The following is a 57,671-nucleotide window of genomic DNA, read 5'->3' on the forward strand; positions in this document are numbered from 1 at the left end:
ACCAGTAGTAGTTCAACGTCGAGTTCTTCTAAGAGCTATACCGTCGCTTCTGGAGATACTTTGACTTCGATTGCAAAAGCCTACGGGACAACTGTGAGCGCGATTGCCACAGCCAATAATATATCCAATCCGGATTATATTTATGTTGGTGAAGTTCTTACGATTGGAAGTTCTACTTCTACTTCTACTTCGACTAGTTCTACCAGTAGTAGTTCAACGTCGAGTTCTTCTAAGAGCTATACCGTCGCTTCTGGAGATACTTTGACTTCGATTGCAAAAGCCTACGGCGTAAGTATTAGTACTTTGGCGAAACTTAACAATATCTCGAATACTAATTTGATTTATGCTGGTACGACTCTTAAAATATAGTTCCTGCTTGGTGACTAACAATTTTCGATGAAAAATTAATGAGTAAAAAATATCTCTGTTCGTTTGAACAAAGATATTTTTTTGATTATTTATTAATAATTATCTGAAAAGTTTCTTTCTACACCAAAATCGTGAAAGATTGGCTGGCAGTCGGGTCTGTAGCGTTATCCAACCTGAATTCAATTTTATAGTCGCCTTCTTTTTCAAAAATAATATTACGGAAATTAATACTGAAATTATAACCGGCACTAATTGGCCGAGCCAGAGCATGGAGCTGACCGTTGATTTCACTTAAAGTTTCTCCTTTAATTCCAATGACTTTAAAAGAAACAACATGTTCTCTTGAAAGATCAATACCACTGGTCAGAATTGTTGCTGCAAATGACATCGTAGTAGGAACGGCCGGTATACCAAAAACTAAACTTGGATTAACAATATTCATTTTGGAGTCTGCGATTCCTGGTGTCGAAACTTTCTCACTTGATTCTCCAACAATTATTTGAACATTAATTTCTCGCTTTTCGCTTTCTGGCATATTTTCTCCGGTCTCTGATTTGTTTTTTTATATAATTACAGGATAATATATCTGCGTAAAAAAAATATACCGGTCGTTAATTTAAATCAATATTTTCGAAATATCCATATTGAAAATAGCCGATTAAATTCTTCCGTTTTTTAAAGTTTTTCCTAAATATAGAACATTTCAGTTTTAAAAGGATTGCCGTTAGCTAAATTTTACTGATTGCGAAGACTAACGGGATTGTTGCAAGCGAAAGAATTGTCGAAATACTCATTAAAGTAATTGCCTGCCGGGGGTTGCCACGTGCCTGCAAAGTAAATAACACGACAATTCCAGCTACCGGACAGGCAGCCATCACGACTGTTGTATAAAAAGCAATCCCACTAATTTTTAAGAATTCCAAAATCATAATTGCGATTACTGGAAAAAACAGGTTTTTCATGACTAAGGCTAATAATATTTTGCTGTTGAGCATCTTCCGACTGAATTTAATTCCAGCCAAACTATTACCAATCACAATCATTGAGAGTGGGGTATTTACAGAACCAACGTATTTAACTGCCTGATTGATCACGAAAGGAATTTTAATCGACAGTGAAAAAAGCAATAATCCACAAACGATTGCGATAATATTTGGATTTAAAACTACTTTTTGCAGGGCTGCTTTATGATCCAATTGATTTTGTTTTGGCTGAAACAGTTTAACTCCGTGAGTCCAATTAAAAATATTAAATGCGGCCAGAGATGCTGCTGCAAAAAAGACTCCTTGACTGCCAAATAACGAGCTCGCCAATGGCACCCCCATAAAACCTGCATTTGAATAGACGCTTCCATATTGAACGACTCTGCTTAAAGCTGTATCTTTAATTTTTCCAAATACAATTCTAGCGATAAAAATATCGACATCGACGAGGTAAAACAGGATAATGCCGAACAGTGTTAATAGAAATTGTTAGATCCGTTTTGGAGAGTAAGGTTCCTCAAAAGCATTAATAATTAAACATGGAGAAACTACATAAAGCAAAATAGAAGTTAAATCATCGGATGTTTGTTGATGAAAGAAACCAATTTTGTTTATTAAAAGTCCAACTAATATTAAAGAAAACATTAGAATGATTTGGTTATTTAACTGTACTGTATTTATAATTTCAAACTCCTATCTTTTGTGAACAAACACTTCATGATAAAATATTTCTTTAACATTGAAAAGGAGAGTGAAAGTTACGAAAAAAATACTTCGCTGCGGTTTTGATTTGGATGGTACTTTATTTTCTATTAAACTGATGCTTCAACGTTTTAATGAAGCAACTGGAAAACGAATTGAATTTTCGCAATTAAATAATTATTCATTTGCCGATGTCTTTAAAATTAGCGATCAACAAGAGTACGATATTTTCAGTCGAATCAAGACTGATATTAACTTACATAGCAAGCCTCTTAAAAAAACAGCCAATCTGGTTAGGCACTTATCTAGGCAGGGGATCGAAATAGATATCATAACTGCTCGACGTGAAAGTGCCATGGAGGAGACGAAAATAGCTTTGAAAGAATCTGGAATTGTTTTCGACAAAATATTTATTAATCAACCGAATAAATACAACGTTATTAAGGATCTTAATTTAACTAGATATTTTGACGATCAGGGACAACTGATCGAAAGGCTGATGAAAACTGATGTTGCGGATTTTTGCGAGTTAACCTTAATTGATGCCCCTTATAATCAGAAATTCTCCTGTCACAGTCGTTTTTATGTATAAAAAAAAGCCCGCAGGCTCTTAATCGTGTTTCTTTTGTTGCCTTTCTACTTGATCCACCTTCATTTTATTTTTTTCTTTATCTGAAAGTTTTTCTTTAGCTTTACCTTCGCCTTCGCGAACTTTATCGCCAGTGGCTTTACCCTCGACTTCTTTAGCCATTCCAGCGGCTTCTTTTTTTAATGAATCGGCTTTTTCTTTTAATGACATAGATATCTCCTTTTGAGTATTTCAGTAAGCTATTGAACTTAGCTGATAACTATCAGTCTACTCAGGGAATATAACAATGATTTTATATCTGCTTGACGTTTGCTTTCGTTTTGTAATTTTTGTAATCTCGAAATTTACTCATAAATATTTATGAAGGAGTTATTAATACCTAATTTTGAGCATCTTTTGATAATTGATTATTTTCGACCAGTTTTTTATAAAAGTTGCAGAAGGTCAATTGATAATAAGGCAAAAACCAAATTGCTGCAATACCTCCTGTTATCGGGACCAAAATCAACCAGCCAATAAAACTCAACTCCATTACAAAATAGTCCATTTTATGTCCATCCATTAATTTGCGACTTTTCGTGATTGCCTGTAAATAAGTAATCGGATTTCCATTGTCTATGTGATCCCGATAAATATAAAATGCCTGTGAATAGGAGATTGATTTAATTATTCCCGGGACAACCAACAATAATGTCCAAAGAAATACATAAACAACTTGCAAAACAGTAATTAAAATAAAGGCGATAAAATATTGTCCTTTATCCAGAATTTTAAAAGCCTGTGGGATAGCTTTTTCAAATTTAACTTTATCCCGGAAAACGTCTATACAAACTAATCCGGCACTTGTAATTAATAAACTCGTTACGGCACTAAAAACGAAACTGATGCTACTGTTCTCTATCAGTTTATATTGAAAATTATTAATGAAATAATTATAGGTATCACTGGTACCACTTGAAACAGAGCAAAGTTGGGTAATTAGGGCTGGTAAAAATAATAAAAAGAAGAATAAGAAATTATTATTTAATATTTTTTTGCTTCTTGTTTTAAAACTTGTCTTTCCAAAATAGATCCTCCAAAAAAGTCATTGTGAACATTCTAACTGAATTAAGTCCGCTGGTAATTTTATATCAATATTTTTCCATGTTAAAAATTGAATTTCTGTCCAAATAATTGACTTATAATAAGTAAGAGCTCGTCTCAAAAAACAGCTATGAAGACTCTCAAATTCTTCTGATCGCAATTGAGCAAGCAAAAAAACTATTGGGATCATAAAGATATTTGAAATTTGTGGAATGATTCCCTTTTAAATTTTTTTAATTGATTAATTGGATGGAGATGAAATATGGATCAAACTTGGCAAACGAAATGGCCGGAACGAATTAGTTACGGGCTCAGTGATGCTGCGGATAATTTGGTTTTCCAAATGTTAACCACTTATTTGCTTTTCTTTTATACGGATGTTTATGGGCTTCAAGCAAGTTCGGTGGCTATTTTGTTTTTGGTTGCTCGAATTGCAGATGTTGTCGAAAGTTTGATCATTGGCTTGATGATCGACCGAACTCGTTCTCGTTTTGGCAAAAGTCGTCCTTTCTTTATGTGGTATGCATTTCCGTACGTTGTCTTTGCGGTCTTAACCTTTGTCACACCTAATTTTTCCGGAACAGGAAAATTGATTTGGGCTTATGTAACTTATCTTGGACTTGGTTTTCTTTATACGGCCGTGAATTTGCCAATCACTTCGATTTTGCCAACTTTATCGCAAAATGAAAAAGAATTGACTTTGCTTGGAGTAATTCGGCAATTTTTTGGTAGTTCAGTGCAGATTATTGTTGCTGTTTTTACGTTGCCACTGATAGCTTTTTTCGGCAAAGGAAATCAGAAATTTGGTTTTCTGATGACGATTATTGTTTTTTCAGCAATATCTTTTCTGTTGATCATGAATACATTCTTTCATGTTCATGAGCGTTTTAAAAATCCAGAAATCGCTCATCAACCCCTTAAGCAAATTTTTTCTATGCTGAAAAGCAATCAACCTTGGTTAATTATTTCCCTGGTGATTTTTCTTTATTGGTTGGTTACAGCTATCAAAAATCAAACAACGATTTATTATTTTAAATACGTTGTAAATCAGGAAAGTCTGGTGCCCTTGGCAAACAGTTTCACCTTAGCTGCTTTGGTCGGAGTTGTTTTAATTGTTTGGTTATCTAATATTAAAGGCAAAAAAAGAACAATGCTGACAGGAATCGTTCTCGCTTTTGCTGGCCAATTAATAATGGCAATTGGCGTTTATTCTCAATTAACAGCTGGTTTATTTTTTGGTATTTTTTTAAACGCAATCGGAAACGGTATGGTCGTCGGCTTAGTTTCGATCATGATTGCCGATACAATTAGATACGGTGTCAGCATGGGAATTCAAGCAGAAGGCATTCTTGCTTCTACAGACGATTTTGGCGTAAATATGGGTCTCGGACTTGGCGGTATGATCACTGCCGGGTTATTGCAATTATCTGGTTACATTGCTAATCAAAAGCAGAGTAGTGGAACGATAGCGATGATAGACATTAATTATATCTGGATTCCGATTGTTATCTATGTTCTTATGTTCGTTACTTTGCTTTTCTATAATGAAAATCGAATGATGAAAGCAATTCACTGATTTTTTGGATCGTGTTCTTCGTGCCAGCGAGCGATTTGTTCCAAACGTGTTTTCATTTTAATCTCCGATCCCTGTGAACTCGGATGGTAGTAGTGATGCCCTAACAGATTTTCCGGCATAGTTTGCATGCTTGTTAACTTGTCTTGACTACTGTGAGCGTACTGATAATTCTCTCCGTAATGCAATTCTTTCATTAATTTTGTCGGGGCATTGCGAATTTGCAGGGGAACCGGTTCGGCGAAAGACTTTTGTGCATCGCTTTTAGCTTCACCATAAGCTGTATACAAAGAGTTTGATTTTGGTGCAAGCGCCAAATAAGTTACCGCTTGTGTTAAATTGACAGTGCATTCGGGCATTCCGATTAATTGGCTTGCTTGATAGGCGGCAACCGTAATTTCCAGTGCACGACTATCTGCCAGTCCAATGTCTTCGCTTGCAAAACGAATTAATCGGCGAGCGACATATAGTGGATCTTCGCCGGATTCCAGCATTCTTGCGAGCCAATAGATCGCAGCGTCCACATCGCTATTACGCATCGATTTATGAAGCGCGGAGATGATATTATAATGTTCTTCACCGTGCTTATCATATAAAAGACTCTTTTTCGTAATTAATTGTTTAAGATCTTCCGTTTTTATTTCTGTGCCGTTTTTTGTGTGGTGGCCATTTAAGACAGCCATTTCTAAAGTGTTTAATGCCGTTCGGGCATCTCCATTGGCAAAATCGGCAATTAGTTGAAGGGTCCGTGAACTGATTGATATTTTTTGTTTTGCAAATCCATGTGGATTTTTTAGGGCGTTTTCAAGTAATTTGACAATATCGCTGCTTTTTAATTGTCTAAGAACGAATACTTTGCTTCTTGATAACAAGGCTGAGTTTATTTCAAAAGAAGGATTTTCCGTAGTTGCCCCAATTAAGATGATGCTGCCTTTTTCCACATAAGGAAGAAAAGAATCTTGCTGAGCCTTGTTAAATCGATGAATTTCATCGATAAAGACAATTGTTCGCACGCCGAACTGACGGTTGTTTTCTGCATCTTTCATGATCTTGCGAATTTCTTTGATTCCACTCGTAGCTGCGCTGAAGGTAATGAATTTTGCTTTGCTTCTGTGAGCAATGATTTCTGCCAATGTGGTTTTGCCAACACCTGGCGGACCCCAAAAAATCATCGAACTGATCTGATCTTTTTCGATTAATTCTCGAAGAACTTTACCCGGCCCAAGTAAATTTTCTTGGCCAACAAATTGTTCTAAAGTCTGTGGCCGGACTCTGCTTGCCAGCGGACGACCGTTTTCTGAATTATTTTCAAATAAGGATGCTTGCTCAATCATTAGAACCTCTCGGTACGAACATACGTTCTTATATACAATTATAGTTGATTGAAGTTTTATGGACAATTCTATTTTTTGAGCAAATCGGTTTCCGAGTTAAGACTCTCACTTTAATAATTCTTGAAGATGCATTTTTTTGACAATATTGAACGGCGCTTGAAATAGGTGTAGCCTTTACCTATAAGTAAAAATAAGTAAAAATAATAATCAAATGGTATCCGAATTGGAGGAAATAACCATGAAAAACCAGCAATATGATTATGATGTTTTATACATTGGCAGCGGACACGGCACTTTTGATGGTGCGATTCCATTGGCTGCAAAGGGATTTAAGGTCGGAATCGTTGAATACGATTTGGTTGGCGGCACCTGTCCCAACCGTGGCTGCAACGCAAAAATAACTTTAGATGCGCCGGTCGCTTTACAACGCCAATTTGAAAATTTAAATGGTGTGATTGAGGGGGAAGCCAAGATTAATTGGTCGGCCAACCTGACTCACAAGCAGGAAGTTATTGGAAAATTACCTGATATGATCGCCGGTTTGGCAAAATCAGTTCATATTGATATTCTGTCCGGACACGGTGTTTTGGATGATCCACATACTGTTTTGGTTGACGGAACTCCTAAAACTGCTGAAAAAATTGTTATCGCAACCGGATTGCGTCCACATCGGCTCGATATTTCCGGCAGCGAATTGGCTCACGACAGCAGTGATTTTATGAATCTCTCAGCTATGCCAAAACGTCTGACTGTTATAGGTTCCGGTTATATAGCAATGGAATTTGCAACGATGGCTAATGCGGCCGGATCAGAAGTTACTGTGATTACGCATGGCAATCGCGCTTTACGTAAATTCAATCAGGATTTCGTCGAAAAAATTATTGATGATTTGCAAAAGCGCGGTGTTAAATTTGTCCGTAATACGGAAGTTACTTCTTTTGAGAAGACAGGAACTGCTTTGACTGTTAACGCGGAAGACAACTTTCAACTTGAAACCGATTGGATTTTAGATGCAACCGGTCGAATTCCAAATGTTGAAAAAATCGGTTTGGACAAGCTAGGAGTTGAATACAATAAAAATGGTGTGGTTGTTAATGATCATTTGCAAACCAATGTTCCAAATATCTATGCTTCAGGTGATGTAATCGACAAAATACAGCCCAAATTAACTCCAACTGCCGTTTTTGAATCAACTTATTTAATGCATCAATTTGCGGGTGATAGCTCGTCAGCGATCGATTATCCGGCAATTCCTTCGGTTGTCTTTACATCGCCACGAATTGCTCAGGTTGGTGTGACTCCCGAAGAAGCAAAGAAGAATCCTGACAAATACACAATCGAAACTCATCACACTCCTGATGATTGGTATCGGCAGGTTGATAAAGAACAGCTCGGTGATAATGCCCTTATTTTCGATAAGGAACATCATTTGGTTGGCGCCAGCGAGTTTAGTGATAAGGCTGATGATGCTATTAATACCTTGCTGCCAGCGATTGAATTCAAACTTGGTCCAGAACAATTGGGACGCTTGATTTATCTCTTCCCGTCGATTTCGTCTTCGGCAGCCGGCCAATTGTAAAATATTTTTTAAATTACCTAAACCTATGAATTTTCATAGGTTTTTTATTTGTCTATATTCGACAGTTTGGCGGATAAACATTAAAATAAAGCTTAATTAACGGAGGTACTAGGTTGGTTCAAGTCAAAGATAAATTTACAGTGTGTCGGCATTCACCGTATCGATATGATGTGGTTGGCAGTTTTTTAAGACCGGAAATTCTTAAAGAAGCTCGGGAACGTTTTGCCAAACAGCAAATATCCTTAGGCCAGTTAACCAAAGTTGAAGATCAGACGATTATTGATTTAATCAATAAAGAAGAATCTGCCGGATTAAAAGCGATCACCGACGGAGAGTTTAGACGGAGCTGGTATCATTTAGATTTCTTTTGGGGTTTGCAAGGTGTTAAAAAAATTCAGACTAATGGATGGCAACTGCATGATGGGACGCATGCTCGTGGAGAAGGAGCTGCTTTGGATGGAGAACTTGGTGGAAACAATCATCCCTTTATTGACCATTTTCGTTTTGTCAAAGACCACGTTAGCAGGGGATTTGAAGTAAAACAGACAATTCCTTCTCCGGCTTTGCTACTTGCCCAATTGGAATTACCCTTTAATCTCGAAAGTACGAAGACTTTTTATTCTAACGAAGATGATTTAATCAAAGCGATTGCCGCTGCCTACGATCAAGTTTTGGCGGATTTTTTCAAAGCCGGTCTAAAAGTTGTTCAATTCGATGACAGTGCGTGGAGCTCTTTAATTGCAGCTAAATTAGTTGACCATCCAACTGCAAAGCCACTTGAGTTTACTTCGAAAAAATTTGAAGAATTGAAGTCCAAATACCTTAAAGTTAATAATTTGGCAATCGAAGGAGCTCCGAAAGGATTGGTCGTTAATGCTCATATTTGCCGTGGAAATTATAGATCGAATTGGGCTTTTACCGGTAGCTATGCGGGAATCGCCAATCCTTTATTTATTCAAGAAAAGGTTAATGCTTTTTATCTTGAATACGATACCGTCCGGGATGGGGGATTTGAAGTTTTAAAACAGATTCCAAAAGACAAATGGGTTGTTCTTGGTTTGGTGACATCAAAAGACGGTCATCTTGAAAAAGCCGACAAGATTGTTAAACGAATTTATGAAGCTTCTCAATATTTCGATTTAGATCATCTTTGTCTAAGCCCACAGTGTGGTTTTGCCTCGTCGGAAGAAGGAAATGTTTTAACAGAAAAGCAGCAGTGGGATAAAATTAGCTTAATTAGATCAATTGCAGCAAAAATTTGGTTGAATTAGGATAAATTATTTTTAACATAGATTTTTAATGTCAGATTTTATTCGGTCTGGCTTTTTTAATTCTTCAAATTTTCTCTAAATGGAAAATCCTAATTAAAATCGATATTAAAAGAACTTCGAAAATTATTGAAAACTTTTCGAAGTTCTATGGTTGGTAGACAGATTAGTTTATTGCTGCTTCCTTAGCTAAACAACGATCGCAAACACCGGTAATTTCGACATGTTGTTTTAATACTTTACAACCGGCAATTTGATTTTGAAAATAGTCTGCACCGATAGCTTTTAGCTCGATCACGCGTCCACAAATTTGACAAATGAAATGATAGTGATCCAAATTATTGAAATCGCACTGATATTTCACGAATTTGCCTCCGGCCAAGGGGCGTTCTTCTACTAAATATGCTTGCTCGAATTCCTGCAGATTACGATAAACTGTCTGATAACTCATACGTTCGTATTTGCTGCGCATATGCTTATCAATATCAGTGATCGAAATATAATGATCTTGATGGTCAATCAAATAACTTAAAATGTCCCGTCTTTGATTAGTGACTTTCAAACCGGTTTTCTTTAATATTTTTAATGCTTTTTTTAGTTCTTCGTTCACTTTATCGCCTTTTTCCTGATAAATGCATCATAACAAGTAATCATTACTAAGTACATCTTTTTGTGCTAGTATGTAAAAGTAATATTTACCATTAACAAGTAATTAATTATTTTTTTGGTAGGTATTCAAAAGTATTTAGGAGAGAATTATGTCTGTGAACAAAAATTATAAACATCTGATAATCTTCGTTTTAACTATGCTTACAATCCTTTCGAGCATTTTTTTTGGATCATTGGGTGAAGTTAACGCTGCAAAGTTAAGTAGTTCAAAAACTTCGAAGATCAAGGTTGTCGCGTCGGTTGATTTTTATGGCGAGGCAGCAAAAGCCGTCTTGGGTAATAAAGGAACAGTTACTTCCGTTATCAAAAATCCCAGCATTGATCCGCACGATTATCAGCCAACCAGTAATGTTGCCAAAAAGGTTAGTGAGGCTAATTTCGTTCTTTATAATGGAATCGGTTATGATACCTGGATGACAAAATTGGCCAAAAATTCAAAGGATGTTGTCAGCATCCGGGTTGGTGAAGATCTGCTTGGCAAAAAAGATGGTGATAATCCTCATCTTTGGTATCAATCGAAGACGATGCCGAAGTTGGCCAATTATCTAGCAAAACGTTTTGGCGAGGTTCAGCCGAAGAACAAGAAGTATTTTCAGAAGAATGCTAAAAAGTTTGTTAAAAGTCTCAAACCTATCCAAAGCAAAATCAAGCAGTTGAGCAAGAACAGCAAGGGCAAGCTAGTTGATGTCAGCGAACCGGTCTTCGACTACACCTTAAAAGAATTGGGTTATAAAGAACACAACACTCATTTTGCCAAGTCGGTTGAGGATAGTACTGATCCTTCGCCAAAAGACATCAAAGCAATGCAGAATGATGTAAAAAACCGTAAAATTGCCTTTTTCGTCGAAAATACACAGGCAACCGATAAAATCGTTGGAAATATTGTGAAGATAGCCAAAGCTCACAATGTTCCCGTTCTGAAGGTTACTGAAACAATGCCAAAAGGAAAAACTTATAAAGAGTGGATGATGGATCAACTCAATCAACTGGAAAAAATACAAAAACAGGAAAAGTAAGAAAGTATTCATTAATGCTTGAGTGTAAGATAACTATTAATAGCTATTAGTAGTTATCTTCTTTTTTAAGGAGTATGATTTTGAAGCAACCCACTGATTTTATAGAAGCAAAAAACATATCGGTTAGTTTTTCTCAACATGAAATTTTTTCCAATTTATCTTTTAAAATTTTCGATGATGATTTTTTCTGTTTAATCGGAAAAAATGGAATCGGGAAAACAACGCTTGTAAAAACAATTTTGGGCCAACTGCATAAGACTAATGGCGAAATTATTTTTTCAAAAAAATTCAAGAGCTCTCTTTCTTTTGGCTATGTTCCTCAATTTCGAAATATAGATCAAGATTATCCATTGTCAATTCGTAATTTTGTTTCTTTGAGATTATTTCAACCTTTAGTCCCTTGGTTTAGCAAGAAAGAAAAAGATATAGTTGATACCGCACTTAAAAGAGTTGGTATTTTTGATATCGCCAGTCGTAAACTCGGTTCGGCTTCAGGTGGTGAAAAGCAGAAGGCTTATCTGGCGCAGGCGATTCTTTACGATCCACAATTATTAATTCTTGATGAATCAACCGCCAGTTTGGATACGGTTTCCAAATTTGATGTGATGGATGCCGTTAAAAATTTAAATGATAAATACGGAACAACTGTTATCTTTATTTCTCATGACATACCCTTGGTTGAAAAATACGGTAAGCATTCCCTGGAACTAAAAGGCGATGGTAAATACTCGTATAAAAAAATTAACTGATTTTTTAGAAATGGAGTTTGATAGATGTTTGCTTTAGAGTTTATGCGCAATGCTTACTTAGCCGGAAGCCTAATTTCACTGGTCTGTGGAATTGTTGGTGTTTTTGTAATGGCCAGAAGGCTGTCATTTTTAACCCACACTTTGTCGGAGATTGGTTTTTCCGGAGCCTCTTTTGGTATCTGGATTGGTATACCGCCTTTGAATGGAATGCTTTTTTTTACTTTGTTGAGTGCAATTTTTACCGGGAAACTCGGTAAACGAAAAGAGCAAAGCGATGCTGCTACCAGCGCTGTTTCGGCCTTGTTTATGGGCCTTGGCGTTTTGTTTCTTTCTTTATCGAACAAAAATTCTTCTTATGCAACTAATATTTTATTCGGCAGCATTGTCGGAATCAGCAGCAGTGAGGTTTACCAAATAGTTTTTCTTGCCTTAGCCGTTCTTTTTATAATGATTTTGCTCTATCGAAGGTTAAAATTTACTTCCTTTGATCCGGAGGGCGCTGGAATCGTTTATAAACATGAAAACATTCTCTCGATTCTGTTTTTGGTAATTTTGGCGATGTCTGTTAGTATTTCTGCTCAAATTGTCGGTTCTTTGTTGGTTTTTGTTTTGATAACTTTGCCGGCGGCTAGCGCCCAAAATTTTTGCAAATCGGTTTTCGGAGAAATTGTCTTCAGCACAATCTTGGCTCTTATCGGAACTTGGCTTGGACTTTATTTAAGTTACGTTACTAATTGGCCGGTCACTTTCTTTATTGCTCTTTTTGAAGCAATCGTTTTTGTTTTCTCTCTTGCCGGAAAACAAATTATTCAACGTATTTGATTTTCGGCCTCCCAATTGTGATTTTCGTTAAATAGAAATAGCTATAATTCCGCCAAAACTGTCTTTTTAGCAATATAATAATTTTGTCTATTATTTACTTACGGATTTAAAATGAATGAGTTTTTCATTAATAAATCGATTGGGAGGAACAAGGCAAATTGATTAAAATTGTAACGGATTCGACTGCTCAATTAACAGAAGATGAATTAAAAGAATATAAGATTACTGTTGTTCCTCTGCAGATATCGCTTAGGAAACAAATCCTTTTGGACGGCGTCGATATTAGCAGGAGTGAATTTTCCAGAGAGCTTAAAGAATCGAAAGATTTCCCACGCACCAGTCAACCTTCAATCGGACAATTTAAATCGGTTTATGATGATTTAGGTAAAGATGGAAGCACAGTCATCTCTATTCACATGTCCGAAGTGCTTAGTGGAACTGTGAATGTTGCTCGCGAAGCAAATAAATTAACTTCCACCGATGTGACGGTTGTTGATAGCGGTTTTACTGATCGTTCCCTGGCTTTCTTAGTTATTGAAGCTGCTAAAATGGCTCAGCAGGGAAAGTGCAAGACCGAAATTTTAGATCAATTGGCCGTCAAAAAAACAACTACTCATCTTTTTTGTTTTATAAATAGCCTTGATTATTTTGTGAAAGGTGGTAGAGCGAGTCGAGCAATTGGTTTTTTCTCCTCTCTAATCAAACTTAAACTCGTTTTAACGATGGAAGGAAACAAATTAAAAGTTGTATCAAAATGTCGTGGGCAGGCTCGATTTCAGCAAATCATCAATAAAATGGTCGATTCTGTTGTGAATTCGCGTGGGATTACACAGGTTGGTTTGTCTTATGTTGATAGTGATGAAGAAGTTTCTCGAATTGCTAATTTTTTGCATGAAAAGCGACCAGATTTAAAGATCGTAACTCGTCTGACAAGTCCGATTATTATGTCGCATGTCGGTCCAAAAGGCTTTGCTCTCATGTATGACGCCTGATAGAATTAGGTGATGATCTCTTTGACTAATTTATTTATTAAAGAGGTAATTTTTTTGTTCGGTTCATGTTGCGGAGTTAAAAGATAAAAAGATCTGTTGAAACTATCTCCCAATTCTTTAAAGGGAGTGCCCGTTATTAGTGTTTTTTTTGAAACTATCGATTTTCCGATTCCATTTGCGAGAGTTGCTACGATAATTTCATTGCTTTTTATTCGAATTGTTTGTTCTGGAATTATTCCGTTTTCTTTTAAATACTGTTGTGTGTAGTGGTAAACCCCTGAACCGTTTTCTCTGATTAACCAAATTGAACTTTTTTGATCCCCGGCCAAAACCAACTGATCATTCATTAGTTCATATCTTTTGACAGCATCATTAGTACTTGGTTTCTCGATTAATCCAAGGTTGATTTTATGTTGGCTGATCATTTCCAAAATATCGTCGGAGTTATGAAGACTAACCTGTATTTGTAATTGATCGATCGACGCAGACAAAAATTTAATCACTTTCGGTAAAAGAGTCGTCGCTGTCGTATGGGAAGCGGCGATTTTTAGTCTGCTTTTCGGCATTTTGTGATCGGCAATTTTTTCTTTGGCCCGTTGCCAATTGGAGATAATTTTCAGAGCTTCCGGATAAAATCGTTTAGCGTTTTCGGTTGGCCTGATTTCAGTTCTCCCGTTTCTTTCAAAAAGCGATGTGTCTAATTGCTTTTCTAATTGATTGATGTGAACAGAAATTGTTGGCTGCGATAAAAAAAGTTCTTCAGCCGCTTTTGAAAAATTCCGCGTTTCATAAACAGCAATAAAGCTTTCTAGTAATTTAAACATTTTTCCTTCCATTTAAAGATTTAATGATTAACATTATAAACATTTATTTTACAAATAGAAATATCAATGTTTCAATTTAATTGTTAAAACAAAAATTATTGCGGCCAACTATACAAGACATTTTGATAATAATTGCTTTGTCACTAATGGTCTATTTTAGAGGGCTTATAAATAAAAAATGATTAACAAGGAGAATCTACGGATGACTATTAATTATGATTCAAAGGATTATTTGAAATATGTTGATGCCTATTGGCGGGCTGCCAATTATCTTTCAGTCGGTCAACTTTTCTTGAGAAACAATCCGTTACTTAAAGACGAACTTCAGTCCAAAGACGTTAAGATCAAGCCGATCGGTCATTGGGGAACGGTTGCGCCGCAGAATTTTATTTATGCTCATTTAAATCGAGCAATTTTAAAATACGATTTAAATATGTTTTATATTGAAGGCTCTGGCCATGGTGGCCAGGTGATGGTTTCCAATTCATATTTGGATGGGTCTTATACCGAAACTTATCCAAAAGTAACTCAGGATATTCAAGGAATGCAACGTTTATTCAAGCAATTCTCTTTTCCTGGCGGAATTGCTTCACATGCTGCTCCGGAAACTCCTGGATCGATTCACGAAGGAGGAGAGCTGGGTTATTCGATTTCGCATGGAGTTGGTGCTATTTTGGACAATCCCGATGTGATTGCTGCTGTTGAAATCGGGGATGGTGAATCAGAAACGGGGCCTTTGGCCGCATCGTGGTTTTCCGACAAATTCATTAATCCGATTCATGATGGTGCTGTGTTGCCGATTGTTCAGATTAATGGATTTAAAATTTCCAATCCAACAATTCTTTCTCGCATGAGCGATCGTGATTTGACCAATTATTATCATGGAATGGGTTGGGAGCCTTTGTTCGTTGAAACGGATGGTTCAGATAATTTTAAAGTGCATGCCGAGATGGCCGATGCTGTTGATAAGGCCATTGAAAAAATTAAAGCTATTCAAAAAAACGCCCGTAATAATAATGATGATTCATTGCCAATCTGGCCGATGATTGTATTACGTGCTCCTAAAGGTTGGACAGGTCCAAAAAAAGATTTGGATGGTAATCCGATTGAAAATTCATTTCGGGCACATCAGGTGCCGATTCCAGTCGATGCAAATCATTTGGAACATAAAGATATGCTGATTGATTGGATGAAGTCCTACAAACCGGAAGAATTGTTCAATGAGGATGGCAGCTTAAAAGAAATTGTTAAGGTAAATCAGCCAAAAGGCCAACGGCGAATGGCAATGAACCCAATCACGAATGGTGGAATAAAGCCAAGGACATTGAATATGCCTGATATGGAACGATTTGCTTTTCCGAAAAATAGCTTGAAAAACAATAAAAAACCAGGGATGGACCTTCAGGTTGTTTCAACATTTATTGCCGAAATAATAAAGAAAAATCCTATCAATTTCCGTCAGTTCGGTCCCGATGAAACAATGTCCAATCGTCTCTGGGACGAGTTTAAAGTCACTAATCGTCAGTGGATGCAAGCAGTCCATGAACCAAATGATCAATATATGGCTCATTCTGGTCGTATTCTAGATGCTCAATTGTCTGAACATCAGGCCGAGGGATGGATGGAAGGATACGTTTTGACCGGCCGACACGCTTTCTTTGCGTCCTACGAAGCCTTTACGCGTGTAATTGATTCGATGCTGACTCAATATTATAAGTGGTTGCGAAAAGCGGTCGAGCAAGATTGGCGTCACGATTATCCTTCGTTAAATGTCATTAATGCTTCACATGCTTTTCAACAGGACCATAATGGTTATACTCATCAAGATCCCGGTATGCTCACTCATATGGCTGAAAAAGGTCATGAGTTTGTCAATGAATTCTTGCCAGCCGATGCTAATTCCCTTTTGGCAGTTATGAATAAGTCTCTGCAGGTTAGAAACAAAATTAACATTATTGTCGCTTCCAAACACCCACGAACTCAATGGTTTACGATCGACGAAGCCAAGGAATTGGTTGACAACGGTTTGGGAATTATTCCATGGGCTTCCAACGATGACGGAGTGGAACCGGACGTTGTTTTTGCAGCCGGTGGAACGGAAGCGACTATGGAAAGTTTGGCTGCTATTTCGCTCTTGCATGAAAGCTTCCCTGAATTGAAGTTCCGCTTTATTAATGTAATCGATTTGTTGAAACTGCGCAAAAAAGGGGATAACGATGATTATCGCGGTCTAAGCGATTTGGAATTCGACCATTACTTTACGCGTGAAAAACCAGTAGTCTTTTCCTTCCACGGCTTTGAAAGTTTGGCACGCGACTTGTTCTATGACCGCCACAATCATAATGTTATTTTTCATGGATATCGTGAAAACGGAGACATTACAACTCCGTTCGATATGCGTGTCCTGAATCATCTTGATCGTTTCCACCTTGCCAAAGACGCAATCAACGCAACTAAGTACGCTGATGTGGCTGGCCAATTTGACCAACGAATGGATGATATGTTGGCCAAACATACCGCTTATATTTGCGATCAGGGAACAGACCTGCCTGAAGTAACCTCTTGGCAGTGGCAGGATATTAAATAACTCAGATCGGAGAACAACAAAATGAAAATTTTTGCTTATGGAATTCGCTTGGACGAACAGCCTGTCCTTGAACAATGGGGAAAAGAGCATTCTGAAGTCACGGTTGATTTTACCGATCAATTGTTGACAGACAAGAGTGCTGCAATGGCCAAGGGCTATGATGCAATTAATGTATATCAACAGTTGCCATATTCACGGGCAACTTTTGAAGCTTTATCGAATCAAGGTATTCACATTATGGCAATGCGTAATATTGGTATCGATAATCTTGATTTAAAAGCAGCTAAAGAATTTAATTTTAAAATTTCCAATACGCCGGCTTATTCTCCAAATTCGGTTGCCGAACATGCAGCTATCCAAATGGCTCGCTTGTTCAGGCGGACTCCGGAAATGGATGCCAAGGTTCAAAATTACGATTTACGTTGGGCACCGACAATTGGAAAAGAAATGCGTCAGCAAACAATTGGTATCATTGGAACCGGTAGAATCGGTCGGGTTTTGATTAAAATTCTTCAAGGATTTGGATCAAAAGTAATTGCCTATGATTGTTACCATAATTCGGAAATTGAAAAAGAAGGTCTTTATGTTGATTCTCTTGACGATTTATATCGTTTGTCAGATGGAATATCACTTCATGTTCCGGCTGTCTCGGAAAATTTCCACATGATTAATGATGCCAGCATCGCCAAAATGAAGGACCATGTGATAATTGTCAACGATTCTCGCGGTGAATTGGTTGACACGGATGCTTTGATTAAAGGACTGGATTCTGGTAAAATTTCTGCTTTTGCGACAGATGTTTATGAAAAAGAGGTTGGAATTTTTAATAAGGATTGGAGCAATAAAACTTTTCCTGATTCCAGATTAAAGAATTTGATTGATCGTCCGAATGTTTTACTAACCCCGCATACGGCTTTTTATACGGAAACAGCTGTTTCTGCCATGGTTAATGAATCCTTAAATGCTGACCTGAGCTTTTTAAATGGAAAACAGCCGGCAAGTGCTTTGAAATTTTAAAGAAAAGACTCGAGTTGCATTTTCAATTCAGGTCTTTTTTCGTATATTTATCAAAAATTCGGAAAGGAATTAAAAAAATGAAAGACCCAACTCATATTGTTGCTGTCGGTGCTGTTGTTTTAAACGAAGATCAAGAAATCCTATTGGTTAAAACTTTTTTTAGAGGTTGGGAAATCCCGGGTGGCCAAGTTGAAAATGGTGAAAATTTAATTGATGCTTTAAAGAGGGAAGTAAGAGAGGAAAGTGGGATTGAAATAAGGGTCGACAAACTAATTGGGGTATATTCGAATATCAAAAAAAGTGATCCGCTTGGCAGCAAAAAAAATGTTACTACTAAAGTAATTCTTGACTTTGTTTGCCAAAAAAAATCCGGTAAACTTTCGATTTCAAATGAAACTTCTGTAAGCAGGTGGATCCCTAAAAATAAAGTTCTTGATTTGATTAGTTATCCTATCTATCAAGAACGTTTCCAAAATTATCTTAATTTTAATGGTGAAGTCAATTATTTGGCCTATTTTAACGAACCGAATTTTGCTGTCCAATTCCGGCAAATGATTTAATTTTTTCTATGCAAATCAGGTGAATTGAATATTAATCCGAGTCCTGGTCAAAATGAAAAGTTTATACCTTTTGGTGTAATTTTTAACTGAAAATTATTCAAGATTATATTCTTTTAAATCTGTATTGTTATAAATTTCCTGCAGTGTTTTTTTCTGCTGATAATTATCGATGTCGAGCATACCAAAGAAGAATAGTTCTCTCATTTGAGGGATAAGTTCTTTAAGGATATTACCATTGATTCGCGAATATCGCTGCCTTTTTTCAGCGAAATATTGAACCCAGATGTCAAAGTACATCATTAGAGCTTCATCGGGCATTCTTTTTGGAACAATTTTCGCTTCTCTCAATTTAGCTATAAAACAGCGCCAAAATTTTCTGATATGGTCTTGATAAAAATTATAGACATCATTGTCGCCGTTTTCCCCAGCGAATTCACTAATTATTTCGTCATATTCCAGATTTGATTTTTCTATAATTTTATCGGCGAATAAAATCTTCGTGATATCGCTTGGACTGATATGATCGATTTTTTTAAGTTCTTTTTGACTGTAATTCATTTCTTTTTCAATTTCGTCTTCCAGAAAAATCTTGAAAAGAGTGTGTTTACTTGGAAAATATTTGTATAAAGTTACTTGCGAAACTTTGGCATGTTTGGCAATTTGAGCTATGCTGCTTTCCTTATAACCCGAAGTTTCAAAATTTTTTTTGCTGCCAAAAGAATTTTGCTATGCATATTTTTTTTATTTGTTTCTCTTTTGCTGATCATTTCACTTTTTATTCATACTTTCTTTGCTTTATCAATCAGTATAAAATTTTTTTCATTTTTTTATCATAAAAATGAAATATTAATTATGATTATTTCATTTTTTATTGATTAGAGTCTTTTGCCGGTTCATACTTGTTTTTAGGAGCAAAAATGATGACAAAAGTGCTGCATATTGAACATTTGCAAAAAAATTTTGGTAATTTCAAGGCCTTAAAAGATATTAGTTTTGATGTAAATTCCGGTGAAGTTTTCGCTTTCATTGGTCCTAATGGTGCTGGTAAATCGACTACAATCAGGATCATTCTTGGTTTGCTAAGAAAAACTGCCGGAATTGTCGAAGTTTTTGGTGAAGACGCCTTCAAAAACCGGTTGAAATTCATCGCAAATTGGTTTACGTCCCGGGTGATATTTATTTATGGCCTAATTTAACCGGTGGAGAGACAATCGATTTGTTACTCAAAATGGGTGGTCATCAACATAATAAAAAGACCGATCAGTTAATAGAACGTTTTGAACTAGATACGAGCAGAAAAAATCGTTCCTATTCGAAAGGGAACCGACAAAAAGTTGCTTTAATAGCTGCTTTTTCAGCAGAAGCTGATTTATACATTTTCGACGAACCAACTTCGGGTCTTGACCCTTTACAGGAACTTAATTTTCAAAAATCTGTTTTGGAACTAAAAGAAGCCCATAAAGCAGTGCTGCTAAGTTCGCATATTTTATCCGAGGTCGAGAAAATGGTTGATCGTTTATCGATTATTAGAAAGGGGGAGATTATCGAAACGGGATATCTGACTGATTTACAGCACTTGTCTGCTCTTGATGTTCGAGCCGAGGTTAAATTACCGATAGATGATTTTTCCAAAATCAAGGGTGTTGAGAATTTTCATCAGGACCAGAAAAAAATAACTTTTTCAGTCAATCGCCAAGATCTGCCATTGATTATGGCTCGTTTAAGCAAACTCTCTCCGAGTGATCTTCAAGTAACACAACCGACTCTGGAAGAATTATTCATGCACTTTTATGATTCGACCGGAAAGAAGAATAAAAATGGGAAATAATTTTGCTCAAACTAAACGCCTTACGATTGTAAATTTGAGACGTGATTGGCTTTCTTTATTAATTTGGACAACGTCGATAATCGGGGTATCTCTGTTGGCCGCTTTCAAATTCAATGATCTATATGGCTCTAATTCATCGATTAAAACAATTTTGAAAACTTTAAAACAACCAGCGATGATTTCCTTATTTGGCAGAACACCGAATTTAACGAGTTTCCAAAGCGGTGATTTATTTATTTCCGAAATGTTGGTTTTGACGGGAGTTTTTATTTCGATTGCGGATATTATTTTAGCCGTAAGAACGACTAGATCTCAAGAGGATAAAGGCGTTATCGAGATCATTAGAGGAACGGCGGTTGGACGTTTAAGTCCACTTTTATCAGCGTTCATAGAAATTCTGATTTTTAATTTGCTCCTAATCATACTATTGGCAGTTGGGTTGGAGGCCTGTGGATTGTATGGTATGACAGCAACAATGTGTTGGTTATTTGCTATAGAAACAAACTTACTCGCTTTGGTTTTTGCTGGCTTGGCTTTTTTGATGGCACAGATTTTCGATAATTCTCGCGATGCCAATGCTGTTAGTTTTTTGTTTTTGGGTATTGCTTATCTCTCGCGCATGATTACCGATATTTCAAAAGCAAGCCTGACTTGGTTAAGTCCGATTGGATGGGTTGAACTTGGGAAAATTGGTTACGGCAATGATTTAAAAGTGGTTTGGTTGATGCTTTTGTCAATACTTATTTTATTGTTTTTGGCTATTATTTTTGCTTTGAAACGTGATATCAATTCGGGCTTTCTTCATATTCGAAGTGGCCGCAAAAATGCTAGCCCGTTATTACGAGGACCGATTAGCTTAGGAATTCGTCTAGAACGTAATTTAGGAATTGTTTGGATTATTGCAATTGCTTCGCTTGGCATAATGTATGCTTCAATTTTTTCTGATGTTTCTGATATTTTAAAAAGTAATCCGAATGTCGCCCAGGTTCTTGGAACTAATCAGCTTTCACAACTCGGCAATAAGATCGTTTTACAGTTTATTTCAATGATTTCTATTTTTATGCTTGTCTTATCAACAGTTGCAGGATTACAAATGATTTTTCGTTTGAAAAAAGATATTGATAATGGCTTGGAGGAAATGATTGCTTCGAAACCAATCTCGCGGTTTAGACTCTTAACGAGCTACTTGCTGCCGGCGATCATTGTAACTATTTGTTCTTTTGGATCAAGCATTTATTCAATGATGTTGCTGGGAAATTTGGAATTAAAGGTTCCAATTGAATCGATTAAATTTAATACTTTGTTTTTTGGATCTTTGCCATCAGCAATGCTTTTCCTTTCTTTAGCAGTTTTTCTTATTAATTGTTTCCCAAAAATTTATTCGATTTTATATGTATATGCGGGTTTGTCTTTTGTTGTTCTTTATTTTAAAAATATGTTGAAATTGCCTATTTGGGTTACGAGAATAACTCCTTTTGGTTGGATTAAAGATCTTCCGCTTAAAGATATTAACTGGGAGATTTGGTATTTTGAAGTGCTGCTTGTTTTAATTTTCACTTTTATTGGTTATTTTGAATTCCAGAGACGAGATCTTTCCTGAATGAAATAATTCTTGTTTCCTTTTTTTAGAAAATTATCGTCATTTTTTGTGATCGATTTTACATTAATTTTTCCAATGCCGGATGATTATTGCTCATTTTATGTTTTATAGTAACGAATCGATAATATCTTCTTTTTAGGTCTTGACAGCTAGTGTTACGATAAAAAGATGGGAAGGTAAAGTGATTAAATGTTAGAGAAAACCATTTATCGCCGACTACTTAGTCGAGCATTTGATATTCCAGTTACCGTTACTTATTGGGATGGTAAGACCGAAGCTTATGGGACTGGTAAGCCAAAAATTGGGATTGAAATTAAAAAAGAAATTACAATTAAAAATTTAACGAGTCAGCCAACTCTAACGCTTGGCGAAGCATATATGCGGGGAGATATCGAGATTAACGGTAGCATCCAAGAACTTGTCGCTTCTGCTTATCGCAATGCTGGCAGCTTTTTGACTGATAAAAAATTCGTTAAATTTTTGCCAAAAATGTCTCATTCCGAAGAAGCGGATAAGAAAGACGTTCAAAGTCACTACGATATAGGAAACGATTTTTATCGTTTGTGGCTAGATAAAACGATGACTTATTCCTGTGCTTATTTTGAACATCCTGATGATTCACTGGAAACTGCACAGATGAATAAAGTTCGTCATATTCTTTATAAATTGCATCCGGCGGCTGGCGGCCGACTATTAGATATCGGCAGCGGCTGGGGTACTTTGATTATTACGGCTGCTAAAGAATTTCATTTGAAAACTATTGGTATTACATTGAGCGAGGAGCAATACGAATATACGAAAAAGCAAATTCAGGATAATAATCTCCAAGAACAGGTCGAAGTTCGTTTAATGGATTATCGTGATCTCAAAGACGAACAATTTGATTATGTAACTTCAGTTGGCATGTTCGAGCATGTTGGTAAAGAAAATCTCGGTCTTTACTTTAAGAAAATCAAGGAATTGTTGATGCCAAACGGTCGAGCCCTGATTCATGGAATTACCGGACAGCATCAAGGAGTCGGTGTCGATCCTTTCTTGAATAAATATATTTTTCCTGGCGGATACATTCCAAATATGGCTGAAAATATCGTTCATATTATGGACGCCGGTTTACAGTTGAACGATTTGGAACCGCTGCGTCGTCATTACCAAGCTACTTTGGAACACTGGTATCATAATTATCACAAGGTTTTTGATCAAACTGCGCAACGATATGGAAAAGATTTCGCCCGCATGTGGGATCTTTATTTACAGGGTGCGGCAGCATCATTTGAAGCCGGTAATATTGATGTAATGCAGTTTTTGGTGACAAATGGTCCTAGTGGAATTAAATTGCCAATGACTCGTAATTATATTTATGAACATGAATTAAGTTAATTTTTAATCACAAAAAGCCTATTTCGGGTTTTTTAATTTTAAAAATTTTATTTTTTTTAATTAAAATGAATTACGGATATGATTCAACGGGTTCTGACGTATATTTTTTCATATATTCGATAAATTTTGTTANGGCAGGCTTATGTTGGTTCTCTCTTGGACAAATTAATTCCAGATTGCTATAGATTGGTTGATCCAACGATAACATAACCAGTTGTTTATTCATAAATGGCATTGCCGACTTCTTGAATAAAAACGTGATTTGATCGGAATTCTTGATCATTCCCATAATTGTTTCAATATGAGTTGTTTTAAAGCCTACGTTTAAAGGAATACCCGCGTTATTGTATATCTCGACCATTTTTTCATAAATTCCCGAACCGCTTTCAAGCGAAATTACTTGATAGTTTGCCAGCTCCTCAATGCTTATTCTTTTTTTGTTATTCAAAGAATCATTCGCGGGCAAAACCACTTTTAGTTCATCGCGATCAAGGGTATAGGAATTAAAATGATTATTATCGATCGTTTTTGTTTGAATATCACGAATTATTCCGGCATCAATTTCGCCCGCTTTTAGTACCATCAACAAGTCATTGCCTTCAAGTTCGTTTAAATGAATGTCAATTTGCGGGTAACTTCGTTCGAAAATGTTTATGATTTTTGTCAAACCGTATTGCGACATAACTGGAACTCTGCCAATTTGCAGATTTCCTTTTTTTAGTTCTCGATAAGCCTTGAGTTCTTGTTCAAGTTCATCATAACTTGAGACAATTCTTTGCGCATAGCGATAAAATACTTTTCCGCTTTCGGTTATTAGAATCTGCCGTCTATTTTCAGTACTAATAAATTCGCTGCCAACTTCTTGCTGAATAGCCTGCAAACGTTTTGAGAGTGCTGATTGCGTCATTGAGAGCTCGACCGCAGCGGTTGAAAAACTGTGCAGGCGACAAACCAACATGAACGATTTTAAATCATCAATTGTCATCGTTTATCTCCGATATATTATTCTATCTGATCATAATATTAGTCTAAAGCGGATTTGATCACAACTTCACGATTTTTTATGATTAAAAATGTAAGCGATATCAGGAGGCTTATAAATATGACAGAACAGTTATGGGACTTGAGAAGAGTCCTTGATGAAATTAAAGATGATCCGCAACAATATCATGCGACTGATGTTGAAGTTGATCCGGATGCTGAATTATCTGGCGTCTATCGCTACATTGGTGCTGGTGGAACTGTGGAAAGGCCGACAAAAGAAGGACCGGCGATGGTCTTTAATAACGTTAAAGGTTTTTCCGATGCACGCGTATTGATTGGTTTAATGGCTAGTCGTAAGCGAGTTGGCAAGATGCTGCACCACGATTTTCGAACATTGGGTCAATTTTTAAATGACTCGGTGTCCAAACCGATTGCTCCGGTAGTTGTAGATGAAAATCAGGCTCCGGCCCACGAAGTTGTTTATCGTGCAGAAGATCCTGGCTTTGATATTCGCAAGTTGGTTCCGGCTCCTACGAATACGCCACTCGACGCCGGACCGTATATTTCTTGCGGAGTTGTTTTCGGTTCAAATATGGACAAAACGATGAGTGATGTGACGATTCATCGAATGGTTTTGGAAGATAAGGATAAACTAGGGATCTTCATTCAACCTGGCGGTCGCCATATTGGTCATTTTGCCGAAGAATTTGAAAAAGCTAATAAACCGATGCCAATCACGATCAATATTGGTTTGGATCCAGCTGTTACGATTGGGGTCACTTTTGAGCCACCAACGACACCACTTGGTTATAACGAATTGGGAGTTGCTGGTGCTATTAGAAACCAGGCGGTTCAATTAGTTGATGGTTTAACTGTTGATCAAAAAGCGATTGCTCGGGCAGAATACACTTTGGAAGGCTACATTATGCCTAACGAGCGGATTCAAGAAGATATTAATACTCATACCGGTAAAGCAATGCCGGAATTTCCTGGCTACGATGGGGATGCCAATCCGGCTCTACAGGTTATTAAGGTAACGGCTGTCACACACCGTAAAGATCATCCGATCATGCAAAGTGTAATAGGCCCAAGCGAGGAACATGTCAGCATGGCTGGAATTACTACTGAAGCAAGTATCTTACAGTTGGTAAACCGAGCAATTCCCGGGAAAGTTAAAAATGTTTATAATCCACCGGCAGGTGGTGGAAAATTGATGACGATCATGCAAATCCACAAAGATAACGAGGCCGATGAAGGGATCCAGAGGCAAGCCGCAATTCTGGCCTTCGCAGCCTTTAAGGAACTTAAAACTGTCTTTTTGGTTGATAATGATGTCGATATTTTCGATATGAATGATGTTGTTTGGACGATCAATACCAGGTTCCAAGCAGATCAGGACGTCATGGTATTGTCAGGTATGCGGAACCACCCACTTGATCCATCGGAACGGCCAGCATACGATCCAAAGTCGATTAGAATTAGAGGAATGAGTTCCAAACTTGTGATTGATGGTACTGTACCATTCGATATTCGCGATCAATTTGAACGTGCTCAATTTAAAGAAGTTCCGGATTGGGAAAAATATTTAAAATGAAGCGGAGAAATTATGGCTGTGAAGAAAATAATTGTTGGGGTTAGTGGTGCTTCAGGCACTATTTATGCCGTTGACCTTTTAAAGCAACTTCATGCCATATCCAATGTCGAAGTTCATCTGGTTATGAGCAGTTGGGCCAAGAAGAATCTTTCGTTGGAGAGCGATTATTCTATTGATCAAATCAAAGAACTTGCCAATTATACTTATAATATCCATGATCAGGGAGCAGCGATCGCCAGTGGTTCTTTCTTAAATGACGGTATGGTGATTGTTCCGGCCAGTATGAAGACAGTTGCTGGAATTGCCAGTGGCTTTGGTGACAATTTAATTGCTCGAGCTGCTGATGTAGCTATTAAAGAGCAACGCAAGTTGATCTTAGTTCCTAGAGAGACACCCTTGAGTGTTATTCACTTGGAAAATTTGACTAGATTGGCGCGGCTGGGCGTACAAATCATTCCACCGATTCCTGCCTTTTATGGCCATCCGAAAACGATTCAAGATTTGATCAATCATCAGACGATGAAAATACTTGATGCTTTTTCAATCAACAATAATCTCGATAACCGCTGGGAGGGGGATTGAAGTGCCGGAAAAAACATTTAAATTTACTGTAGCTCAATCTGGTTATTCCTTGGATATGCTTGTTCGACAGATAGGACCGGATCTTTTAATCAGCGTTACAGGAGGAACAAACCCGCATATCGGTGTCGTTACTACTCTGGCTCCCGGCCTTAAAACCCAAACAGTTCGTTTTCTTAGCCCACACGAAGGCTTTCATAAAGAGGATTTGATCACAGAAAGAATTGCTGCGAAAATTAGTCACAGTCTTACAAGAAATTGTGTGATCACGGCTGGCGTGCATGTTAACTACATTACAAAAAAACAGATTGCCGCTGCAGGACCAATGTCGGATAAACTAGGTGAACAATTACTGCTTTGGCTCAAATCACATCCTGAAAATACTTCTAAACCGATTTATAAACATCCAGAATAAAAGAAAATAAAAAACGACAACGATTCTAAATTCTTTTTTACTTATTATCTCCACTATTTGGCAGTTAAAAAAGCAATCGAAAATCAAAATGTCGAAAGAAAAGAAAAAACTTTGAATTATGACTAAAAAAACAATCGGCTTTCTAAGCGGAGTCGTGGTGTTCGTAATCATTGATTTAATCCCATTTAGCGGTTTATCTACAACTGGTCGGCTCGATTTGGCATTGACTTTGATGACTGTTGTTTGGTGGGCAACTCAAATTGCTCAACCCGCTTTTGTTGGTGGGATTTATCTGATGCTCTTAATAATTTTCCAAGTAGCTACTCCTGCCCAAGTGTTTTCAGACGCCTGGACAGGATCAATTATGTGGTTGGTGATTGGAGCCTATTTGATTGCGGGAGCTGTAAAAGATTCTGGGTTAGGGGAACGAATTGCTTACGCCTTTATTGTGCGTTTTGTTCGTTCCTGGAACGGAATTATTATTTCAATTTTCGTGTTGACATTCATCCTATCGCTTTTGATTCCACATCCGTGGCCACGAGCATTCTTGATCATGTCCGTCATAGACGTTGTTGCTTCAAGCGCTCACATGGCGAAGGAGGACCAAGCCAAACTAGGTCTGACGGTTTTCGCAGCTTCTTGTCCTTTGTCAGGAGTGTTCTTAACCGGCGACACGTCACTTAATCCATTAGCGGTCGCGGATTCGGGCGTAAAAGTCAGTTTTATGTCTTACTTTTATTACATGAGTGTTCCGATGATTATAGCAGCTATTATAACTATGCTGTTGATTATGGTTTTATTTCGTCCAACCAAAGAGGTGTCAATTGATGTTGATGCTTTAAGACTGAAGCAAAAAGGGCTTGGTGCTTTTTCCGAGAAGGAAACTCGTACTCTAATTTGGCTGGTAATTGCGATTGCTCTATGGCTAACCAGTGGAATAACCGGAATTGATGTTGGCTGGCTAACGCTGGTTGTCGCGCTGCTAATGAGTCTTCCATTGATCGGCGAAGTATTAACAGCTAAATCGTGGAGTGGTGTACCTGTCAATGTATTGATATTTTTGACATCGGCAATTACGATTGGTGTTGTTGGTAAAGTTACTGGAATGAATAGTTGGATTGCCAAGACGATCTTGCCTTCTTCCTTACCACAAAATCTTTATCTGCTGGCAATCATAATTACGATTGGTGCGATGGTCATTCACATGTTCATGGGTTCGGTCATTGCAGTTATGGGAGTTACAATTCCAGCCTTCTTGGCGGCCACTACCCATATGGGCGTTAACCCCTTGGCGATTTCGCTGTTGGTCTTTTCTGTAGTTAATCTTCACTATATTCTGCCTTTTCACAATATGGCTATATTAGTCGGGAGTGATCCCGACACCGGTGGAGGCTATAATCAAAAACAGGTTATGCGTTTGGGCATACCATTGACGATTGTGATGTTCATCGTGGCAGTTGTTGAAATTTTTTGGTGGAAATTAATTGGTTTTGTATAAGCTATTGTTAAAGATTATATATAAAGCCACTAAGTTAACTTAGTGGCTTTTTTTGTTGGGTTAAAACAGGCCTAGAATTGTAAGTATTATTTTTGGGAATCCAAAAATTGATCATCAAAAAAAGCCTTAATTGGTAATTAAGGCTTTTTTTTATTTAACAACAAGAACATCGCAAGCTGAATTTCTAATTACATAACTGGTGTGCGAACCGACAACCAGTTTTTCCACGGTGTTCAATCCAGTGTTACCAAGAACAATTAGATCGATTCCGTGCTCTTTTGGATATTCATTTGCCAAAACCAATTTAATGTTGCCCACGAGGGCTTCGCCTGTCACTTTCAGACCAGCTTTTTTCGCATCCTCGACATAGGAAACAAGCTTATCTTGAACTTGATGATACTGATCACGATAGAAATCTTCGTTAACACCAAAGGAGGAATCCATTCCTCTGTCTCGATTAACAATCCAAATTAGATGAAGATCGGCTGAAAGCGCGTTTGCCAATCCGCAAGCTACTTTAAAAGCGTTATCCGCTTGGGAAGAACCATCCAAGCCAACTAAAATATTTTTATAAACCATATCAATCAGCTCCCTTATCTTGTGGTTTAAAAGAATTTAACTTGGAATGCTTTTTGGCGTATCCAAAATAAAGAATCATACCAATAGCGAACCAAACGATAAATCTAATCCAGGTTTCCCAATTCAAACCTGCAATCAAAACCAAACAGAAAATAATTGCGATGATTGGAGTAAATGGAACCCCTGGTGCCTTGAAACCTCGATGAACTTCCGGGTGGGAATGACGCATCCAAAGGACACCAGCTGAAACGAGAATAAAGGCAGTTAATGTTCCGATATTAACTAGTTCGGCTAGAATATTCAAGTTTATCAAACCACCGGCAATCGCTGTAATGATACCAAAGAACCAAGTACCTTTAAAGGGAGTTTGGTATTTCATATTAACATCTCCAAAAAACTTTGGAAACAAACCATCGCGCGACATTGAATAACTAATTCTAGATTGTCCATAAAGCTGAACCAGGATGACGGTCGTCATACCCAAAATAGCACCGATACTTACAATGATTGATAACCAAGTCTGCCCGGTTGAATGCAGAACCGCCAAAACCGGTGCATTTAAATATTTTGCAAAAACAGTGAACTTCACAACACCGGTCATAATCAAAGTCATAATGATATATAGAACCGTTGAGATAAATAAGGACAACAAGATCCCACGAGGAAGAGTCTTGCTTGGATTGATTGTTTCTTCAGCACTAGAAGAAACGGAATCAAAACCGATAAACGAGAAAAATACAATTGAAGCCGCTGGAATAATTCCGGCTGCCGTACCGTTATGGAAAGAATACAAACCATAAGGAGAAAAAGGCTGCCAGTTATGTGGCTTAATGAACCAAATTGTGCAGACGATAAAGAGTAGGATGACAGCTAACTTGACAATAACCATCGTATCGTTTACTCTTTTTGTTTGCGTAATACCAATTGAAATAATCCAAGTAATCAATAAAACAATTAAAAAGGCTGGTAAATTAAAATAGCTCGTAACGCCAGCGGTTGTGCCAGCTGCTGCCGTTAAAACGGTCGGAATATGAATTCCCAGATTGCCAAGCAAATTGGCGAAATATCCTGACCAGCCGACAGAGACGGTTGCCGCTCCTAATGCATACTCCAAAATTAAATCCCAACCGATAATAAAAGCAATAATCTCACCAAAAGCGATGTAAGAGTATGTGTAAGCCGAACCGGCCACTGGTGCCATTGAAGCAAATTCAGCGTAACAGAGACCGGCAAAGCCACAGCAGATTGCCGCAACCAGAAATGATACCGAGATTGCCGGTCCAGCTGTTAACGCTCCCTTTCCGGTTAGAACGAAGATTCCGGTACCGATAATTGCTCCGATACCAAGGAAAGTTAAATCCCACGTTCGCAAAGTCCTTTTTAAAGGCGTCGAATGTTTTAAAATCTCACCGACGTCTTTTTTTCTAAAGATATCCATTTAAATTACCTTCTTTCATAAAATTTAATGAACATTCTATTACTAAATGTTGCTTATAGCTAGAACAAAATTAAAAAAATTCATAAAAATGCTCTAATTAGGGGCAAATTACGAACATTAATTAATCAAAACAAATTTTTATTGATTTCTTTTCCACAAATAATGATGAAAAAAATTGTTTTTCGAATTTTTTCTTTGTTTTTAGAAAATGATTGAATTAAAAAAATAATCACCGTGGTATAGTTGAATAGAAAACGGATATATTTTGAGAACGTTTTTTCAGAGAGGGCCTGGTTGATGTGAGGGCCTAATTCCTAATCAAAAGGCTCCCGTTTATTAATTAATTTAAAAAAGAGACACAAACATTGTGTGAAGCCCGGTGGTACCGCGATTTATCGCCCGGGCATTAACATGATGTTTTTTTATTATTCGAGGTAACAATGAAAAAACTTAATTCAGCACAAATTCGTCAGATGTTTCTTGATTTTTTTCAATCCAAAGGACATAAAATCGAACCCAGTCAGTCACTAATCCCTCAAGATGATCCAAGTCTTTTGTGGATTAATTCCGGTGTTGCTACTCTAAAGAAGTACTTTGACGGTTCAGTGATACCAGATAATCCACGGATTACCAATGCGCAAAAATCAATTCGTACCAATGATATTGAAAATGTTGGTCACACGGCCCGGCACCACACTTTTTTTGAAATGCTCGGAAATTTTTCCGTTGGCGATTATTTTAAAAAAGAAGCAATTCCTTGGGCTTGGGAATTATTGACAAGTCCAGAATGGTATGGGATCGAACCGGAAAAACTTTTTATAACCTACTATCCCCGAGATACCGAGACCAAAGAACTTTGGGAATCACAAGCAGATTTTGTTGCTGGCCATACGATTCCTCAAGACGATAACTTTTGGGACATTGGGGAAGGCCCTTCCGGTCCCGACACAGAAGTTTTTTTTGATCGTGGACCCAAATTTCAAAATTTGCCTGATAATGATCCCGAAATGTATCCGGGTGGTGAAAATGAACGTTATCTTGAAATTTGGAATATCGTTTTTTCTCAATTCAATCATTTACCCGGTTTGACAGATAATTCCAAGTATCCAGAGTTGCCACATAAAAATATTGATACTGGAATGGGACTTGAACGAGTAGTCTCAATCTTTGAAAATGCACCAACTAATTTTGAAACAGATCTATTTTTGCCAATTATACGCAAAGTAGAGCAGTTGTCCGGAAAAAGATATGGAAAGATTAAAGATGAAGACGTCAGTTTCAAGGTAATTGCTGATCACATTCGTGCAGTGACTTTTGCAATTTCCGATGGCGCTCTGCCGGGAAATACCGGTCGTGGTTATGTGATTCGCCGTCTGTTGCGTCGGGCAGTTATGCATGGACGCAAATTGGGAATCGAAAAACCGTTTTTGACTCAATTAGTTCCAATCGTTGGGAAAATAATGGAAGCATATTATCCGGAAATTCTTGAAAACGAGGACAAAATTATTCCAGTAATTCAGAGCGAAGAAGGAAGATTCAATAAAACCCTGACAGCCGGCTTGAATTTACTCGACGATCTGATTGAAAAAGCTCATAAAGATAATGCAACTCAGATTTCTGGGAAAGATGCTTTCAAACTTTTCGATACTTATGGATTTCCCCTTGAATTAACTGAAGAACAGGCTGCCGATGCCGGCTTGACTGTTGATACAACTTCGTTTGATAAAGAAATGAAGGATCAGCAAAATAGAGCTCGTACAGCTCAAGGGAAACTGAAAACTTTTGGTTTTCAGGATGAAGCTTTGATGAGCTTAAAGGTTCCATCGGTCTATGTTGGTTGGAAGCAAAGCAGTGTCGATGATGCAAAAATTGCAGCTATTATAGTAGATGATCAACAGGTTGATGATGCCAAAGCCGGTCAAAAAGCTTTGTTGATTTTTGATAAAACACCTTTTTATGCTGAGATGGGTGGCCAAGTGGCTGATCAGGGAACTGTACAAGCAGCGAATGGAAAAGTGTTGGCACAGGTAACAGATGTCCAAAACGCTCCCAATAAACAACATATTCATACTGCTAAACTTATTTCCGATCTTAAAATTGGTCAAAAAGTAAACCTTCGTCTTGACATGCATCGCCACGTTGCTGTCTCGAAAAATCATACGGCGACGCATTTGTTGGATCAGGCTTTGCGTAATGTTATTGCTGGCAATATTCATCAAGCCGGATCTTTGGTCGAACCAGATTATTTACGTTTTGATTTCACACATCAAGGACCGGTTCCAACAGAAACCTTGGATCGAATCGAAGATCTGGTTAATCAGAAAATAGCAGATGCTTTGCCGGTTTCTTGGATCGAAACTGATATTGAATCAGCGAAAAAGCTTGGGGCCGTGGCTGTCTTTGGCGAAAAATATGGAAAAAAAGTTCGAGTTGTTTCTATTGGCGACTTCAACAAAGAGTTTGATGGAGGAACGCACGCTAAGAATACCAGCGAACTCGGTTTATTTAAAATTGTCAGCGAGTCCGGCATTGGAGCGGGAACTCGTCGAATCGAAGCTGTCACTGGTCAATCTGCTTTTAAAATGTTAAAAAACCATGAAAAACTACTAAAAAAAGCAGCCGAATTTTTAAGTGCGCAAAAATTAGCGGATGTTCCCGATAAAATTGTTGATTTACAAAATAATTTAAAAAATGTCCAAAAGCAGGTAGAATCTTTGTCTGATAAAGCAGCTAATGTTGCTGCCGACAAAATTTTCGAAAAAACTCTTCAAGCTGGAAAATATAGTTATATAGCTGCTCAAATTGATAATCAAACAGTTGACGGTCTGAGAAAAATTGTCGATGAATGGCGGCAAAGGGCAGTCTCTGATCTAATAATTATTGCTACAAACAATAATGGTAAAGCCCTATTGGTTGCTGCTTCTGCAAAACCGAACGAAGTTAAGGCTGGTAATGTTGTTAAAGCGATTTCTCCCAAAATTCAAGGCGGTGGTGGTGGTCGTCCGGATTTTGCTCAGGCTGGTGGTAAAAATCCGGCTGGTATTGCTAATGCTTTGGCAAGTGTTTCCGAATACTTGGAAAGTCTTGATCAACGATAGGGTAGAATATAGTGGATGGCAGAATTTGAAGATACAACTGTATTTAATTTTGGTTCGCAAAAACCGGAAAACGTTCGTTCGATGCTTAAGCTGGTGTATGAGGCTTTGGAGGAAAAAGGTTATAATCCGATTAATCAAATTGTTGGTTATTTAATTTCTGGAGACCCGGCCTATATCCCGCGGCTCAATGATGCGCGTAACTTGATTCGTCGTTTTGAACGTGATGAAATTGTCGAGGAACTTGTCAAAGATTATCTTTCGGATCATAAAACGGATCAGAAGAAATGAGGCTGCTGGGCTTGGATGTCGGTTCAAAAACCGTTGGGGTTGCTCAGTCGGATCCTTTGGGTTGGACCGCTAGTTCAATCGAAATTATTCGTATCAATGAGGCACAGGGCGAATTTGGTCTAGACCGACTTGGGCAAATTATTTCCGAAAAAAAAGTAAGCGGAATTGTTATCGGCTTACCGAAAAATATGAATAATACCGAAGGCCCGCGAGTCGAAGCTTCGCGGAATTATGGAAAAATGGTGTCTGAACGATTCGGCCTCCCGATTGATTATCAAGATGAGCGTTTGACTAGTGTCGAAGCCAATCGGATGTTGATAGAAGAGGCAGATTTGTCACGTGCAAAGCGAAAAAAGGTTATTGATAGTCTGGCAGCTCAGTTAATATTGCAAAACTACCTCGACAAAAAAGGAAGACTTACAAATGGCTAACAAAGATCAGCAGGATAACGATAAATATGTAACCTTAACGGATGAAAAGGGCAATGAATCTTTATACGAAATCTTGTTCACTTTTCATTCTGACGAATATAAAAAAGATTATATTTTATTCACTCCGGCCGGCAGTGATCGAATTACTGTTGAGGACCCAGACCAGGAAGTCGAGATTCAGGCTTTTAGTTTTGATCCGACTTCCGGAGATTCGGAAACTGATTCCGACCTTTATCCAATTGAAAATGATGATGAGTGGAATATGGTCTCAGAAGTCCTGAATACTTTTGTCGAAGACGATTCTTTGCGAACTGATGATAAAAATGATGAAGACTAATTGTTTTAGTCTTCATCAAGTCCTTTAGTATACAAAACATTGAAACTAGAATAAAAATTACTGATCAATTTCATAAGCAGTTGTGAACTGGTGAAATGTTGATAGGAAATTGCATCATTGAATTCCGCTTTTAAGACGTAGCGGTGGAGATCTTTGTTCTCTTGTAACCAAACAACTCCCGAGGCGCCGTATTGACTTAACTTATTTTGATTTAGAGTTAGGGTTTTTTCGGCGATTTCGGCTTGTTTATCTTCGCCAACGAAATAATAAAAAGCAATTAAATGTGTGTCCTGACGAGTATCGGTAATTATGTGTTTCACATTCAATTCAATTGATTCGGAACTTCCTTTTAAGAGTTCTTGGGAAAGAATGCCAAATTGCGATTGACCGGGTTTTGAAATCAATTGCAAATTATTCTCTTCATTTTGATCAGACAATTTCAAAAGATAATCTTTACTTCCTAGGGTCAAATATAGTTTATTCATAATTAAATTTTAACGCTATAATTTGCAGTTAAACGGATTGATATAATAGAGATAATGAAATTAGAAAAAATTGATGCGAATACGTTACATATCATGCTGACGAAAGCTGATCTTGATGATCGCCACGTCTCAATGATGGATTTGATGTCCGATCGTAGTGAAGTCGAAAGTTTTTTCTATTCAATTTTGGACGAAGCGGATGCCGATCATTCCTTTAGTAACGACGATCAGGTTACTTTCCAAATTCTCCCGACTGGACAACATGGAGTCGAACTTTTCATTTCGAAAATTGTTGATGATCCGAATGTTTCAGTTGATGAAAGTGGCAAGGCAGTCTTCTCGCTAAAAAACGAACAAGTTGATCCGACAATTGTTAAATTGCTGCGGGGATATGATGATCCAGCTCATTCAAAAAAAACAACTGTTTTAAGTAGGGGCAAACAAATCCTACAGGCAAAGAGAAAGCATCCGCATGGTGTTTTGAATAATTGGTATTTATTTACTGATTTTGATGAGTTTTTAACTGTTGTTAATCAAATCGACTCTCGGCAGCTTGTTTCTGATCTTTATGAAATTCAAACAGCTGATAAAAATTCTTCCGTTCATCGTTCCTTTCTGCTTCATCTACTTTCAAGGACGAAAAAGGCTGAAGCGATTCAATTGTTAATGAGCGATTTTGGTCTGCGGGTTGATGGTAGTCAAATCGAAGCAAGTGACTTAAAGAAACCAATTTTCTTGAATAGCGCTCTCGAGTTATCAAAAAAATTTTTTAAAAATTGATTTTTTTGCGTAATAAGTATTAGATATGCTTGTTGCCAAGGATTGCCATAATGTATTAGTTGAAGCTGGTCGCGCTCGTCGTGGCGAGTTTTTTTATTGCCCGTTTTGTAAAAAAAGACTGCTTCTTTGTCATGGAGAAATCAGAATTCCTTATTTTGCTCATTCAGCCAGGGATAATTGCAACAGTTTTTCAGAAAATGAAAGTGAAATTCATTTGCTGGCAAAGCAAAAAATAAAAGAGGCTACTGAAAGACTCGGCTACCGAGCTGAATTGGAAAAAGTTTTGCCCTTGATTTCTCAAAGAGCTGATTTAATAATCAGCGATTCGGCTGGGAAGGAACTGGCAATCAAGTTTCAGCAAAGTCCTATTAGTATTCCTCGACTTAGAGAAAGAAATCAGGGTTATAAGTCTATTGGCTTATCGGTTATCTGGTTTTTGGGTCCAAATTATTCTTTTACAAATCCTAGTCAGAGGACTGTATTTAAATTTGCTGATCAAGAGACGAAAGTCTATTACTATGATCAAAACAAGCATGAAATTATAATTTTGACTGCGCTTTTCAAAAGAGATTATTATAAATTCGAACCGGTAGTTCATAGAGTTCCGTTTAATAGTTTTATTAAGAATTTTTTTCTGAAGCAGTCTTTGACTGAACAATCAGAGGAAATTTTAATCAATAAAAAGATTTTATTTAAACAGGCGAATGCTTTACAAAAAGATTTGCTCTTAAAACGTGTTCCGACTGAAATTTGTCGGTTGGTATACAAACATCGACATATTAACGTTGCCTGCGGACCCTGGATAATTCATCAGGGAACTCAAGCCGGTTTGAAAACCACAAATTGGCACTGGCGTTTGATGATTATTTTGGAATTAGAGGAATTTGACCAAGACAATCTTTGTCCAGTCAGTTATTTATCAAAAAAATTTACTTCCGATAAATATTTCTATGAAAGATCAATTGAAAGCCAATTTGCCAAACATGCCTTTCTAAAATTATTGCAGGAATTGGTTGAAAAGGGAATTATTGATCTTAAACTTTCGTATGTTTTGGTTAAGAAATTACCAATATGGTTTGAGAATTATCAACAGAAACTATTCTTCTTGCGTTAAAATGGTTTCAATTACGGAGGGTCTATGACAGAAAGCAAAAAACAGATAACTCGGGCTGAAGTTGAAAAAAATCCGGCTCAAACATGGGATCTTAGCAAAATTTTTAAGACGGACGATGATTGGGAAAAAGCTTTTCAAAGTTCGGAAACGAAAATCAAAGGCGTTTCTCAATTGGCCGCTACAGTGAAAGATGCAAAGAGTCTTTTACATGCCATTAAATCAATTTTGGATATGTACAGGCTGGTCGAGACAGTGTATGTTTATGCTTCAAGGAAATCCGATCAGGATACCAGCAATAATAAATATGCAGCTTTTAACGCAAGAGTTGGAAGCTTAGCGGCCCAGGCTGAGTCGGCGAGTTCTTTTTTGACTCCGGCTATCATCGCTTTTACTCCGGATGAATTGGCTTCCTTTTATCAGGATGAACCTGAATTGGAAGATTACCGTCATATGATTGATTCATACGCTCGCAATCGTGATCATACTTTGACTCCTGCTGAAGAAAAGTTGCTGGCCGCTGCAGGAGATGTTTTATCGAATAGCTCACAAATCTTTAGTGTTTTGAATGATTCTGATTTGAAATATGACGATGTGGTTGACGAGACAGGCGAGAAAGTTGAATTGACCCAAGGCCTTTATTCAAGGATGCTCGAGTCCGATAATCGCCAGATTAGAAAGACTGCTTTTACAACCCTTTATAAGGCCTATGACAAATTAAAGAATACTTTTGCGTCAACTTTATACGGACAAATGAAATCTGATAATTTTTTGGCTCTTGCCCACAAATTCAAGAGTGATTTGGAAGCAGAAACTTTCAGTCATAATATTCCAGAGACGGTTTTCAATACTTTAATTACAACAACCGATCAACATTTGAATTTGCTTCATAGATATGTAAGCCTGCGAAAAAAACTGCTTGGTCTTTCTGAATTACATAGTTATGACCTCTACACACCCCTTACCGGCAAAGTCGATTTCCCGGTTGATTTTGAAGGAGCCAAAGCGATTGTCTTAGAAGCTTTGAAACCATTGGGTGACGAATATCTTAATGGAATTCAACGCGAATTCGACGAACGCTGGATTGATGTGCCGGAAAATGCTGGTAAACGTTCCGGCGCATATTCAGATGGAGCTTATGATACTGTTCCTTATATCTTGTTAAATTGGCAAGATACGCTCGATAATGTCTTCACTCTGGTTCACGAATCAGGTCATTCACAGCATTCGTTATTGACTAGAAGCAATCAACCTTATCAATATGGAGATTATCCGATTTTTTTGGCAGAGATTGCTTCTACAACCAATGAAATGTTATTGACCGATTATTTGTTAAAAACTCAAAGCGATCCAAAAATTAGGGCTTATGTGTTAAATCATTATCTTGATGGTTTCAAAGGAACCGTTTTCCGTCAAACCCAATTCGCTGAATTCGAGGATTGGATGCATAAAGAAGCACAAAAAGGCAATGTCCTGACAGCGGAAACCTTATCGAAGTTTTATGGTGATTTAAATAAAAAATTCTATGGCGATTCCCTGACTTTTGATTCTCAAATCGCGCTCGAATGGGCTAGGATACCACATTTCTATTACAATTATTATGTTTACCAATATGCAACCGGAGAGTCGGCCGCAACCACTTTGTCACAGGGCATTATTGAAGATCCGAAGAGAAATGTGCCATTGTATCTTTCTTATTTATCAGCTGGTTCTTCTGATTATCCTCTGAATATTATCAAAAAAGCCGGTGTCGATATGGAGAAACCCGATTATCTGAATAAAGCTTTTGATGTTTTTGAAAAACGTTTGAATGAATTCGAGGAACTTGTTACAAACTAAAAGGAAATTAATTTCATAATTTTTGAATTAGCCGAACTTTGTTCAGCTTTTTTAAAAAATAACTTATCAAGACGGTTTATTCGTTAGAATGGGATATATGAAGATTTGCTTGTTTCCAAATGATCAGCCTTTGTCTCTGCAGGTGGCTAATGAATTGAGAAAGAAACTTGAGAATGCTGACGAAATTCTGACAGATAAATTTCCTGATTTAGTAATTTCAATTGGTGGGGATGGGACATTTTTGTCCGCTGTCCACCAATTTGCCAATCAATTGTCAACAATTCGTTTTGTTGGTGTCCACACCGGACATTTGGGTTTTTATTCTGATTGGCTGGTTAATGAAATCGATCTTTTGGTTGATAAAATTAAGCAGGATCACGGACAGGCAACTCATTATCCTTTGATGGAAGCGAAAGTTCATTATTTGGATGGGCAAATTACTGATATTCTTGCGGTTAATGAAATTATTCTGGATCGAATTACAAATTCGCTTTCTGTCGATGTTTATGTAGATGATTTATTATTCGAAAAATTCCGTGGAGATGGTCTTTGTATCTCTACACCAACCGGTTCTTCCGGATATAACAAATCTTTGAATGGCGCTTTGATTGATCCCAATTTTTCGGCACTACAAATGACTGAAATTGCTTCTATTAACAATCGTGTCTATAGAACTTTAGGCTCTCCGATTATTGTTTCTTCGCATACAACGATCCGAGTTGTTCCGGAAATTGGCGATCCAACGATAAATTATGATAGCTATCGTCTCCCACAAAACCGCTATCAGGAAATTGTTTTCAAAATCGCCAAACAGCCTTTACGAATGGCTAATTATAAGCAGATCAGTTTTTGGCAACGGGTTAAAAATTCATTTATCGGAGACGAGTGTTAATGGAATTTTCATGGATTTCGGAAACGAAGGAACCGGAAAAAGTTCGTTTGTTTCTAAAGGCACGCGGTGTGTCGCATCGAATGTTTTCACAGATCAAACATTTTGGAGGAAAGATTGTCGTCGAAGGCCGTGAAGTCTTTACGAACGATTACGTTAAGAATGGTGAAAAAATAACAATTTTCATGCCTCCGGAAAGAGAAAATGTGGAATTGGATGCTGATTTTACCGATCCTTTGAAAGTCGTTTTTGAGGATAAAAACTTCCTGATTGTCGATAAACCGGCTTTTGTGACTACAGTGCCTGGACATGCCGATCGAAAAACCACTCTTGTTAATATGATCAAGGCTCATTTGATTCAAGAGAAGGCTGATAGTCTTGTTCCACATGTCGTTACCCGTTTGGATCGCGATACGAGTGGATTGGTTCTTCTGGCAAAACATAAATTTGCTCATGCTTTACTAAACGATGCTTTGATGGAACACCATGATATTGAAAAGTTTTATGTCGCTTTGGTATCCGGCAATTTTCAAGAGGACCATGGCATGATTGATGAACCGATTGGTCGGATAGAGGGTGATTTTATCAGACGGCAGGTTCGTCAAGATGGAAAAAGGTCGGTCACTGAATACTGGGTTGAGAAACGTTTTGATAATTTTACTCAGCTTCGAATTCAACTGCATACCGGGCGAACCCATCAAATCCGTGTTCATATGGCCTGGGTCGGACATCCATTAATTGGTGATGTCTTGTATGGGGGGGCACATTCCAAATTAATTTCTCGACAGGCACTTCATGCTTCGGAGATGATTTTCTTTGATCCTTTTGCAAATAAAAACCAGCACTTCAATGCTGGTTTACCGGACGATATTCAAAGAATCATCGAAGCTGAAAATTACTGATTATTTTTCAAAATAAACACGAACCGCTTCTGGCAGATAAAAATCTTTTTGGATTAAAGTTAGTTTCCCATTTTCGGGATTGATAGAATAACTTGTGGCGTTATTGGTATTTTGATTGACAGCTACTAGATATTTTCCGTCTGGGCTTACGTTGAAGTCGCGGGGGAAGTCTCCCTCTGTCGATATTTGTTGAATTAATTCAACATTTTCTTGATTTTCGGATATTTTAAATACAGCGATTGAATTATACCCTCTGTTTGAGTTGTAGATGAATTTATAATCATTAGAGAGACGAATGGCAGCAGCACCGTTATGGGCAGTCCAATCTGCTGGAATTGTCGAAACTGTTTTAACGAGCTCGAATTTGCCTTCTTTGTATTTTAGAATGGATAATTTCGAAGATAGTTCTCCAAGCAGATAGGCATAATTGCCATCTTTACTGAAGCGTATGTGCCGAGGACCGAAGCCTTTTTCTGTTTTAAAACGAGTTGGCTGGGATAATTTTCCATCTTTTGATAATTCGAATGTTAATAACTCGTCGCTTCCCAGATCAACAGCTACCAAACGATTATCAGGAGTTAAAGCCGTGAAATGAATATGCGAGGATTCTTGTTCCGGACGTGGACCACTACCTTCGTTTTTGAATTCATCGCTTTTGATCAATTTTTGACCATCGATTTTATAAATAGAGACCAAACCTTTATGATAATTTCCGGTAAAAACTAGTTGCCGTTTTTCATCAACGAATATATAGGCTGGCGAAGATCCGTCTGATATTTGTTCATCGGTTTTTTTGAATGGAATCGTCGAAGTGTCCCACACTGATACCCCGCCACGTTGATCTTGTTTGTCAACGGCATAAAGCAATCCAGCATTGGAAACAGCAAAATAGGTTGGAGATCCGATTTCAGCAGTGTTCTTTAAGTTTTTTAGTTCGCCACTATCGGATAGTTCAGCTTCATATAGGCCTTTGGATTCAGATTTTGTATAAGTTCCAAATAGTAATTTGTAGCTCATTATTTTTCCTTTCTTGTTACACAACTATTATCAATCATGATAGAGTAAAAGAGCAATGCGATTTAATAAAAAGGAAGCCGACCAACAAAAAACTTGGCTGGAACGTTGGGTTTTTAATAATCGCTTGGTTTCAGTTCTTTTAGTGATCATTCTTCTTCTTTTGACGATCTACCTGCTTCATAAGACGAGTTTTATTTTTGAACCGATTAAGGCACTTTTTTCTGCAGTTGGTGCACCGGTTATTACGGCTGGCATTTTTTATTATCTGCTTATTCCATCGGTTAATTGGGCTCATGACAAATTTCATTTGTCCAAGCAATTGATTGTTTTAATTATTTTTCTGTTTGTGGCTTTGTTTTTGGTATTGTTCGTGGTCTATATCGCACCAATTATTCGCGATAATTTCATTGTCTTTTTTAAACATTGGCCTGATTATTATTCTCATTGGTCAAAGAGATTGCAGGTATGGCTTAGCTATCCAGGTTTAAAACCGATTAAAAATTGGGTATTAGATACGAATAATAATTTCAATAAAACGATTATTAATTGGTCGAAAAATTATTTAACTAACGGCATTGCCGGAGTTGGCAAAATAACTCGAGTAATTACAATGATTGTAATTACTTTAATTACTTTTCCTTTTATTCTTTATTACATGCTAAAAGACGGTGATCAGCTACCGCGTTATATTTCACAGTTTTTCCCAGCCCGCACGCGACCAAGTTTATTGGAAGTCCTTCACGAAATTAATAAACAGATTTCGGATTATCTGCGTGGACAAATTTTAACTGCGGTTGCTGTTTCGATTATGTTTATGATCGGTTTTTCTATTATTGGTCTGCCATATGGAATTTGGATTGGTTTATTGGCCGGGCCCCTAAATCTGATTCCTTATTTGGGCTCTTTTCTAGTGATGGTGCCTGCCATAATTATTGCTTTGTTCGGTGGAATCCATCTCGTGATTGCTGTTTTAATTGTTTTCGTTATTGAGCAGACATTGGAATCGCGTTTAATCCATCCGAAAATTATGGGTGCCTCGATGAATATCCATCCGATTACCGTTTTGGTTATTTTACTGGGTGCTGGAGAAATGTTCGGTTTACTTGGAGTTGCCTTTGGAATCCCTGCTTATGCTGTTTTAAAAGTATTAATCGGCAGAAGTTACCATTGGTGGAGAGAAAATTCGGAGTTGTTTAAAGGATGAATCATATTGTTTTGTTTGAACCTTCAATGCCTGCTAATACAGGCAATATAGCTAGAACCGCTACGGCGATTAATGCACGATTGCATTTGATCAAACCGCTTGGTTTTGATTTGGATGATAAAAAAGTAATTCGGGCTGGCTTGGATTATTGGAGCAATGTTGATTTAGTGATCCATGAAAATTTACCTGAGTTTTTGAAAACAATTGGCAATGGAAAACTTTTTCTTGTTTCTAAATATGCAAAAATTTCTTACGATCAGGCTGATTTTTCAAACACATCTGTAGATCAATACTTTCTTTTTGGGAACGAAGCTTATGGTCTTCCAGAGGTATTTATGCGAAAAAATCCCGAAAAGGCAATTCGAATTCCTCAAAATGATCAGCATGTTCGCTCTTTGAATTTAAGTAATTCGGTCGCAATTGTCCTTTATGAGGCAATGCGTCAGCAAAATTTTCATGGGCTTGAACGTATTCACGAATATGATCAAGACAAGTTAAAGTAATACTTAAGGTATTTTTATCTGACCGTTTTTTTTTATAGACTTAATGCTGGATAAATGGCAACACGACGTAGAAGAAAAACTAAAAAAACACAAAAAATAAATTCAAAAACTATTTTGATATTGGTTATCGACGCTCTCTTTGTTTTGGGAATTTTCCGTTTGGGAATTGTTGGCAATTTTTTTGCCAATATTTATAAATATGTTTTTGGTAATTTTTTTGTGATTTTTATTTTATTGATCGCTTTCTTTTTGAACTACTGGCTCCTGTACAAAAAACTGCCGAAGATTCCAACAAGAATTATTGTCGGAATCATTTTCTTGGCATTGCCTTTTCTGGCGATTAGTTCATTGTTTTTTGCTGCCGATCTGAAAAGTGGCAGCAATCTTTTAAGGCAATTATTTAAAGTTACTGCCAACGATATGAGCCATAATCGTTCTCAAACAAATGTTGGAGGTGGTCTAATTGGTGCTCTGCTGTATTTGTCCCTTTCTCAAATGATCTCCAATGTTGGTGTTTGGATTGTTTCGATTTTGTCTGCTGTCTTTGGGATTTTTCGATTATTAGACAAGTCAGTTCTATCTTCAATCTCCAAAACGACTCAATTCTGTCGGGAGAAAGTATCAAAAATTAAGGACAATCGAGCAAATAAAGTCAAGGATCCTCAATCTAATAATTTCTTAAAGAAATATTTTCAGGGCGATGATTCAAAAGAAGAAAGCAGACCGGTTTCCAATGTGGCGACAAGGACGGAAGAGGTTCAACCAAAGATTCGTTGGAATCAAGTTGATAGTGGAAACGATGTTGATCGAGGTACTCGTCAGAGTACAAATTTCGCTACTGATAATTCCTTAAATAACTCAACTCAAAATTCAGGAATTGCCAATCCCTCGAACGCCCCAACTGATTTTGACGATAATATTTCTAAGGAAATCGGCGATGATCAGGTTATCGATTCAATTGAAACTGTTGATAATCCAGATTATAAAATACCTCCATTTTCGGTTTTATCGCATATCCAAATCGTTGATCAAACCAGTGAGTACAAGCAGTTAACGAAAAAATCCCAGATTGTTCGCGATACTTTAAAATCCTTCAATATCGAGACGGAAGTAAGTTCGGTTAGTTTGGGACCAACTGTCACTCAATATGAGTTAAAGCCGGCCCGCGGTGTTAAGGTTTCAACGATTGCCAACCGAGCCGATGATCTCGCATTGGCTTTATCAGCCAAATCAATTCGTATCGAAGCACCGATTCCGGGAAAACCATTCGTGGGAGTCGAGGTGCCCAATGAAGTTCAAGCAACGGTTGGTTTCTCGGATATTATCGAACATTCGCAGTTTAATCCAAAACATCCGTTGACTGTTCCTCTTGGACGCGATGTTAATAATGACGTTGTTTCTGCTGATTTATCGGCAATGCCACATCTTTTAATCGCCGGAGCAACCGGTTCAGGAAAATCAGTCGCGATTAATGGAATTATCAGCTCGCTTTTGATGCGCTTAAAACCAAATGAAGTCAAGTTAATGATGGTCGATCCGAAAAGAGTCGAGTTGTCAATGTATAACGACTTACCGCATTTATTGGCACCGGTGATTTCCGAACCGCGAAAGGCCGCACGCGGTTTACAAAAAGCCGTGAAAGAAATGGAAAGGCGTTATGAATTATTTGCCGATCACGGGGTGCGGAATATTGACGGCTGGAATAAAAAAGTACTCGACTACAATAAAATAAAAGGGCATGCAATGCCGAAAATGCCCTATATCGTCATTATTGTTGACGAGCTGGCTGATCTGATGATGACGGCCAAAAGTGATGTTGAAACGGCAATTGTGCGTATTGCTCAAATGGGGCGAGCAGCCGGTGTCCATTTGATTTTGGCTACTCAACGTCCCTCAGTCGACGTCATTACCGGTTTGATTAAAGCAAATGTTCCTTCGAGAATTGCCTTTGCCGTTTCTTCAGGGATCGACAGTCGCACGATTCTCGACCAAAATGGAGCCGAAAAATTGCTCGGAAAGGGAGATATGCTTTTTGCGCCTGTTGGCAAAGAACCTATACGAATTCAAGGGGCTTTTATTCCGGACCGGGATGTCGAAACTATTACCAACTATATCCGAGAAGAATCGTCGGCTCAATATGCTTCGAGCATGTTGGTAGAAGACGGTGAATTGGGCGATAATTCAAGTGAAGAAACTGGGGCGAACGGGGAACCAGTGGATGATTTATTCAACGAGGCATCCGATTTTGTTATTCAGCAGAAAAAAGCTTCGACTAGTTTATTGCAGCGTCGTTTTCGGATTGGTTATAACCGGGCTGCTCGCATTATTGACGATTTGGAAGCCGCTGGAATTGTTGGCCCGCAAGATGGAAGCCGGCCACGAGAAGTTTTGGTTTCTGATAAGAAAAACAATGATTGAATTAAGCAAGCAGATCTATTTACGGATCTGCTTTTATTTTTAATTATTTCCAATCCTAATTAGCATGATTTCTTTTTTTAACGTATCCTAATAAATGATGTTTTACTTGTCTATATTTTTCTGGTGCATCTCGATATTGTCTTGGTTTGCTTTGCAATTTTTTGCAAAGCAATACCAGATTAGCGATATGCCGTTCTGGGATTGGCTGATTCCAGCTGATTTTTTTCTTGTAATTGTTTTAATCGATCGTTACCTGGCTTTTAACTTTCAATATATTGCAATTTCTTTTTGGTTGCTGATCTGGCTGTTAATTGTAACTTTACTGATCTTCAAATCGGACGACCAACATAGCTTAAAGGCTTTTTGGCTTTGGTTTATTAATTTAACCGGCGTACTTCTATTAATCGAATTAGCTGCGCTTATCGTATACATATTCTTTATCAAACACTGAACCGGTTCTAAGGAACCGGTTTTTTATTGCTTTTTTCTGTGGATAAGTGGTGAATAAGTGGAAAAAAGTGGGGGAAAGTGGTAAATTTATGAATGAGCTTGAAAGGAGGATTAGACGCATGTTTATGGGCGAGTATCAACATACGCTGGACGACAAGTCCCGTTTAATCATCCCGGCTAAGTTTAGAAATCAATTGGGTGATACCTTTGTCGTCACTCGTTGGATGGAACACTCCTTATTCGCTTTTCCTAAAGACGAATGGGATAAATTTGAAGAAAAATTGAATAAACTTCCTTTTGGGGCCAAAGATGCCCGCGCTTTTCGTCGCTTCGTGCTCGCTGGGGCAATTGAATCAGATTTTGACAAGCAGGGAAGAATAATTATTCCTACGGTATTGAAAGAACACGCGCAGCTGAAGAAAAACGTCGTAATTACCGGTTCAGGCAATGGTTTTGAAATTTGGAGCAAGGACAACTGGGAAGAATATACAGCTGGTACGGCCGAGAATTTTGATCAGATTGCCGAGGAATTAACGGACTTCGACCTATGACCGCAGATTATGGACACGTTACAGTTTTTCTGCGACAGGCAGTAGAAAATCTGGCCGTAAAAACTAATGGAATTTATGTCGATGCGACGCTTGGAGGCGGAGGCCATACTGATTTGTTGCTGAAGAAAGCACTTCACGGACATGTTTACAGCTTCGATCAAGATGAAAACGCGATTGATTTCAATAAAAAGCGTTTTTCAAAAGAGATATCTGAAGGGCGCCTTAGTTTGATTCATTCAAATTTTCAGAATCTAATCAAGGAATTAAATTTACTGAAGGTTTTTGCGATAGATGGTATTGTATTTGATCTTGGTGTCAGTTCCCCTCAGTTCGATGATGAAAAACGCGGTTTTAGTTATCGTAGCGATGCCCGTCTGGATATGCGGATGGATCAAAGTCAAAGCCTTGATGCCTATCAAATTGTTAATACTTGGGAATATAAAGATCTTGCTTCAATTATTAATCGCTATGGTGAAGAAAAATTTGCGAGTTCAATCGCGAGAAAAATTATCAAACGAAGAGAAGTTCAACCAATCATAACCACCGAAGAACTCGTCGAAACGATTAAAGAAGCTTTGCCCGACAAAATTCTGCATAAAAAAGGCCACCCGGCTAAAAAAACTTTTCAAGCAATTAGAATTGCTGTCAATGATGAATTGAATGTTTTACAAGAAGCTCTCAAACAGGCCAGTCAATTGCTTAACAGTGGAGGCAGAATTTCGGTAATTACTTTTCAATCACTGGAAGATCGGATTGTTAAACATTTTTTCAATCAATTGGCAACCAAAAACCAACTTCCAAGCAAACTTCCAGTACCGGATAAGTTTATTCAAGAAGAATTCAAGTTGCTGACAAAACATCCGATTATACCTTCCGTAGAAGAAATAGAAGAAAACCATCGCGCTCACAGCGCTAAACTTCGAGTTTTGGAGAAAAACTAATGGCACAAAATACACCGTCAATTACATATCGAAAATTAAAAGACGATCGTCCGTCCTTAACGGTAGTTCCGCCAAAAACCAAGCAGCAGACTTTTAAAAAGGCTCGCTGGTCTTTGAATGATTATATTTTTGTATTTATAATCTCGGCACTTGTCGGAGCAGTGATGTTTGCCAGCCTTCTTCTTTCCAATGCAACTACCAGCGTTAATAATCAACTGGAAACGGCCAGCAGCCAAATCACCAAATTAAAAAGTGAAAATGACAAATCAAAACAAAAAATTACTCAAATGACCAGTTTGTCTGCCTTAAAAAGTTTTGCAAAAAAGAATGGTATGACAATGAATTCGGAAAACGTACAAAATATTGATAAATAGTGGAAAAGAAAAAGCGTAAAACTTCAAAAACAAGTCCAATTAATCGGAGCAAAAGAGCCGGAATGATGATTTTCTTTACCATTTCGGTTATTTTGTTGGCTCTAGCGATTCATTTTATTTATGTTTCAGCTACCAGAACTGTTAAGGGTCGTAAATTATCGGAAAGCGAATTAAAACATTTTGTGTCCAATCAGACGGTTCAGGCGAAAAGAGGGGGAATCTTCGATTCGACCGGTCAGGTGCTGGCTGAAAATACAACTACATATAATCTTTATGCCATCGTTGATAAAAGCTATAAATCCAATGGCAAAGCTTTGTACGTCGTTAACAAGAAAAAGACTGCGAAGTTTTTAGCAAAAGTAATTGACATGAAAGAAAGTGATATTTTAAAGCGTTTGAATGCCAAAAAAGGTACTTTTCAAGTCGAGTTCGGTTCTGCCGGCCAAAATCTAAGTATTTCTCAACACGATAAAATTGTGGCTGCAAAACTTCCCGGCTTAAAATTCACGACAAACGCTTCCCGTCTTTACCCAAATGGAGTTTTTGCTTCGCAAATCGTTGGTTTGACAAGTACTAAAAGCAATTCTAAAATGACCGGAATTATGGGGATTGAGGAATCCATGAATAAATATCTGGCTGGAAAAAGCGGTGTTAAAACCGTTCAGGAAACCGCTACTGGTGTTCCTTTGACTTCTTCGACGAATAAAAAGGTCAAAGATGGCGATGATGTTTATTTAACTCTGAATTACAATCTCCAGTACCAATTGGAAAGTTTAATGAGTCATGTCTATAAGGTGACCAAGCCAAAAGCAATGACGGCTATGTTGGTAAATGCCAAAACCGGAGCAATTTTGGCAGCAACACAAAGGCCGACATTCAACGCTTCTACAAAAAAAGGTCTTAGCAATATGTGGGATAATTTGCTCGTCCAGGATCCAATCGAACCGGGATCGACAATGAAGGTCTTCACTTTGTCGGCTGCAATCGATACTGGCCATTGGAATCCGACTGCGACTTTCAAATCAGGCGAGCTGAGTATTGGCAGCCAAAAAGTTTACGATGCTGAAGATAACATGGGAGTCCTCACCTATCGGGAAGGATTCGCAAGGTCATCCAATGTTGCGTTTGCAAAAACGGAAATCAGCATGGGCCCAACGATTTGGCGAAAGTATATCAACAAATTCCGTTTTCTTAAAGCGACTAAAACAATGCTTCCAAACGAATCGGCCGGATCAATTGTTTTCAATGAACCGATTGAACAGGCGGATACAGCATTTGGACAAGGTATCGATGTAACGCCAATGCAGATCGTTCAAGCCCTGACGGCCGTGGCCAATAATGGACGAGAAATTAGACCCTATCTTGTATCAAAAGTTGTTAACCCTGATACAAATAAAGTCGTGTATAAAAATAAAAAAAAGTTTCTTTCCCGTACGATGAAAAAATCGACTGCCGAACAGGTCAGAAAAGATATGATCGATGTTGTTAATTTATCCGACGGAACCGCAAAGACGTATTCGCTTGCAAAAGAAGGTTACCAGATCGCTGCTAAAACCGGAACCGCTCAGATTGCAATCAATGGTAAGTACACTGACAATTATGACGAGTCAACTCATTCGGTTGAGGTTTTGGTGCCGGCAAAACATCCTAAGTTCATCTTTTACATGTACTTAAGAGAACCGGAGAAGTTCATCGGCGGTCTGGCTGATACTACGATCAACACGGTTTTTCATCCACTAATTTTGTCTGCTCTGAATGCTGCAAAGGCAAATAGTAATGTTAAAGTTAAAAATGCTACAGTTCCCGATTTACAAGGAAAAATTGCTTCTGGAGTAGAATCTACTCTAAAGAATGCCGGTTTAAATCCGATTATCATCGGAGACAGCTCAAAAAAAATCACTTCACAATCGATTAGTGCCGATACAAAGATTGTTAGTGGCCAAAAGATTTTTGTCAAAACATCCGGCGATGTTATCATGCCGAACATGAATGGATGGTCGATCTCAGATGTTTCGACCTTTGCCAGTTTAACTGGAATCAAGCTTTCTTATTCTGGAGCCGGTAAGGTTGTTTCGCAGAGTATTAGCGCTAAGAGTACTATAAAAAAGGGAGAAAATTTGGGGGTAAAATTACAATGATTTTTCAAATATTTTCCGCCTTGCTGATTGGTTTTCTAATAGCTTTCGCGGCCATTCCTTTTCTGATTGGATATTTAACCAGTCGCGGGGAAGTTGGAGTTGAGAGAAGCGGCAAACATGGTTTTGGAGTTGATACTTCCGGGAAAAACGGCACTCCTTCAATGGGAGGAGTCACTTTCATTTTGAGTTCTCTTTTTGCGACTTTGATCGTGATGTTTCTTTTTCGTCTGGATTCGCTGAATATAATCTTTTTTATTGTCAGTTTTCTGTCCTTTGGATTAATCGGTTTAATCGATGATGCCTTGAAAGTCTTTTATCATCGTGACGAGGGCTTTCGATTTATTCCAAAATTAATTGCCCAAATTATTTCGGCCGCTTTGATCACAATTATATTGGTGGCAGTTCATATTCCCGACAAATTGACTTTTCCTTTTTTTAGAGCGTTGCCTCTCTATTTTTTGGTACAGTTCATTTTTTATTTGGTTTGGTTTGTCGGTTGGAGCAATGCGGCTAATTTTGTTGATGGAATTGATGGTCTTTTGGCCGGAATCGCTTTACTGATTTTTGCCGGTTATGGAATTATTGGGATTAAAGAAAATCAGAATCTAATGGTTATTTTCGATTTTTCTGTTGTTGGCTCTTTGCTGGCTTATTTTATTTTCAATCGACCAAAAGCAAAGATTTTCATGGGTGATTGTGGAAGTATGGCACTTGGAGCCGGAATGGCTATCAATGCGATTTTTTTGCAACATCCCTGGAGTCTTTTATGGTTTGGACTGATATTGGCGCTTGATACCATTTCGGTTATGATTCAAGTTCTTGTTTATCATTTCTTTCACGTTCGGGTTTTTCCGGTTGCCCCTTTACAACATAGTTTTCAAAGGGCCGGTTGGAGCGAATGGAAAATCGATAGCTTGTTTTGGACTATTCAGCTTATAATTACCGTGATTGGAGTATTTGTATGGATCAAATGAATTATCAGAATAAAAAAGTATTGGTTTACGGCTGGGCCCGTTCCGGAAAGGCTGTTTATCAGCTTTTAAAAAAAATTGGAGCGAACGTGTATGTAACAGCCGACGAAGAACCAACCGATCTTTTTGATGATGTTAATTTTGTTGATGATATAGATGAAAGTTTTGATTTATTGGTTAAAAATCCAGGCATTCGCTACGAAAAAGAAATCATTAAAAAAGCTCTGAATTTAAATATACCTGTAATTACGGAAGTTCAGGTCGCACTTGATCAGTTCAAAGGAGAAGTCCTTGCTGTTACCGGTTCGAATGGTAAAACGACTACTACTACTTTAATTGGGAAAATGCTTAAAGCCGATAATGTCGACGTAAAAGTCGGTGGAAATATTGGAATTCCAGTAAGCGAATTAATGTTATCCGACAGTCAGCCAAGAGTTTTGATGCTTGAATTATCTAGTTTTCAATTGTTGGGAGCTCAGAATATTAAGCCGAAAATAGCCGTTATAACGAATCTTTTTTCTTCGCATATTGATTTTCATCATACTAGGGAAAACTATCTTCGGGCCAAGTTTTCGATCACTCAGCACCAAACAAAGGATGATTATCTGGTTTTAAACGATTCTTCGATCGACTCCAAGGATTTTGCAAAACGTTCTCAGGCAGATGATTATTACTTTTCTCCGACAAACACTTCTGTCAATACATATGTTAATGATGGAACAATTTATTTCGATGATGAAAAAATAATCGACCTTTCGAAGGTTGTTCTGGTTGGTGAACATAATTTGGAAAATATTCTAGCGGCTGTTACGGCAGCGAAGATATTTGGAGTTTCAAACCGGGCGATTGAGAAAGTTCTCACTTCATTTAAAGGTCTTGAACATCGCTTGGAAGCGGTCGGAGTAATTAAAGAACGAACTGTTTACAACGATTCTAAGGCGACCGATATCGAGGCTACGCAAAAAGCTTTGGCAAGCTTCAAAGAACCGATCACTTTAATTGCCGGCGGACTTGATCGCGGCGATGATTTGAATCGTTTGGTGCCTAATTTCAAAAATGTTGTCAGTTTGATCACTTATGGCCAAACCAAAAATAAATTACAAAGCGCTGGCGAAAAGGCTGGCATTAAGCAGACCGTTGTTGTCGATACTTTAAAGGAGGCTGTTGCCAAGGCAAAAGAGCTTAGCAGGCCTGGCCAAGTATTGCTTTTCAGCCCAGCTGCTGCCAGTTGGGATCAGTTTCCTAATTTCGAGATTCGGGGAGAGGAGTTTAAAAAAATGATCAAAAATCGGGAGGGCTGGTCATGAGAATAATAGTTTCCGGTGGAGGAACTGGTGGCCATATTTATCCAGCGTTGGCTTTGGTTGAATCGCTTTTAAAACACGAGCCTGATTCAAAAGTTCTTTATATTGGCTCTTTTCGTGGATTAGAGGGGTCAATTGTTCCAAAGACTGGATTGGATTTCAAACAGCTGCATGTCCAGGGATTTTCCCGTTCGCTTTCTTTAACCAATTTTAAGACGGTTGATTTGTTTATTAAGGCTGTCAAAAAATCCAAACATATTATTCACGATTTTAAACCGGATATCGTGCTTGGGACCGGCGGTTATGTTAGCGGAGCTGTTTTGTATGCTGCTCAAAGACTCCGGATTCCAACTGTGATCAATGAACAGAATTCGATTGCGGGAGTTACCAACAAGTTTCTTAGTCGGGGTGCTGATCGGATTGCAATCAGTTTTCCGCATGCTGCCAATCAGTTTCCAAAAGACAAGGTTGTTTTAACCGGAAACCCTCGCGGCCAGCAGGTTTTTGAGAAAAAAGGCGATTTTAGTCTAACGGAATTTGATTTGGATCCAAAACTTCCGACGGTTTTGATTTTTGGCGGATCTGGCGGAGCCTTGAAACTAAATTCCGCAGTTGTTAATTTTGCCAATCGTTTTTCCGAACAGAAGAAATTTCAGGCTATCTTTGTGACCGGGAGAAAATATTTTGATTCCGTCAGCAACCAATTGGCCGATTTGAAAATTAACAGCTCTAATTTTGTTGTTTTGCCTTATTTGGATAATATGGACGATGTGTTGCCGAAAATCGATCTTTTGATTAGCAGATCGGGAGCAACGACTTTAGCCGAAATCACTGCATTAGGGATTCCTTCGATCTTGATTCCTTCGCCAAACGTTACAGCTAATCATCAAGAAAAAAATGCTCGCCAATTAGAAGAACGCGGTGCGGCGGAAGTTATTTTGGAAAGCGACCTCTCTTCGGCGATGCTTTATCATGATTTGAGTGAACTTTTGAGCCATAAAAGTAAATTAGAGTCGATGGCGCAAGCTGCAAAAAAACTTGGCCATCCGGATGCTGCCGATAAATTATATAAATTATTAGTGCAAGTTATTAATGAGCGTAAGCAAGAAACAACGAAATAAAAATAATTCCAAGTGGCCGATAGTGCGTTTCTCTTCCGATGGGAAAAAGACCGTTTCCACTTCGAATAATCCAGTTTTTAATAGAATTGGATTGTTTTTTACTGCAGCGATTTTATTTGCTCTTTTTTTACAAATGCTGTTTTTTTTACGTCCCTGGCAGGATATTAAAGAAACGAAAGTTTATACTTTCCAGATGGATTACCGGCAGGTCTTAAAGAAAGTCGATTTAAAAGTTGGTGATCCCTATTGGCGGTGGGCTGGCCAGGGGCAAACAATCAATCGAAGAATTAAAAATGATTCAATGATTCGATCGCTTAGTCTGCGACTTTCCAAAAATGGCACAGCCATTATTCGTGTTAACGAAAATTTGACGGCCGGATTTGTTCAGATCAAGCAAAAATGGTACCGAATGGATCAAAATGCCCATTTAAGCAGTAAGAGTATCCAGCCTGACGGGAAAACACCGGTTTATACAGACTTTAAAAATGGTTCGAAAATTTTAAAAAAGACGATCACAGCCTATTTATCAATGGATAAAGTCATGAGATTGGCAGTTGCACAAATTATATATTCACCGGTTAAAAGTTCTCCCAACCGTCTTGCTTTGGTTATGAATGATGGAAATTTGGTATACGCTAATCCTTCATCCCTGGCCAAACGAATGGATTTATATCCAAAGATGGTTGCTACAATGGAGGAAAAAGGAATTAAAAATGGAGTAATCGATCTTCAGTACGGTGGTTATGCGCGTAAATTCGAGAACTCTGATGATAATTTGCTCAGTTCTTTGAGTTCCGATAAAAGTAAATCAAGTTCAAAAAGCAGCAATAGTTCAAAATAGATTAAAAAAGACCTTTTTTTCTCTTTAAAAGTGGCGAACAAATGTTTGAAAATTAAGATGATTTTAAACAGCTTTAATCTGTAGCCAATCACTGTTAAATTTGTATTTGTTGGATATGAATAATGATGTGATAGTCGGCTTAGATGTCGGCTCAGATAAAATTAAATGTGTAGTCATTAAAAAGACTCCTAATCAGCGATACGGAATTGTTGCTGTTGGCGAAACACCGAGCAGGGGTGTCAAGCATGGAATGGTCGTTGATATTGCTGCTGCCAGTCAGGCGATTTCCCAGGCGATTTCCCAGGCTCAAAGCAAAGCCAATATAGTAATCAACGACGTTACCATTTCGATACCGGCAATTCAAATTTCGATGCTCCATTTACATGGTTCGGTGAATGTTGCCCGTAATGACAAGCGAATCACGGAAGATGACGTTATCAATGCTTTTAGACAGGCGATTTCGACCGCAAAACTTCCACCTAATCAAGAAGTTGTTGATATTGTGCCGGAAGAATTTGTAATTGATGGTTTTGGACAGGTTCCTAATCCATTGGATATGGTTGGTGTTATTCTAGAAGTCAATGCCCAAGCTTTTGTTGGTCCTAAAACTATTATTGAAAACCTGAAAACAGCTGTTAAACAAGCTCAATTGAATGTTTCGGAATTAATTCTTTCACCGATTTCCGAAAGCGGCTTGATTCTTTCCGAAAGCGAGCAAAACGAGGGCAGCATTATTGTCGACCTTGGAGCATCACAGACAACTGCTTCAATTGTTCAAGGACATCAGCTTCAATTTATTGCCAATATTCAACAAGGAGGTGCCTATATTACTTCCGATATCCGAGTTGTTTTGGATCAGCAAAATCAGATTAGCATCAACTTTGATCAGGCTGAACAAATTAAAAGAGATTTTGGTTATGCAGATCCTCTGAAACTTAATAGTACTCGCGTGATTGAATTAAATCGGGCTGGAACCGGGCAGGTTCAAAATGTCCCAGTAACGTATTTATCACAGATTATTGGCGCCCGTTTGGAGGAAATCTCTTCAGAATTATATGCACATTTAAATCAATTACAGTCAATGGCCGTTCCAAGAAAAATGATCCTGACCGGAGGCGGGGCGGCTTTGGCCGGGATTGATGATTTGTTCAATAAACGTTTTAATAAAGATGTTCTGGTCTTTGTTCCGCAAGAAATCGGATTAAGACATCCTTCGTTTGTTAACGCTCTGTCGGTAGCTAATTATGTTGCCAATCAATCAATGACAGACTGGCTAGCAAAGCGTACACTTAATCTAGCCCTGGTTTCTCCAAGCGCGAATTTTGTTGACACGAATTCTGGAGTAAAAAACCAGAAAGCAAGAAATCCCAATCGCGGCAAAAAAGCCGATAAAAAGCCAAGTTTTCTTGATAAAATAAAAGAATATTACTCGCAGATGTTCGAATAGAATAAGAGGTAAAAATGGTAGCTAGAAAAAAAGCAACAGAAAATAATAATAACGATCTTGTGATGCCTGCAGCTCAGTCGGGTTATGGCGCCAATATTAAGGTTATCGGTGTCGGCGGCGGCGGATCAAATGCGATTGACCGCATGATTGAGGAGGGCATTGAAGGTGTGCAATTTATTGTCGCCAATACCGATATGCAGGCTTTGAGTGCTTCGAAAGCTCCGAACAAATTACAATTGGGACCTAAATTGACTCGCGGCCTTGGTGCCGGATCGACACCTGAAGTTGGTGAGAAAGCTGGTGAGGAATCTCAGCAATCAATTCAGGAAGTATTGCAGGGAGCTGATTTGGTTTTTGTTACTGCCGGAATGGGTGGCGGAACCGGAAATGGTGCTGCACCGGTTATTGCTCGGATTGCTAGAGAAGTTGGGGCTTTAACGGTTGGCGTTGTTACTCGTCCGTTTAATTTTGAAGGACCAAAAAGAGCTCGTTTTGCTGCCGAAGGAATTGCCAAGTTAAAGGAAAACGTCGATACTCTGGTTGTTGTTTCAAATAATCGCCTGCTTGAGATTATGGATCGAAAAGCTTCTTTGGCTGATTCCTTTAGAGCTGCCGATAATACTCTCCTACAGGGTGTTCGGGGAATTTCTGATTTGATCACAAAGCCCGGCATCATTAATTTGGACTTTGCGGATGTTAAAACAATTATGACTAATGGCGGGATGGCTTTGATGGGAATCGGTTCTGCTACAGGAGAAAACCGAGCAGCCGAGGCAACCAAAGCTGCTATTGCATCTCCATTGCTGGAAGTCGACTTAAAGGGTGCTTCCGATGTGATCTTGAGTGTAACCGGTTCAGCAGATATGTCCCTGTATGAAGCGCAGACGGCTGCTGATGTTGTTACTCAAGCTGCTGGGCAGGATGTCAACATTGTCTTTGGAACTTCTGTCGACGATAAGCTTGAAGATGAAGTGCGTGTAACGGTTGTTGCAACTCATATCAATCAGGCTCCGGGCCAAAGCCAGGATGGACCCGACTCAACTGATGTTTTTACGGTTGATACCCTAGCAGAACAGTCTTCTTCGAGTTCTGATCAAACTAACAAAAAAGGTTCTGTTTTTGACGATATTCCAAATGTAACGGTTGATCCTGTTACTGGAAATAACAAAGTTGTACCTAATTCATCTGCAGCACCAAAATCATCGCTTGCTCAACCCGAACAAAAGCAGAGTTCCGGAAAGCTTTTTGAAGATTGGCAATTAAACACGGTTCATCGGGGACGTAATCAATCTTCCCAATCGAATAATTCACCTTTTAATAATGATCAACAGTTCAGCAATAATCAGTCACAGCAAAGTTCTTCATTTAATCAATCAAGTGATCCGTCTAGTGATGATGATTCATCTTCAAGACCTTCATTTTTTAAGCGTCACTAAATAGTTTTTTAGGAGTAGATATGGCATTTTCGTTTAAAAGTTTTTTCGGCGGAGCAGACGACGAGGAAGAAGAATATGAGGATTCCGGTTATGAACAGCAGCCTAATCAAGGGCAGCAGCAGCCGGTAAATTCGCAGCAGCAGAATACTTCCAATCAAAGTTACAGCGGTTATAACAATCAAAATCA

54 protein-coding genes and 2 pseudogenes (1 of these 56 running past the window's edge) are annotated in these 57,671 nt (G+C 38.0%); 43 read left to right on the forward strand and 13 right to left on the reverse strand.

Annotated features, from left to right (window positions below; genetic code table 11):
* On the forward strand, positions 1–369 hold a 369-nt coding region (locus tag A3G9_RS01000000109380; protein WP_018025211.1), incomplete at its 5' end, for a LysM peptidoglycan-binding domain-containing protein.
* A gap of 118 nt (positions 370–487) precedes the next feature.
* On the opposite strand, the gene A3G9_RS0101755 is transcribed toward A3G9_RS01000000109380, so the two are convergent.
* Positions 488–904, reverse strand: a complete 417-nt coding sequence (locus A3G9_RS0101755) for a DUF6941 family protein (RefSeq protein WP_002816462.1) — start codon at positions 902–904, stop codon at positions 488–490.
* A gap of 193 nt (positions 905–1,097) precedes the next feature.
* A pseudogene (locus tag A3G9_RS01000000109385) lies at positions 1,098–1,997 on the reverse strand (AEC family transporter).
* A gap of 106 nt (positions 1,998–2,103) precedes the next feature.
* On the opposite strand from A3G9_RS01000000109385, the gene A3G9_RS0101765 reads away from it, so the two are divergent.
* Entirely contained in the window at positions 2,104–2,646 is a 543-nt protein-coding gene (locus A3G9_RS0101765) for a haloacid dehalogenase (protein ID WP_002821375.1), read from the forward strand.
* A gap of 18 nt (positions 2,647–2,664) precedes the next feature.
* On the opposite strand, the gene A3G9_RS0101770 is transcribed toward A3G9_RS0101765, so the two are convergent.
* Positions 2,665–2,853 (reverse strand): hypothetical protein, encoded by a 189-nt coding sequence (locus tag A3G9_RS0101770; RefSeq protein ID WP_002819036.1) that lies wholly within the window; start codon positions 2,851–2,853, stop codon positions 2,665–2,667.
* Between the two features lie 169 nt (positions 2,854–3,022).
* On the reverse strand, positions 3,023–3,328 hold the full coding sequence (locus tag A3G9_RS0101775; protein WP_002821374.1) for a DUF975 family protein: 306 nt from the start codon (positions 3,326–3,328) through the stop codon (positions 3,023–3,025).
* A 660-nt stretch (positions 3,329–3,988) separates the two neighbouring features.
* Between A3G9_RS0101775 and A3G9_RS0101780 the strand changes: the two genes are divergently transcribed.
* Positions 3,989–5,302: a glycoside-pentoside-hexuronide (GPH):cation symporter gene (locus tag A3G9_RS0101780; RefSeq protein ID WP_002819034.1), complete on the forward strand. Its 1,314-nt coding sequence runs from the start codon at positions 3,989–3,991 to the stop codon at positions 5,300–5,302.
* On the opposite strand, the gene A3G9_RS0101785 is transcribed toward A3G9_RS0101780, so the two are convergent.
* Complete coding sequence (locus A3G9_RS0101785) at positions 5,296–6,633, reverse strand: replication-associated recombination protein A (protein WP_002819033.1); 1,338 nt, start codon at positions 6,631–6,633, stop codon at positions 5,296–5,298. The two genes, A3G9_RS0101780 and A3G9_RS0101785, sit on opposite strands and share 7 nt — an antisense overlap.
* Before the next feature lie 238 nt (positions 6,634–6,871).
* Between A3G9_RS0101785 and A3G9_RS0101790 the strand changes: the two genes are divergently transcribed.
* The gene (locus tag A3G9_RS0101790) at positions 6,872–8,212 is read left to right on the forward strand and encodes a dihydrolipoyl dehydrogenase family protein (RefSeq protein ID WP_002819032.1); all 1,341 of its coding nucleotides are present in this window, start codon (positions 6,872–6,874) and stop codon (positions 8,210–8,212) included.
* Between the two features lie 113 nt (positions 8,213–8,325).
* Positions 8,326–9,483 carry a 5-methyltetrahydropteroyltriglutamate--homocysteine S-methyltransferase gene (locus A3G9_RS0101795; RefSeq protein ID WP_002821373.1) on the forward strand — a complete coding sequence of 386 codons (1,158 nt, stop codon included), beginning with the start codon at positions 8,326–8,328 and terminating at the stop codon, positions 9,481–9,483.
* Between the two features lie 163 nt (positions 9,484–9,646).
* Here A3G9_RS0101795 and A3G9_RS0101800 read toward each other — a convergent pair whose 3' ends face one another.
* Positions 9,647–10,090, reverse strand: a complete 444-nt coding sequence (locus A3G9_RS0101800; protein ID WP_002817687.1) for a Fur family transcriptional regulator — start codon at positions 10,088–10,090, stop codon at positions 9,647–9,649.
* Positions 10,091–10,238: 148 nt separating this feature from the next.
* Here A3G9_RS0101800 and A3G9_RS0101805 point away from each other — a divergent pair, with 148 nt between their 5' ends.
* The 4 genes from A3G9_RS0101805 (at position 10,239) to A3G9_RS0101820 (ending at position 13,728) form a co-directional block, all read left to right on the forward strand.
* Complete coding sequence (locus tag A3G9_RS0101805; protein ID WP_002821372.1) at positions 10,239–11,165, forward strand: metal ABC transporter solute-binding protein; 927 nt, start codon at positions 10,239–10,241, stop codon at positions 11,163–11,165.
* An 80-nt stretch (positions 11,166–11,245) separates the two neighbouring features.
* Positions 11,246–11,914, forward strand: a complete 669-nt coding sequence (locus tag A3G9_RS0101810; RefSeq protein WP_002819028.1) for an ABC transporter ATP-binding protein — start codon at positions 11,246–11,248, stop codon at positions 11,912–11,914.
* Between the two features lie 24 nt (positions 11,915–11,938).
* Entirely contained in the window at positions 11,939–12,736 is a 798-nt protein-coding gene (locus A3G9_RS0101815) for a metal ABC transporter permease (RefSeq protein WP_002817684.1), read from the forward strand.
* Between the two features lie 158 nt (positions 12,737–12,894).
* Entirely contained in the window at positions 12,895–13,728 is an 834-nt protein-coding gene (locus A3G9_RS0101820) for a DegV family protein (protein WP_002819027.1), read from the forward strand.
* A gap of 5 nt (positions 13,729–13,733) precedes the next feature.
* Here the strand turns inward: A3G9_RS0101820 and A3G9_RS0101825 are convergent, their stop codons facing one another.
* Entirely contained in the window at positions 13,734–14,564 is an 831-nt protein-coding gene (locus tag A3G9_RS0101825; protein WP_002819026.1) for a LysR family transcriptional regulator, read from the reverse strand.
* 190 nt (positions 14,565–14,754) lie between these two features.
* Between A3G9_RS0101825 and A3G9_RS0101830 the strand changes: the two genes are divergently transcribed.
* The 3 genes from A3G9_RS0101830 (at position 14,755) to A3G9_RS0101840 (ending at position 18,716) form a co-directional block, all read left to right on the forward strand.
* Positions 14,755–17,139: a phosphoketolase family protein gene (locus A3G9_RS0101830; protein WP_002819025.1), complete on the forward strand. Its 2,385-nt coding sequence runs from the start codon at positions 14,755–14,757 to the stop codon at positions 17,137–17,139.
* Positions 17,140–17,160: 21 nt separating this feature from the next.
* On the forward strand, positions 17,161–18,156 hold the full coding sequence (locus A3G9_RS0101835) for a D-2-hydroxyacid dehydrogenase (protein WP_002817680.1): 996 nt from the start codon (positions 17,161–17,163) through the stop codon (positions 18,154–18,156).
* Positions 18,157–18,233: 77 nt separating this feature from the next.
* Positions 18,234–18,716, forward strand: a complete 483-nt coding sequence (locus tag A3G9_RS0101840) for an NUDIX hydrolase (RefSeq protein ID WP_002819024.1) — start codon at positions 18,234–18,236, stop codon at positions 18,714–18,716.
* Positions 18,717–18,809: 93 nt separating this feature from the next.
* On the opposite strand, the gene A3G9_RS0101845 is transcribed toward A3G9_RS0101840, so the two are convergent.
* Complete coding sequence (locus tag A3G9_RS0101845; protein WP_002819023.1) at positions 18,810–19,274, reverse strand: hypothetical protein; 465 nt, start codon at positions 19,272–19,274, stop codon at positions 18,810–18,812.
* A gap of 359 nt (positions 19,275–19,633) precedes the next feature.
* On the opposite strand from A3G9_RS0101845, the pseudogene A3G9_RS0101860 reads away from it, so the two are divergent.
* The 3 genes and pseudogenes from A3G9_RS0101860 to A3G9_RS0101870 all read left to right on the forward strand — a co-directional run bounded on the left by A3G9_RS0101860 (position 19,634) and on the right by A3G9_RS0101870 (position 23,521).
* Positions 19,634–20,544 (forward strand): annotated as a pseudogene (locus tag A3G9_RS0101860) (ABC transporter ATP-binding protein).
* A complete protein-coding gene (locus tag A3G9_RS0101865) occupies positions 20,534–22,144 on the forward strand; it encodes an ABC transporter permease (RefSeq protein ID WP_002821371.1) in 1,611 nt (536 codons plus the stop codon). Before A3G9_RS0101860 ends, A3G9_RS0101865 begins: the two are co-directional and overlap by 11 nt.
* A 189-nt stretch (positions 22,145–22,333) precedes the next feature.
* Entirely contained in the window at positions 22,334–23,521 is a 1,188-nt protein-coding gene (locus tag A3G9_RS0101870) for an SAM-dependent methyltransferase (protein WP_002821370.1), read from the forward strand.
* A gap of 70 nt (positions 23,522–23,591) precedes the next feature.
* On the opposite strand, the gene A3G9_RS0101875 is transcribed toward A3G9_RS0101870, so the two are convergent.
* A complete protein-coding gene (locus A3G9_RS0101875; protein ID WP_018025213.1) occupies positions 23,592–24,506 on the reverse strand; it encodes a LysR family transcriptional regulator in 915 nt (304 codons plus the stop codon).
* Between the two features lie 117 nt (positions 24,507–24,623).
* Here A3G9_RS0101875 and A3G9_RS0101880 point away from each other — a divergent pair, with 117 nt between their 5' ends.
* From A3G9_RS0101880 to A3G9_RS0101895, 4 genes are all read left to right on the forward strand, one after another.
* A complete protein-coding gene (locus A3G9_RS0101880; RefSeq protein WP_002821369.1) occupies positions 24,624–26,099 on the forward strand; it encodes a UbiD family decarboxylase in 1,476 nt (491 codons plus the stop codon).
* 12 nt (positions 26,100–26,111) lie between these two features.
* Complete coding sequence (locus tag A3G9_RS0101885; protein WP_002819013.1) at positions 26,112–26,681, forward strand: UbiX family flavin prenyltransferase; 570 nt, start codon at positions 26,112–26,114, stop codon at positions 26,679–26,681.
* 1 nt (position 26,682) lies between these two features.
* Positions 26,683–27,093: a prenylated flavin chaperone LpdD gene (gene lpdD / locus A3G9_RS0101890; RefSeq protein ID WP_002821368.1), complete on the forward strand. Its 411-nt coding sequence runs from the start codon at positions 26,683–26,685 to the stop codon at positions 27,091–27,093.
* Between the two features lie 118 nt (positions 27,094–27,211).
* Positions 27,212–28,591 carry an SLC13 family permease gene (locus tag A3G9_RS0101895; RefSeq protein ID WP_002819011.1) on the forward strand — a complete coding sequence of 460 codons (1,380 nt, stop codon included), beginning with the start codon at positions 27,212–27,214 and terminating at the stop codon, positions 28,589–28,591.
* Between the two features lie 150 nt (positions 28,592–28,741).
* On the opposite strand, the gene A3G9_RS0101900 is transcribed toward A3G9_RS0101895, so the two are convergent.
* Positions 28,742–29,170 carry a universal stress protein gene (locus tag A3G9_RS0101900; RefSeq protein WP_002817671.1) on the reverse strand — a complete coding sequence of 143 codons (429 nt, stop codon included), beginning with the start codon at positions 29,168–29,170 and terminating at the stop codon, positions 28,742–28,744.
* A gap of 1 nt (position 29,171) precedes the next feature.
* On the reverse strand, positions 29,172–30,608 hold the full coding sequence (locus A3G9_RS0101905) for an amino acid permease (protein ID WP_002820395.1): 1,437 nt from the start codon (positions 30,606–30,608) through the stop codon (positions 29,172–29,174).
* Positions 30,609–31,048: 440 nt separating this feature from the next.
* On the opposite strand from A3G9_RS0101905, the gene alaS reads away from it, so the two are divergent.
* From alaS to A3G9_RS0101925, 4 genes are read left to right on the forward strand one after another with little or no spacing between them, the layout of a single operon-like run.
* On the forward strand, positions 31,049–33,706 hold the full coding sequence (alaS, locus tag A3G9_RS0101910; protein ID WP_002821367.1) for an alanine--tRNA ligase: 2,658 nt from the start codon (positions 31,049–31,051) through the stop codon (positions 33,704–33,706).
* A gap of 15 nt (positions 33,707–33,721) precedes the next feature.
* Positions 33,722–33,994, forward strand: a complete 273-nt coding sequence (locus A3G9_RS0101915; protein WP_002817669.1) for an IreB family regulatory phosphoprotein — start codon at positions 33,722–33,724, stop codon at positions 33,992–33,994.
* A complete protein-coding gene (gene ruvX, locus A3G9_RS0101920) occupies positions 33,991–34,425 on the forward strand; it encodes a Holliday junction resolvase RuvX (RefSeq protein WP_002817668.1) in 435 nt (144 codons plus the stop codon). The genes A3G9_RS0101915 and ruvX overlap by 4 nt, the downstream gene beginning before the upstream one ends.
* Positions 34,418–34,762 (forward strand): DUF1292 domain-containing protein, encoded by a 345-nt coding sequence (locus tag A3G9_RS0101925; protein WP_002820394.1) that lies wholly within the window; start codon positions 34,418–34,420, stop codon positions 34,760–34,762. The genes ruvX and A3G9_RS0101925 overlap by 8 nt, the downstream gene beginning before the upstream one ends.
* 5 nt (positions 34,763–34,767) lie before the next feature.
* On the opposite strand, the gene A3G9_RS0101930 is transcribed toward A3G9_RS0101925, so the two are convergent.
* On the reverse strand, positions 34,768–35,247 hold the full coding sequence (locus A3G9_RS0101930; protein WP_002819007.1) for a hypothetical protein: 480 nt from the start codon (positions 35,245–35,247) through the stop codon (positions 34,768–34,770).
* Positions 35,248–35,301: 54 nt separating this feature from the next.
* On the opposite strand from A3G9_RS0101930, the gene A3G9_RS0101935 reads away from it, so the two are divergent.
* The 5 genes from A3G9_RS0101935 to A3G9_RS0101955 all read left to right on the forward strand — a co-directional run bounded on the left by A3G9_RS0101935 (position 35,302) and on the right by A3G9_RS0101955 (position 40,768).
* Entirely contained in the window at positions 35,302–36,027 is a 726-nt protein-coding gene (locus A3G9_RS0101935; RefSeq protein ID WP_002817665.1) for an adaptor protein MecA, read from the forward strand.
* Between the two features lie 25 nt (positions 36,028–36,052).
* Entirely contained in the window at positions 36,053–37,141 is a 1,089-nt protein-coding gene (locus A3G9_RS0101940) for a competence protein CoiA (RefSeq protein WP_002819006.1), read from the forward strand.
* A gap of 24 nt (positions 37,142–37,165) precedes the next feature.
* On the forward strand, positions 37,166–38,977 hold the full coding sequence (gene pepF / locus A3G9_RS0101945; protein WP_002821366.1) for an oligoendopeptidase F: 1,812 nt from the start codon (positions 37,166–37,168) through the stop codon (positions 38,975–38,977).
* Between the two features lie 97 nt (positions 38,978–39,074).
* Positions 39,075–39,869, forward strand: coding sequence for an NAD kinase (locus A3G9_RS0101950; protein WP_002821365.1), 795 nt, complete (start codon positions 39,075–39,077; stop codon positions 39,867–39,869).
* Positions 39,869–40,768, forward strand: coding sequence for an RluA family pseudouridine synthase (locus A3G9_RS0101955; protein WP_002821364.1), 900 nt, complete (start codon positions 39,869–39,871; stop codon positions 40,766–40,768). Before A3G9_RS0101950 ends, A3G9_RS0101955 begins: the two co-directional genes overlap by 1 nt.
* On the opposite strand, the gene A3G9_RS0101960 is transcribed toward A3G9_RS0101955, so the two are convergent.
* Positions 40,769–41,785, reverse strand: a complete 1,017-nt coding sequence (locus tag A3G9_RS0101960; RefSeq protein ID WP_002819002.1) for a lactonase family protein — start codon at positions 41,783–41,785, stop codon at positions 40,769–40,771.
* 55 nt (positions 41,786–41,840) lie between these two features.
* On the opposite strand from A3G9_RS0101960, the gene A3G9_RS0101965 reads away from it, so the two are divergent.
* The 15 genes from A3G9_RS0101965 to A3G9_RS0102035 form a co-directional block, all read left to right on the forward strand.
* Positions 41,841–42,989 carry an AI-2E family transporter gene (locus A3G9_RS0101965; RefSeq protein WP_002821363.1) on the forward strand — a complete coding sequence of 383 codons (1,149 nt, stop codon included), beginning with the start codon at positions 41,841–41,843 and terminating at the stop codon, positions 42,987–42,989.
* On the forward strand, positions 42,986–43,492 hold the full coding sequence (locus A3G9_RS0101970) for a tRNA (cytidine(34)-2'-O)-methyltransferase (protein ID WP_002817659.1): 507 nt from the start codon (positions 42,986–42,988) through the stop codon (positions 43,490–43,492). The genes A3G9_RS0101965 and A3G9_RS0101970 overlap by 4 nt, the downstream gene beginning before the upstream one ends.
* A gap of 54 nt (positions 43,493–43,546) precedes the next feature.
* On the forward strand, positions 43,547–45,910 hold the full coding sequence (locus A3G9_RS0101975) for an FtsK/SpoIIIE family DNA translocase (protein ID WP_002817658.1): 2,364 nt from the start codon (positions 43,547–43,549) through the stop codon (positions 45,908–45,910).
* A 136-nt stretch (positions 45,911–46,046) separates the two neighbouring features.
* Positions 46,047–46,361, forward strand: a complete 315-nt coding sequence (locus A3G9_RS0101980) for a hypothetical protein (protein ID WP_002818999.1) — start codon at positions 46,047–46,049, stop codon at positions 46,359–46,361.
* Between the two features lie 118 nt (positions 46,362–46,479).
* Positions 46,480–46,911, forward strand: coding sequence for a division/cell wall cluster transcriptional repressor MraZ (mraZ, locus tag A3G9_RS0101985; protein WP_002821362.1), 432 nt, complete (start codon positions 46,480–46,482; stop codon positions 46,909–46,911).
* Complete coding sequence (gene rsmH, locus A3G9_RS0101990; protein ID WP_002821361.1) at positions 46,908–47,852, forward strand: 16S rRNA (cytosine(1402)-N(4))-methyltransferase RsmH; 945 nt, start codon at positions 46,908–46,910, stop codon at positions 47,850–47,852. The genes mraZ and rsmH overlap by 4 nt, the downstream gene beginning before the upstream one ends.
* Positions 47,852–48,226, forward strand: a complete 375-nt coding sequence (ftsL2, locus tag A3G9_RS0101995) for a cell division protein FtsL (RefSeq protein WP_002821360.1) — start codon at positions 47,852–47,854, stop codon at positions 48,224–48,226. Before rsmH ends, ftsL2 begins: the two co-directional genes overlap by 1 nt.
* Complete coding sequence (locus A3G9_RS0102000) at positions 48,226–50,364, forward strand: penicillin-binding protein (RefSeq protein ID WP_002821359.1); 2,139 nt, start codon at positions 48,226–48,228, stop codon at positions 50,362–50,364. The genes ftsL2 and A3G9_RS0102000 overlap by 1 nt, the downstream gene beginning before the upstream one ends.
* On the forward strand, positions 50,361–51,338 hold the full coding sequence (locus tag A3G9_RS0102005; protein ID WP_002821358.1) for a phospho-N-acetylmuramoyl-pentapeptide-transferase: 978 nt from the start codon (positions 50,361–50,363) through the stop codon (positions 51,336–51,338). Before A3G9_RS0102000 ends, A3G9_RS0102005 begins: the two co-directional genes overlap by 4 nt.
* Positions 51,326–52,642, forward strand: coding sequence for a UDP-N-acetylmuramoyl-L-alanine--D-glutamate ligase (gene murD, locus A3G9_RS0102010; protein WP_002821357.1), 1,317 nt, complete (start codon positions 51,326–51,328; stop codon positions 52,640–52,642). The genes A3G9_RS0102005 and murD overlap by 13 nt, the downstream gene beginning before the upstream one ends.
* Complete coding sequence (gene murG, locus A3G9_RS0102015; protein WP_002817653.1) at positions 52,639–53,760, forward strand: undecaprenyldiphospho-muramoylpentapeptide beta-N-acetylglucosaminyltransferase; 1,122 nt, start codon at positions 52,639–52,641, stop codon at positions 53,758–53,760. The genes murD and murG overlap by 4 nt, the downstream gene beginning before the upstream one ends.
* A gap of 22 nt (positions 53,761–53,782) precedes the next feature.
* Positions 53,783–54,601, forward strand: coding sequence for a cell division protein FtsQ/DivIB (locus tag A3G9_RS0102020; RefSeq protein WP_026163824.1), 819 nt, complete (start codon positions 53,783–53,785; stop codon positions 54,599–54,601).
* A 115-nt stretch (positions 54,602–54,716) separates the two neighbouring features.
* On the forward strand, positions 54,717–56,048 hold the full coding sequence (gene ftsA / locus A3G9_RS0102025) for a cell division protein FtsA (RefSeq protein ID WP_026163825.1): 1,332 nt from the start codon (positions 54,717–54,719) through the stop codon (positions 56,046–56,048).
* 14 nt (positions 56,049–56,062) lie between these two features.
* Positions 56,063–57,484: a cell division protein FtsZ gene (gene ftsZ, locus A3G9_RS0102030; protein ID WP_002821354.1), complete on the forward strand. Its 1,422-nt coding sequence runs from the start codon at positions 56,063–56,065 to the stop codon at positions 57,482–57,484.
* A gap of 20 nt (positions 57,485–57,504) precedes the next feature.
* Positions 57,505–57,671 carry the 5' portion of a cell division protein SepF gene (locus A3G9_RS0102035; protein WP_002817650.1) on the forward strand. 376 nt of this gene lie beyond the right edge of the window, so 167 of the gene's 543 nt are visible here — the first part of the coding sequence; its start codon is at positions 57,505–57,507; its stop codon lies off the right edge, out of view.

This window comes from Oenococcus oeni DSM 20252 = AWRIB129, from assembly GCF_000372485.1.
GTDB lineage: Bacteria > Bacillota > Bacilli > Lactobacillales > Lactobacillaceae > Oenococcus > Oenococcus oeni.

Coding starts and splice junctions, on each gene's coding strand:
- A3G9_RS0101755 (WP_002816462.1), bottom strand. CDS start 904: ATGCCAGAAAGCGAAAAGCGAGAAATTAATGTTCAAATAATTGTTGGA.
- A3G9_RS0101770 (WP_002819036.1), bottom strand. CDS start 2,853: ATGTCATTAAAAGAAAAAGCCGATTCATTAAAAAAAGAAGCCGCTGGA.
- A3G9_RS0101780 (WP_002819034.1), top strand. CDS start 3,989: ATGGATCAAACTTGGCAAACGAAATGGCCGGAACGAATTAGTTACGGG.
- A3G9_RS0101785 (WP_002819033.1), bottom strand. CDS start 6,633: ATGATTGAGCAAGCATCCTTATTTGAAAATAATTCAGAAAACGGTCGT.
- A3G9_RS0101790 (WP_002819032.1), top strand. CDS start 6,872: ATGAAAAACCAGCAATATGATTATGATGTTTTATACATTGGCAGCGGA.
- A3G9_RS0101805 (WP_002821372.1), top strand. CDS start 10,239: ATGTCTGTGAACAAAAATTATAAACATCTGATAATCTTCGTTTTAACT.
- A3G9_RS0101815 (WP_002817684.1), top strand. CDS start 11,939: ATGTTTGCTTTAGAGTTTATGCGCAATGCTTACTTAGCCGGAAGCCTA.
- A3G9_RS0101825 (WP_002819026.1), bottom strand. CDS start 14,564: ATGGAAGGAAAAATGTTTAAATTACTAGAAAGCTTTATTGCTGTTTAT.
- A3G9_RS0101830 (WP_002819025.1), top strand. CDS start 14,755: ATGACTATTAATTATGATTCAAAGGATTATTTGAAATATGTTGATGCC.
- A3G9_RS0101835 (WP_002817680.1), top strand. CDS start 17,161: ATGAAAATTTTTGCTTATGGAATTCGCTTGGACGAACAGCCTGTCCTT.
- A3G9_RS0101840 (WP_002819024.1), top strand. CDS start 18,234: ATGAAAGACCCAACTCATATTGTTGCTGTCGGTGCTGTTGTTTTAAAC.
- A3G9_RS0101845 (WP_002819023.1), bottom strand. CDS start 19,274: ATGAATTACAGTCAAAAAGAACTTAAAAAAATCGATCATATCAGTCCA.
- A3G9_RS0101865 (WP_002821371.1), top strand. CDS start 20,534: ATGGGAAATAATTTTGCTCAAACTAAACGCCTTACGATTGTAAATTTG.
- A3G9_RS0101870 (WP_002821370.1), top strand. CDS start 22,334: ATGTTAGAGAAAACCATTTATCGCCGACTACTTAGTCGAGCATTTGAT.
- A3G9_RS0101880 (WP_002821369.1), top strand. CDS start 24,624: ATGACAGAACAGTTATGGGACTTGAGAAGAGTCCTTGATGAAATTAAA.
- A3G9_RS0101885 (WP_002819013.1), top strand. CDS start 26,112: ATGGCTGTGAAGAAAATAATTGTTGGGGTTAGTGGTGCTTCAGGCACT.
- A3G9_RS0101895 (WP_002819011.1), top strand. CDS start 27,212: ATGACTAAAAAAACAATCGGCTTTCTAAGCGGAGTCGTGGTGTTCGTA.
- A3G9_RS0101900 (WP_002817671.1), bottom strand. CDS start 29,170: ATGGTTTATAAAAATATTTTAGTTGGCTTGGATGGTTCTTCCCAAGCG.
- A3G9_RS0101905 (WP_002820395.1), bottom strand. CDS start 30,608: ATGGATATCTTTAGAAAAAAAGACGTCGGTGAGATTTTAAAACATTCG.
- alaS (WP_002821367.1), top strand. CDS start 31,049: ATGAAAAAACTTAATTCAGCACAAATTCGTCAGATGTTTCTTGATTTT.
- A3G9_RS0101915 (WP_002817669.1), top strand. CDS start 33,722: ATGGCAGAATTTGAAGATACAACTGTATTTAATTTTGGTTCGCAAAAA.
- ruvX (WP_002817668.1), top strand. CDS start 33,991: ATGAGGCTGCTGGGCTTGGATGTCGGTTCAAAAACCGTTGGGGTTGCT.
- A3G9_RS0101925 (WP_002820394.1), top strand. CDS start 34,418: ATGGCTAACAAAGATCAGCAGGATAACGATAAATATGTAACCTTAACG.
- A3G9_RS0101930 (WP_002819007.1), bottom strand. CDS start 35,247: ATGAATAAACTATATTTGACCCTAGGAAGTAAAGATTATCTTTTGAAA.
- A3G9_RS0101935 (WP_002817665.1), top strand. CDS start 35,302: ATGAAATTAGAAAAAATTGATGCGAATACGTTACATATCATGCTGACG.
- A3G9_RS0101940 (WP_002819006.1), top strand. CDS start 36,053: ATGCTTGTTGCCAAGGATTGCCATAATGTATTAGTTGAAGCTGGTCGC.
- pepF (WP_002821366.1), top strand. CDS start 37,166: ATGACAGAAAGCAAAAAACAGATAACTCGGGCTGAAGTTGAAAAAAAT.
- A3G9_RS0101950 (WP_002821365.1), top strand. CDS start 39,075: ATGAAGATTTGCTTGTTTCCAAATGATCAGCCTTTGTCTCTGCAGGTG.
- A3G9_RS0101955 (WP_002821364.1), top strand. CDS start 39,869: ATGGAATTTTCATGGATTTCGGAAACGAAGGAACCGGAAAAAGTTCGT.
- A3G9_RS0101960 (WP_002819002.1), bottom strand. CDS start 41,785: ATGAGCTACAAATTACTATTTGGAACTTATACAAAATCTGAATCCAAA.
- A3G9_RS0101965 (WP_002821363.1), top strand. CDS start 41,841: ATGCGATTTAATAAAAAGGAAGCCGACCAACAAAAAACTTGGCTGGAA.
- A3G9_RS0101970 (WP_002817659.1), top strand. CDS start 42,986: ATGAATCATATTGTTTTGTTTGAACCTTCAATGCCTGCTAATACAGGC.
- A3G9_RS0101975 (WP_002817658.1), top strand. CDS start 43,547: ATGGCAACACGACGTAGAAGAAAAACTAAAAAAACACAAAAAATAAAT.
- mraZ (WP_002821362.1), top strand. CDS start 46,480: ATGTTTATGGGCGAGTATCAACATACGCTGGACGACAAGTCCCGTTTA.
- rsmH (WP_002821361.1), top strand. CDS start 46,908: ATGACCGCAGATTATGGACACGTTACAGTTTTTCTGCGACAGGCAGTA.
- ftsL2 (WP_002821360.1), top strand. CDS start 47,852: ATGGCACAAAATACACCGTCAATTACATATCGAAAATTAAAAGACGAT.
- A3G9_RS0102005 (WP_002821358.1), top strand. CDS start 50,361: ATGATTTTTCAAATATTTTCCGCCTTGCTGATTGGTTTTCTAATAGCT.
- murD (WP_002821357.1), top strand. CDS start 51,326: ATGGATCAAATGAATTATCAGAATAAAAAAGTATTGGTTTACGGCTGG.
- murG (WP_002817653.1), top strand. CDS start 52,639: ATGAGAATAATAGTTTCCGGTGGAGGAACTGGTGGCCATATTTATCCA.
- ftsA (WP_026163825.1), top strand. CDS start 54,717: ATGAATAATGATGTGATAGTCGGCTTAGATGTCGGCTCAGATAAAATT.
- ftsZ (WP_002821354.1), top strand. CDS start 56,063: ATGGTAGCTAGAAAAAAAGCAACAGAAAATAATAATAACGATCTTGTG.